Origin of the sequence: Jannaschia seosinensis (assembly GCF_001408515.1) — a bacterium.
GTDB lineage: Bacteria > Pseudomonadota > Alphaproteobacteria > Rhodobacterales > Rhodobacteraceae > Jannaschia > Jannaschia seosinensis.
Map to the genome: position 1 here is coordinate 1 of NZ_CYPR01000046.1, position 56,482 is coordinate 56,482.

Annotated in this window: 52 protein-coding genes and 1 pseudogene (1 of these 53 cut by a window edge); 25 read left to right on the forward strand and 28 right to left on the reverse strand. The window is 67.7% G+C overall.

Annotation, left to right across the window (positions count from 1 at the left end; all coding sequences use genetic code 11):
* Positions 1-136 precede the first annotated feature (136 nt).
* Positions 137-526: pseudogene (locus JSE7799_RS04045) on the forward strand (transposase); the annotation flags it as partial.
* 984 nt (positions 527-1,510) lie between these two features.
* On the opposite strand, the gene JSE7799_RS04050 reads toward JSE7799_RS04045, so the two are convergent.
* From JSE7799_RS04050 to purC, 8 genes are all read right to left on the reverse strand, one after another.
* The gene (locus tag JSE7799_RS04050) at positions 1,511-4,555 is read right to left on the reverse strand and encodes an Rne/Rng family ribonuclease (RefSeq protein ID WP_055662465.1); all 3,045 of its coding nucleotides are present in this window, start codon (positions 4,553-4,555) and stop codon (positions 1,511-1,513) included.
* 479 nt (positions 4,556-5,034) lie between these two features.
* Positions 5,035-6,369 (reverse strand): sigma-54-dependent transcriptional regulator, encoded by a 1,335-nt coding sequence (locus JSE7799_RS04055; RefSeq protein ID WP_055662466.1) that lies wholly within the window; start codon positions 6,367-6,369, stop codon positions 5,035-5,037.
* A 24-nt stretch (positions 6,370-6,393) separates the two neighbouring features.
* Positions 6,394-8,241, reverse strand: coding sequence for a sensor histidine kinase (locus tag JSE7799_RS04060; RefSeq protein ID WP_083480241.1), 1,848 nt, complete (start codon positions 8,239-8,241; stop codon positions 6,394-6,396).
* Positions 8,242-8,320: 79 nt separating this feature from the next.
* Positions 8,321-8,989 carry a phosphoribosylformylglycinamidine synthase subunit PurQ gene (purQ, locus tag JSE7799_RS04065; protein ID WP_055662467.1) on the reverse strand — a complete coding sequence of 223 codons (669 nt, stop codon included), beginning with the start codon at positions 8,987-8,989 and terminating at the stop codon, positions 8,321-8,323.
* A gap of 55 nt (positions 8,990-9,044) precedes the next feature.
* On the reverse strand, positions 9,045-10,079 hold the full coding sequence (locus tag JSE7799_RS04070; protein WP_055662468.1) for an alcohol dehydrogenase catalytic domain-containing protein: 1,035 nt from the start codon (positions 10,077-10,079) through the stop codon (positions 9,045-9,047).
* 110 nt (positions 10,080-10,189) lie between these two features.
* Positions 10,190-10,417 (reverse strand): phosphoribosylformylglycinamidine synthase subunit PurS, encoded by a 228-nt coding sequence (gene purS, locus JSE7799_RS04075; protein WP_055662469.1) that lies wholly within the window; start codon positions 10,415-10,417, stop codon positions 10,190-10,192.
* A gap of 60 nt (positions 10,418-10,477) precedes the next feature.
* Complete coding sequence (locus JSE7799_RS04080) at positions 10,478-10,846, reverse strand: hypothetical protein (protein WP_055662470.1); 369 nt, start codon at positions 10,844-10,846, stop codon at positions 10,478-10,480.
* A 92-nt stretch (positions 10,847-10,938) separates the two neighbouring features.
* A complete protein-coding gene (gene purC, locus JSE7799_RS04085; RefSeq protein ID WP_055662471.1) occupies positions 10,939-11,700 on the reverse strand; it encodes a phosphoribosylaminoimidazolesuccinocarboxamide synthase in 762 nt (253 codons plus the stop codon).
* Positions 11,701-11,856: 156 nt separating this feature from the next.
* Here purC and JSE7799_RS04090 point away from each other — a divergent pair, with 156 nt between their 5' ends.
* Both JSE7799_RS04090 and bmt read left to right on the forward strand, forming a co-directional pair.
* The gene (locus JSE7799_RS04090) at positions 11,857-12,174 is read left to right on the forward strand and encodes a DUF1476 domain-containing protein (protein WP_055662472.1); all 318 of its coding nucleotides are present in this window, start codon (positions 11,857-11,859) and stop codon (positions 12,172-12,174) included.
* Positions 12,175-12,298: 124 nt separating this feature from the next.
* A complete protein-coding gene (gene bmt, locus JSE7799_RS04095; RefSeq protein WP_055662473.1) occupies positions 12,299-13,315 on the forward strand; it encodes a betaine--homocysteine S-methyltransferase in 1,017 nt (338 codons plus the stop codon).
* Positions 13,316-13,385: 70 nt separating this feature from the next.
* On the opposite strand, the gene JSE7799_RS04100 is transcribed toward bmt, so the two are convergent.
* Positions 13,386-14,447 (reverse strand): PA0069 family radical SAM protein, encoded by a 1,062-nt coding sequence (locus JSE7799_RS04100; protein ID WP_055662474.1) that lies wholly within the window; start codon positions 14,445-14,447, stop codon positions 13,386-13,388.
* Positions 14,448-14,609: 162 nt separating this feature from the next.
* On the opposite strand from JSE7799_RS04100, the gene JSE7799_RS04105 reads away from it, so the two are divergent.
* Positions 14,610-15,311: a cobalamin B12-binding domain-containing protein gene (locus tag JSE7799_RS04105; RefSeq protein WP_055662475.1), complete on the forward strand. Its 702-nt coding sequence runs from the start codon at positions 14,610-14,612 to the stop codon at positions 15,309-15,311.
* Between the two features lie 132 nt (positions 15,312-15,443).
* Entirely contained in the window at positions 15,444-15,956 is a 513-nt protein-coding gene (locus JSE7799_RS04110) for a superoxide dismutase family protein (RefSeq protein WP_055662476.1), read from the forward strand.
* A 50-nt stretch (positions 15,957-16,006) separates the two neighbouring features.
* On the opposite strand, the gene JSE7799_RS04115 is transcribed toward JSE7799_RS04110, so the two are convergent.
* On the reverse strand, positions 16,007-16,501 hold the full coding sequence (locus tag JSE7799_RS04115) for a gluconokinase (RefSeq protein WP_055662477.1): 495 nt from the start codon (positions 16,499-16,501) through the stop codon (positions 16,007-16,009).
* A gap of 122 nt (positions 16,502-16,623) precedes the next feature.
* On the opposite strand from JSE7799_RS04115, the gene JSE7799_RS04120 reads away from it, so the two are divergent.
* From JSE7799_RS04120 to grxD, 7 genes are all read left to right on the forward strand, one after another.
* On the forward strand, positions 16,624-16,836 hold the full coding sequence (locus JSE7799_RS04120) for a hypothetical protein (protein WP_055662478.1): 213 nt from the start codon (positions 16,624-16,626) through the stop codon (positions 16,834-16,836).
* A 4-nt stretch (positions 16,837-16,840) separates the two neighbouring features.
* Positions 16,841-17,155, forward strand: a complete 315-nt coding sequence (locus tag JSE7799_RS04125; protein WP_055662479.1) for a YbjQ family protein — start codon at positions 16,841-16,843, stop codon at positions 17,153-17,155.
* On the forward strand, positions 17,152-17,778 hold the full coding sequence (locus JSE7799_RS04130; protein ID WP_055662480.1) for a DUF1638 domain-containing protein: 627 nt from the start codon (positions 17,152-17,154) through the stop codon (positions 17,776-17,778). Before JSE7799_RS04125 ends, JSE7799_RS04130 begins: the two co-directional genes overlap by 4 nt.
* Before the next feature lie 91 nt (positions 17,779-17,869).
* Positions 17,870-20,044: a phosphoribosylformylglycinamidine synthase subunit PurL gene (gene purL, locus JSE7799_RS04135; RefSeq protein WP_055662481.1), complete on the forward strand. Its 2,175-nt coding sequence runs from the start codon at positions 17,870-17,872 to the stop codon at positions 20,042-20,044.
* A gap of 65 nt (positions 20,045-20,109) precedes the next feature.
* On the forward strand, positions 20,110-20,352 hold the full coding sequence (locus JSE7799_RS04140; RefSeq protein WP_055662482.1) for a BolA/IbaG family iron-sulfur metabolism protein: 243 nt from the start codon (positions 20,110-20,112) through the stop codon (positions 20,350-20,352).
* Positions 20,349-20,648: a hypothetical protein gene (locus tag JSE7799_RS04145; RefSeq protein ID WP_055662483.1), complete on the forward strand. Its 300-nt coding sequence runs from the start codon at positions 20,349-20,351 to the stop codon at positions 20,646-20,648. The genes JSE7799_RS04140 and JSE7799_RS04145 overlap by 4 nt, the downstream gene beginning before the upstream one ends.
* Entirely contained in the window at positions 20,641-21,003 is a 363-nt protein-coding gene (grxD, locus tag JSE7799_RS04150; RefSeq protein ID WP_055662484.1) for a Grx4 family monothiol glutaredoxin, read from the forward strand. Before JSE7799_RS04145 ends, grxD begins: the two co-directional genes overlap by 8 nt.
* 266 nt (positions 21,004-21,269) lie before the next feature.
* On the opposite strand, the gene der is transcribed toward grxD, so the two are convergent.
* Genes der through JSE7799_RS04165 form a run of 3 tightly spaced genes read right to left on the reverse strand, consistent with a single transcriptional unit; the run spans position 21,270 to position 24,812 of the window.
* Positions 21,270-22,721 carry a ribosome biogenesis GTPase Der gene (gene der / locus JSE7799_RS04155; protein WP_055662485.1) on the reverse strand — a complete coding sequence of 484 codons (1,452 nt, stop codon included), beginning with the start codon at positions 22,719-22,721 and terminating at the stop codon, positions 21,270-21,272.
* A 43-nt stretch (positions 22,722-22,764) separates the two neighbouring features.
* Positions 22,765-24,096: an outer membrane protein assembly factor BamB family protein gene (locus JSE7799_RS04160; RefSeq protein WP_245624797.1), complete on the reverse strand. Its 1,332-nt coding sequence runs from the start codon at positions 24,094-24,096 to the stop codon at positions 22,765-22,767.
* 56 nt (positions 24,097-24,152) lie between these two features.
* Complete coding sequence (locus JSE7799_RS04165; protein WP_055662487.1) at positions 24,153-24,812, reverse strand: tetratricopeptide repeat protein; 660 nt, start codon at positions 24,810-24,812, stop codon at positions 24,153-24,155.
* Between the two features lie 261 nt (positions 24,813-25,073).
* Here JSE7799_RS04165 and JSE7799_RS04170 point away from each other — a divergent pair, with 261 nt between their 5' ends.
* Together JSE7799_RS04170 and JSE7799_RS04175 are read left to right on the forward strand one after the other, a co-directional pair.
* Positions 25,074-26,393: an efflux RND transporter periplasmic adaptor subunit gene (locus JSE7799_RS04170; RefSeq protein ID WP_055662488.1), complete on the forward strand. Its 1,320-nt coding sequence runs from the start codon at positions 25,074-25,076 to the stop codon at positions 26,391-26,393.
* Entirely contained in the window at positions 26,390-30,097 is a 3,708-nt protein-coding gene (locus JSE7799_RS04175; protein ID WP_055662489.1) for an efflux RND transporter permease subunit, read from the forward strand. Before JSE7799_RS04170 ends, JSE7799_RS04175 begins: the two co-directional genes overlap by 4 nt.
* Positions 30,098-30,609: 512 nt before the next feature.
* On the opposite strand, the gene upp is transcribed toward JSE7799_RS04175, so the two are convergent.
* The 6 genes from upp to JSE7799_RS04205 form a co-directional block, all read right to left on the reverse strand.
* A complete protein-coding gene (gene upp, locus JSE7799_RS20305) occupies positions 30,610-31,239 on the reverse strand; it encodes a uracil phosphoribosyltransferase (RefSeq protein ID WP_055662490.1) in 630 nt (209 codons plus the stop codon).
* Positions 31,240-32,211, reverse strand: a complete 972-nt coding sequence (locus JSE7799_RS20310; RefSeq protein WP_055662491.1) for an adenosine deaminase — start codon at positions 32,209-32,211, stop codon at positions 31,240-31,242.
* Positions 32,208-33,410, reverse strand: coding sequence for a phosphopentomutase (locus JSE7799_RS04190; protein WP_055662492.1), 1,203 nt, complete (start codon positions 33,408-33,410; stop codon positions 32,208-32,210). The genes JSE7799_RS20310 and JSE7799_RS04190 overlap by 4 nt, the downstream gene beginning before the upstream one ends.
* Positions 33,407-34,720: a thymidine phosphorylase gene (locus JSE7799_RS04195; RefSeq protein WP_055662534.1), complete on the reverse strand. Its 1,314-nt coding sequence runs from the start codon at positions 34,718-34,720 to the stop codon at positions 33,407-33,409. The genes JSE7799_RS04190 and JSE7799_RS04195 overlap by 4 nt, the downstream gene beginning before the upstream one ends.
* Positions 34,720-35,109, reverse strand: a complete 390-nt coding sequence (locus tag JSE7799_RS04200) for a cytidine deaminase (protein WP_055662493.1) — start codon at positions 35,107-35,109, stop codon at positions 34,720-34,722. The genes JSE7799_RS04195 and JSE7799_RS04200 overlap by 1 nt, the downstream gene beginning before the upstream one ends.
* Before the next feature lie 145 nt (positions 35,110-35,254).
* Positions 35,255-35,674 carry an MBL fold metallo-hydrolase gene (locus tag JSE7799_RS04205; RefSeq protein WP_055662494.1) on the reverse strand — a complete coding sequence of 140 codons (420 nt, stop codon included), beginning with the start codon at positions 35,672-35,674 and terminating at the stop codon, positions 35,255-35,257.
* Between the two features lie 263 nt (positions 35,675-35,937).
* Here JSE7799_RS04205 and gltX point away from each other — a divergent pair, with 263 nt between their 5' ends.
* Positions 35,938-37,272 (forward strand): glutamate--tRNA ligase, encoded by a 1,335-nt coding sequence (gene gltX / locus JSE7799_RS04210; RefSeq protein WP_055662495.1) that lies wholly within the window; start codon positions 35,938-35,940, stop codon positions 37,270-37,272.
* Between the two features lie 132 nt (positions 37,273-37,404).
* Positions 37,405-38,634: a bifunctional alpha/beta hydrolase/OsmC family protein gene (locus JSE7799_RS04215; protein WP_055662496.1), complete on the forward strand. Its 1,230-nt coding sequence runs from the start codon at positions 37,405-37,407 to the stop codon at positions 38,632-38,634.
* Here the strand turns inward: JSE7799_RS04215 and JSE7799_RS04220 are convergent.
* Together JSE7799_RS04220 and JSE7799_RS04225 are read right to left on the reverse strand one after the other, a co-directional pair.
* Positions 38,631-40,076 (reverse strand): response regulator, encoded by a 1,446-nt coding sequence (locus JSE7799_RS04220; RefSeq protein ID WP_055662497.1) that lies wholly within the window; start codon positions 40,074-40,076, stop codon positions 38,631-38,633. The two genes, JSE7799_RS04215 and JSE7799_RS04220, sit on opposite strands and share 4 nt — an antisense overlap.
* On the reverse strand, positions 40,073-41,959 hold the full coding sequence (locus JSE7799_RS04225) for an AMP-binding protein (RefSeq protein WP_055662498.1): 1,887 nt from the start codon (positions 41,957-41,959) through the stop codon (positions 40,073-40,075). Before JSE7799_RS04225 ends, JSE7799_RS04220 begins: the two co-directional genes overlap by 4 nt.
* A 154-nt stretch (positions 41,960-42,113) precedes the next feature.
* Between JSE7799_RS04225 and JSE7799_RS04230 the strand changes: the two genes are divergently transcribed.
* Genes JSE7799_RS04230 through nthA form a run of 4 tightly spaced genes read left to right on the forward strand, consistent with a single transcriptional unit; the run spans position 42,114 to position 43,780 of the window.
* Positions 42,114-42,542 carry a protein tyrosine phosphatase family protein gene (locus tag JSE7799_RS04230; protein WP_055662535.1) on the forward strand — a complete coding sequence of 143 codons (429 nt, stop codon included), beginning with the start codon at positions 42,114-42,116 and terminating at the stop codon, positions 42,540-42,542.
* Positions 42,539-42,877 (forward strand): SH3-like domain-containing protein, encoded by a 339-nt coding sequence (locus JSE7799_RS21950; protein ID WP_055662499.1) that lies wholly within the window; start codon positions 42,539-42,541, stop codon positions 42,875-42,877. The genes JSE7799_RS04230 and JSE7799_RS21950 overlap by 4 nt, the downstream gene beginning before the upstream one ends.
* Positions 42,870-43,145, forward strand: a complete 276-nt coding sequence (locus tag JSE7799_RS21955) for an SH3-like domain-containing protein (RefSeq protein ID WP_055662500.1) — start codon at positions 42,870-42,872, stop codon at positions 43,143-43,145. Before JSE7799_RS21950 ends, JSE7799_RS21955 begins: the two co-directional genes overlap by 8 nt.
* Positions 43,145-43,780, forward strand: a complete 636-nt coding sequence (nthA, locus tag JSE7799_RS04245) for a nitrile hydratase subunit alpha (RefSeq protein WP_055662501.1) — start codon at positions 43,145-43,147, stop codon at positions 43,778-43,780. Before JSE7799_RS21955 ends, nthA begins: the two co-directional genes overlap by 1 nt.
* 21 nt (positions 43,781-43,801) lie before the next feature.
* On the opposite strand, the gene JSE7799_RS04250 is transcribed toward nthA, so the two are convergent.
* The 5 genes from JSE7799_RS04250 to JSE7799_RS04270 all read right to left on the reverse strand — a co-directional run bounded on the left by JSE7799_RS04250 (position 43,802) and on the right by JSE7799_RS04270 (position 49,708).
* Complete coding sequence (locus JSE7799_RS04250) at positions 43,802-44,686, reverse strand: ABC transporter permease (RefSeq protein ID WP_055662536.1); 885 nt, start codon at positions 44,684-44,686, stop codon at positions 43,802-43,804.
* Between the two features lie 91 nt (positions 44,687-44,777).
* Positions 44,778-45,785, reverse strand: coding sequence for an ABC transporter permease (locus JSE7799_RS04255; protein WP_055662502.1), 1,008 nt, complete (start codon positions 45,783-45,785; stop codon positions 44,778-44,780).
* Between the two features lie 142 nt (positions 45,786-45,927).
* Positions 45,928-47,640 carry a peptide ABC transporter substrate-binding protein gene (locus tag JSE7799_RS04260; RefSeq protein ID WP_055662503.1) on the reverse strand — a complete coding sequence of 571 codons (1,713 nt, stop codon included), beginning with the start codon at positions 47,638-47,640 and terminating at the stop codon, positions 45,928-45,930.
* A complete protein-coding gene (locus JSE7799_RS04265; RefSeq protein WP_055662504.1) occupies positions 47,637-48,701 on the reverse strand; it encodes an ABC transporter ATP-binding protein in 1,065 nt (354 codons plus the stop codon). Before JSE7799_RS04265 ends, JSE7799_RS04260 begins: the two co-directional genes overlap by 4 nt.
* Positions 48,698-49,708, reverse strand: a complete 1,011-nt coding sequence (locus tag JSE7799_RS04270; protein WP_055662505.1) for an ABC transporter ATP-binding protein — start codon at positions 49,706-49,708, stop codon at positions 48,698-48,700. Before JSE7799_RS04270 ends, JSE7799_RS04265 begins: the two co-directional genes overlap by 4 nt.
* Positions 49,709-49,906: 198 nt before the next feature.
* On the opposite strand from JSE7799_RS04270, the gene argE reads away from it, so the two are divergent.
* The 3 genes from argE (at position 49,907) to JSE7799_RS04285 (ending at position 53,165) form a co-directional block, all read left to right on the forward strand.
* Positions 49,907-51,061 carry an acetylornithine deacetylase gene (gene argE, locus JSE7799_RS04275; protein WP_055662506.1) on the forward strand — a complete coding sequence of 385 codons (1,155 nt, stop codon included), beginning with the start codon at positions 49,907-49,909 and terminating at the stop codon, positions 51,059-51,061.
* A gap of 4 nt (positions 51,062-51,065) precedes the next feature.
* Entirely contained in the window at positions 51,066-51,941 is an 876-nt protein-coding gene (locus tag JSE7799_RS04280) for a mechanosensitive ion channel family protein (protein WP_055662507.1), read from the forward strand.
* Between the two features lie 63 nt (positions 51,942-52,004).
* Positions 52,005-53,165, forward strand: coding sequence for a M20 aminoacylase family protein (locus JSE7799_RS04285; RefSeq protein ID WP_055662508.1), 1,161 nt, complete (start codon positions 52,005-52,007; stop codon positions 53,163-53,165).
* A 30-nt stretch (positions 53,166-53,195) separates the two neighbouring features.
* On the opposite strand, the gene JSE7799_RS04290 is transcribed toward JSE7799_RS04285, so the two are convergent.
* Complete coding sequence (locus JSE7799_RS04290; protein WP_306455391.1) at positions 53,196-54,773, reverse strand: AMP-binding protein; 1,578 nt, start codon at positions 54,771-54,773, stop codon at positions 53,196-53,198.
* Positions 54,770-55,252: a hypothetical protein gene (locus tag JSE7799_RS04295; RefSeq protein ID WP_055662509.1), complete on the reverse strand. Its 483-nt coding sequence runs from the start codon at positions 55,250-55,252 to the stop codon at positions 54,770-54,772. The genes JSE7799_RS04290 and JSE7799_RS04295 overlap by 4 nt, the downstream gene beginning before the upstream one ends.
* Before the next feature lie 97 nt (positions 55,253-55,349).
* On the opposite strand from JSE7799_RS04295, the gene moaA reads away from it, so the two are divergent.
* Both moaA and JSE7799_RS04305 read left to right on the forward strand, forming a co-directional pair.
* Entirely contained in the window at positions 55,350-56,372 is a 1,023-nt protein-coding gene (gene moaA, locus JSE7799_RS04300; protein ID WP_055662510.1) for a GTP 3',8-cyclase MoaA, read from the forward strand.
* A gap of 74 nt (positions 56,373-56,446) precedes the next feature.
* Positions 56,447-56,482: the 5' portion of a SixA phosphatase family protein gene (locus tag JSE7799_RS04305; protein ID WP_055662511.1), read on the forward strand. Its footprint extends 423 nt past the window's final position; the window shows 36 of its 459 coding nt (coding positions 1-36); the start codon lies at positions 56,447-56,449; its stop codon lies off the right edge, out of view.

The following is a 56,482-nucleotide window of genomic DNA, read 5'->3' on the forward strand; positions in this document are numbered from 1 at the left end:
TGGCCCCGCTCCGCAGATCACCATATCGGCCCGCGGCTTCTGGAAGTGCCGCACATCGAGGCCTTAAAGAAGTTCGCACTCGATCACACGTCAAAAGGGTCAAAAGCTACTTGCATCACGGGCGGCAGCCAAAGAAGCCGTCTGCCCGGCCCGCGCGACCGGCGCCGCGCTTGTCATGCCCTACGCCAACACAGGTGCGATGAGCGACCACCTCGCCGAGATCGCCCGGCACGTTTCGCCCGGCGCGCACGCCATCCTCGTCGTTGACGGCGCCGGCTGGCACAGCTCCAGGGAGCTCGTCGTGCCGGCGAACATCACCCTACTGACGCTTCCGCCCTACAGCCCCGAGCTGAACCCGGTCGAAAACATCTGGCAATTTCTCCGCCAGAACCACCTCGCGAACCGCGTCTTCGAGAGCTACGACGCCATCGTCGGCGCCTGCTGCGAGGCGTGGAACGCGCTCATCGCAATCCCGGAGCGGGTCGCCTCGATAACCTCCCGAGATTGGGCGAAGGTCAGCGGATGATGCCGTCGGTATAACGCCTTGTTCTGTGGCCGGTGCGCCGCCCCGGAAATCCGTGCGCCCAAGATCGACCTGCGGTCGGTTGAAGCATGTAACCCCGCTCGGACGGCTTCAAGCCTTCCAGCCCACGTCTACCCACGTCAGGCACCTGCTCGTTGCGCCGCAACGACTTACGCGCCCCTCGGTTCCCTCGCCGTCGGCGCTGGATCCCTCGCGGCACTGCGGGTTTCCTGTCTCGCTAGAATAGAGTTCCCGGCAAGCCACCGCCGACGCTTCTGCGCCGCAGATCAGGCACGTGGACAGCCTACGCACACCCTGCCTCCGGTTCTGGCTCCGGCCCCGGCAACGGCATGTCCATAGCGACAGATGGTTTCTCCGCATGCTGCCGCGTGATGGCGTATCACGCTAGCATCGGAGTTTCGATGAAGCCGCCGGTCTTGCCGATCAAGCTCGCCGCACATGCAGTCACCGCAGCCCAACAGGCGTTGCGGCATGACCCTCCACTTGACTGGCCAAGCACCTTCTAGCCAGATCGCGTTCCGCCTTGATGCCTCATCGGCCACAGTCCCGTCGCCAGCTGAAAAAACCGAACTGCGGCGACGAAAGAGACCCGTCAGGCCTACTGCACAGCACGCTCTGCATGCACCTCGTCAACGATTGCGGGCGGCGGGTCGTGCCAAGGGTACTGTGCAAGGGCAGCCCGATTTGCCCTGCCGGCCGAGCAGCTTTCGGCACGCAGAAGATCGATGCCCACATCCCGCGCCACAAGACCCTGTTGTTCTTCAACCTACTCTGGTGCGGCTGCCCCAATTTCGCCTGCACCGGCTATTATGCGGCGCCGACACAGATTCATGACCTATCTGCCGCTCGCCAAACAACCCGGCCGAGATGCTCGCTTGAACTACGAGAGCCCCAACGCTCAGCGAACCGAATCCGGAACCGGCTCGGCGGCCCTCGGCAAAAGGGGGCCCGAAGGCCCCCTCGCGTTCAGCTTCCGAACGACCACCAGCCCTTGCGCTTTGGCCGGGCCGGCGCCTCGGACTGGATTTCCGCCGACGGCTCGTTGGCGGGCGCCGCAGGTTCGGGCGCGGGCTCCGGCTCGGACGCCTCGGGTTCGGGCGCCGGCTGCATCCGGGCCTCGGCCTCGGGTACGTCCTGCGCCGCATCGGCCGCTTCGGCGGCATCGGTCACCGCATCGGACGGCCCCGTCACCGGAGCAGGCGCCTTGGCGCGGGCCCGCCGCTTCTTCGGCGCCTCGGGCTCGGGGGCCTCTGCAGCCTCGGCAGGCGTCTCAGTCGAAGGCACCTCTGCAGGTGCTTCCGTCGCGGGCGCCTCGACTGGGGGCGTCTCGGCCGTCGCATCCTCCGTCGCCTTTGCCTTCGCACGGCTGCGCGAGCGCGTCCGCGACTTGGGCTTCGGCTCCTCAGTGTCCGTCTGCACGTCGGCGGTCTCGGCCGCCTTCGCCTCCGACGCATCGTCGGACCCGGCGGTCTCCGCCTGCGCGGGTTCCGGCTTGGCCTCGTCGCCGTCCTTCGCGGCCTGGTCTGACCCGTTCTCCTCGTCGCCGTTGCCCCCGCCCGACTTGCGGCGGCGCGAGCGGCGGCGGCGCTTCTTCTTCGGGCGCTCCTCCTCGTCATCCGGACCGCGATCGTCGGAGACATTCGCCTCCCCCTTCTCGTCGGCGCCGGTATCCGCTTCCGCTTCGGAACCAGCCTCGGTCTCGATCTCGGCCTCTTCCTCGTCCGGCTCGTCCTCCGGCTCTTCCGGGGTCCAGGACGTGTCCATGCCGACGACATTGGTGGCCTTCGGGATCACTCGGGTGGCGGTCTTGAACTTCTCGATCGCAAAATCCGGCGCGACCATCTTCGGATCGGCCAACACACGGATCGCCATGCCGTAGCGCGTCTCGATCGTGGCCAGATGCTCGCGCTTGTCGTTCATCAGGTAGTTGCCCACCTCGACGGGTACGGTCACCTTGACCTCGCGCGACCGCTTCCGCGTGCCCTCCTCCTCGAGCGCGCGCAAAATCTGCAACGCGACCGAGTCATCGGACCGGATCAGGCCCGTGCCGTGGCAATGCGGGCATTCCTGCGTCGTCGCCTCGAGCATCCCCGGACGCAGCCGCTGACGCGACATCTCCAGAAGGCCGAAGCCAGAGATGCGACCGACTTGGATACGGGCTCGGTCGTTCTTGAGCGCATCCTTCAGCCGCTTTTCGACGGCGGCATTGTTGCGACGCTCATCCATGTCGATGAAGTCGATGACGATCAGACCGGCAAGATCGCGCAGCTTGGCCTGACGCGCCACCTCGTCGGCGGCCTCCAGGTTGGTCTTGAGCGCCGTCTCCTCGATCGAGCCTTCCTTGGTGGCCTTGCCCGAGTTCACGTCGACCGCGACCAGCGCCTCGGTGATGCCGATAACAATGTATCCGCCGGACTTGAGCTGCACCGTCGGATTGAACATCGAGTCGAGATAGCTCTCGACGCCGTGCTTGGCGAAGAGCGGCTGACCGCCCCCGTCATGCAGCTTAACGTTCTTGGCGTGCGACGGCATGATCAGCTTCATGTAGTCCTTGGCCTGCCGGTAACCGGCCTCGCCGTCGACGATCACCTCGTCGATATCGCGGCTGTAATAGTCGCGGATCGAGCGGTGGATGAGGTTGCCCTCCTCGTAGATCGGCGCAGGCGCGATGGATTTCAGCGTCAGCTCGCGCACCTGCTCCCATTGGCGCTGCAGGTACTCGTAGTCGCGCTTGATCTCCGTCTTGGTGCGCTTCGCCCCGGCGGTGCGCACGATCAGGCCCGCGCCCTGCGGCACGTCGATCTCGGAGGCGATCTCCTTGAGCTTCTTGCGGTCGGCGGCGTTGGTGATCTTGCGGCTGATGCCGCCGCCCCGCGCCGTGTTGGGCATGAGCACGCAGTAGCGTCCCGCCAGCGACAGATACGTCGTCAGCGCGGCGCCCTTGTTGCCCCGCTCCTCCTTGACGACCTGGACCAGCATGATCTGCCGGACCTTCACCACCTCCTGGATCTTGTACTTGCGCGCCTTGGGCCGCGGCGGGCGCGGCGGGCGGATATCCTCGGGGGAATCGTCGTCGGTCACGACCTCGACGTTCTCGTCCTTCTCGGCGGCCGGCGTGTCGGACGGGCTCTCGGGCTCGTCCTTCTTCTTGCGGCTGCGCGAGCGGGAGCGGGATTTCTTCGGCTTCCCCCCCTCGTCGGCGGTTTCGCCCTCGGGCTCGATCGCCTCCATGCCGGCGGGTTCGGGCTTGGCCTCTCCGGGTGCGTCGCCCTGAACGACCGCATCGTCCTCCAGACCGGTATCCTCGGCGATGGTGCGGACGGTGCCGTCGTCGTCATCGTCGTTCTCGGCCTTGGCCATGTCGGCGGCGGCCTCGGACAATTCTGCCGACTGGCCACTCACCACGTCCGGCGCATCCGTCCTGTCCTCGGCGATCACCTGCTTGGCGGGCGGCTTCGTATCGTCCTGCGTGTCGACCTGCGTTCCGGCGGCGTCATCCGGCGCGCCGTCCTGATCCATGTTGGCGTCATCGCCCGAACCGCCATTGGCGTCATCGCCCGTCTCGGCCTTCTTGCGCGACCGCGACCGCGACCGGCTGCGGGACCGGGATTTCTTCGGCGTCTCCGCCCCCTCCTCACCGTTGCTCTCGGCATCGTCGTCGGAGCCGGCATCGTCCGATGCCTTGGCGCCCGCGGCATCCTCTGCGGCGGCCTGCGCCTCGGCATATGCGCGCTCCTCGGCCATGATCGCATCGCGATCGGCCTTGGGGATCTGGTAATAATCGGGGTGGATCTCGGAGAAAGCCAGGAAGCCGTGCCGGTTCCCGCCGTAATCCACGAACGCCGCCTGAAGCGACGGCTCGACGCGCGTCACCTTGGCCAGGTAGATATTGCCCGCAAGCTGTCGCTTGTTCAGGCTCTCGAAGTCGAACTCCTCAACCTTGTTTCCGTCTGCCACCACGACCCGGGTCTCTTCCGGGTGGGTGGCGTCGATCAGCATTTTCTTCGCCATATGTCTTTCCGCGACGGCGCAGCCGCGCCCCTGGGGGTGCGCGCCGGGCCTGTCGTCTTGATGGGGCGTGATCCGCGGGAGGCAGCGCGACGGGGCGGCTTGGCCGCGATCCCGTTTCTTCTATCCATCCCTGCGGCATCGCGCGTCTCACTCCGGCCGGGATCGTCATGCGTCGCCCGGCCTGTTCATGGGCCGGAGAAAGTCCGGTCACCCGTCGCGGACGACCTGGGGTCGCCCGTCATGCTTCCCCCGATGCGTGGACCGATCTGCATGGTCCGGACGGCACGGGGAAGAATTCCCTACCGGTTCCACCGCCCGAGCGTCCGGGGGCAGGACCGTACGACCGTTGTGTTACAGAAATGTCGAGAAGGCAATGGCGGAAGCAGCACTCAAGGCCGCAGTGCGGCCGCATCTCGGCCCCGTGATTTGGGGTCGATCCACCCGCTCCCGACCGGATGTGTCCGTTAAGCGCCCAGCGCCTAGAGGTAGTTCCCCCGGCTGAGCCCGTATTTCGCCATTTTCTCGTTCAGCGTCCGGCGCGGCAGGCTCAACTCCTCCATCACGCCGGCGATGGAGCCGCGGTGGCGGCGCATCGTGTTGTCGATCAGCATCCGCTCGAACGCCTCGACATATTCCTTGAGCGGCTTGCCCTCGGTCGTCACCTGCACCGTCTCGCCCTGCTCCTGGGTGTCGGACATCAGAAGCGACGCGATCGACCCCGTGCCGCGCCGCTGCTGCAGCACGGCCCGTTCCGCCAGGTTGATGAGCTGGCGGACGTTGCCCGGCCACGGCGCCTGAAGAAGCTGCGCCGCCTCCTGCGCGGAAAGCTGCGGCGGCGCGGCGCCGTATTCCTCCCCGAAGGATTCGGCGAAATGGGTGAACAGCGTCAGCACGTCCTCCCCGCGGTTACGCAGCGCCGGCAGGACCAGCTTCATCGCCGCCAGCCGGAAGAACAGGTCCGAGCGCAGCGAATCCTCCAGCGACTTTTCCGGGTCGGACCCGTTGTGGATCGCCACGATCCGCGTCTCCGCGGGCGTGCCCTGTTCGTTGATGAAGGTCAGGAGCCGCGCCTGAAGCGCCAGCGGCAGCGCCTCGATATCCTCCAGCACGAGGGTTCCGCCCCGCGCCTCCTCCACCAGAGGCAGGCCCCCCTCCGTCACCGGCCCGAACAGCTTGGCGCCCAGCTCCTCCTCGCCCAGAGCCGCGCAGGAGGTCATCGCGAAGGTCTTGCCCTGACGCGGGCCGACGGCATGCAGCGCATGCGCCACGAGCGTCTTGCCGGTGCCGGTCTCCCCGTCGATCAGGACATGCGTATCGGCCTGCCCCAGATCGAGGATGTCCTCACGCAGCCGCTCCATCGCCGGTGAGGTTCCGATCAGCTTGCGCATCAGGACCGTGCCGTCCGACAATTCCCGGCGCAGCGCCCGGTTGTCGAGCGTCAACTTGCGCGCCTGCGCCGCGCGCTTCGCCAGATCGGTCAGACGATCCGGGTTGAAGGGCTTTTCCATGAAGTCGTAGGCGCCCAGCTGCATCGCCTCCACCGCCATCGGCACGTCGCCATGGCCGGTGATCATGATGACCGGCAGCGACGAATCCTGGCTCATCAGCCGCTTGAGGAAGGCCATGCCGTCCATGCCGGGCATCCGGATGTCGCTGATGACGACGCCGTCGAATTCGGGCGTGATCTTCTTGAGCGCATCCTCGGCGGAGGCATAGGTCTGCGTCGCGAATCCCGACAGCGCCAGCCACTGGCTGATCGACTGGCGCATGTCCTGCTCGTCGTCGACGATGGCGATTTTCGTCTGTGCGGCCATGACAGCCTCCCTGGATTTGCCGCATCATTCCGCGGCATCAAGCGTCCTATTCAATGGCGGCAGGCGGACCTCGAACACGGCCCCGCCCTGATGCGCGTTTCGCGCGGTCAGCCGCCCACCGAGATCGTTAACGATTCCCGAGGAAATGGCGAGGCCGAGCCCGACCCCCTCGCCCGGCTTCTTCGTGGTATAGAACGGCTCGAAGAGCTGCTCAGGCGCGTCGATCCCGTGGCCGGTGTCCCGCACGGCCAGCACGACCTCCTCGCCCGCCGTCAGCAGGATGTCGAGCTCGGGATCGTCCACGTCGCCCATCGCGTCCAGCGCGTTGCGCACGAGGTTGATGACGACCTGCTCCAGCCGAAGCCTGTCGGCCAAGACCATGACCGGCTCTTCCGGCACGATCTGGCTCAGATGCACCCGCTCCTGGCGCAATTGCGGCTCCATCAGCGTCAGCGCCGCCGAAAGCGCCTCGCGGACATCGACGGGCTGGAACGCGTCGCCCCCCTTGCGGGCATAGGATTTCAGCTGCCGGGTGATCGCGCCCATGCGGTCGATCAGGTCGTCGATTCGCTGGAACGACGACAGCGCCTCGTCGCTGCGCCGCCGCTGCAGCAGCAGTTTCGCCCCGGCGAGGTAGGTCTTCATCGCGGCGAGCGGCTGGTTCAGCTCGTGGCTCACCGCCGCCGACATCTCGCCCAGTGCGGCCAGCTTGGAGGATTGCGCGAGGCTCTGTTCGGTCTCCTGCAACTCCTCCTCGACCCGCTTGCGCTCGGCGATCTCGCGGCCCAACCGCTCGTTCAGGCGGCGCAACTGGTTCGATTCCCGCTGCGCCAACAGCGAACGCAGCGTGGTGCGGCGATTGAGCAGATAGAACCCCAGCGCCAGCAGCAGCGCGAACCCCATGATGATCAACGCGAGCACGCCGTTCACCCGCTCGCGCACCGAATCGTAGCTGGTGAAGCTGACCAGCCGCCAGCCGCGGAACGGCACCCGCGTCTCCAGCTGGATCACCGCGGCGCCCTGATAGAACCGCCCGTCCACATCGTCGATCCCGAACGCCCCGGCCGAGGCCAAAGCCCGCTGCAACGCCGACGGCACGGAGATCGAGTCCAGCGCCGCGTCCAGCGTCAGCCCACGCCAACGCGGCTCGGTCGAGAGAATGACGTTCCCGCCCGCATCCGTCACCGCCACGGCGGCCGTGGTCCCGCGCCAGCGGCTCTCGAACTGCGCCAGGTTCACCTGCACCTGCAGGACACCGAGCTGTCGCGGCCCGTCCTGCACGACGCGGCTGAAGCTGGCCTCGTAGGCGCCCGTCTCGTTGGGATAGATGGTGAAGACGGTGTCGGTCGTGTTCTGCGCCTCGGTGAAGAACGGCGCGTTGCGATGAACCTCGCCCAATTGCTCCCGGTCGGTGGCGGCCACGATTCGCCCGTCCATGTCCAGAAGCCGGATGGAGGCGGCGCCAATCTCGTCCACGTAGGAGATGAGCCGCTGGCTCGAGGTCGAGAAATCCCGCGCATTGAGCGCCTGGATCAGCGTTGGATCGCGCGACAGCAGCAGCGGCACCACCGAATTGCGCTGCAACTCCGACAGGATCGCCCCAGCATAGAGCGACTGGCGCAGTTGCGCACGGTCCCGCGTCGTCTCGACGAACCGGTCGGTCAGGAGGGCGTTGGCGATCCAGATCGCGATGAGGGCGGCGACAATGATCGCGACGATCACCACGCGCACCGTCCATGACAGGCGCGGCAGCACCTCCTCCTCCGCGCCACCGCCGGGAGCGCCCGCCGAAGACGGGCGCATCATGTCCGCCGGGGCGTCCGGATCCGCCTCGGAAGGACGTCGCCAGGGAAGGAAGTCGCGAAAGGCCATGTTCCCGTCTAGCCGCGCCCCACGCCCTGCTCAAGGCGTCGCGGCCCGTTCGGCAAGTCGGCGCTTTCCAATCCGCGTCTCAGGCCGCGACGAGCGCCTGCGCCAGCCCCTTGAACAGCGCGGCCCCGTCGGTGCCCCCCTGCATCGCGTCGCAGGCGCGCTCCGGATGCGGCATCATGCCCAGAACGCGGCGGTTTTCCGACAGGATGCCCGCAATGCCATCCGCCGCCCCATTGGGCGTGACAACATAGCGGAACGCGACGCGCCCCTCCCCCTCAAGGCGGCGGAGCGTCTCGGGATCGGCGGTGTAGTTGCCGTCGTGATGTGCGATCGGGATGTCGATGACCTGCCCCTGCTTGTAGGCGGCGGTGAAGGCGCTCTCGGTCTCCTCGACCCTCAGCGCGACCGTCCGGCAGATATATTTCAACCCGGCATTGCGCAGCAGCGCGCCCGGCAGCATTCCCGTCTCGCACAGGATCTGGAATCCGTTGCAGGGCCCGAAGACATAGCCGCCCCGCACCGCATGATCCGCCAGCGCCCCCGCGATCGGAGAGCGCGCGGCGATCGCCCCGCAGCGCAGGTAGTCGCCATAGGAAAATCCGCCCGGCACGCCGACGACATCGATTCCGTCGGGCAGCGTCGTCTCCTTGTGCCAGACCATCGTGACGTCGAAGCCCGCGCCGCGGAAGGCGACGGCCAGATCGCGGTCGCAATTGGATCCGGGGAAGACGAGGATTGCGGCTTTCATCGAAAAAAGTCCTTCATGATTTCAGCCCCTTGCAGCAATTACCCATGGGTAATCGTCAACCCGCGAAATCCGTGACCACCGCCACGCCCGGCGGCGTCGGCCCGTCAAAGGCCGCAAGTTCCGCCGACACGTCCTGCAACCGCACCTCCCGCGCGACAAGCGGGGACATATCGACCGCCCCCGACGTGATCAAGGCAAGCAGCGACGGATAGCGCCAAGATGGCATCCCGCGCGTGCCGTAGAGCGCGAGATTGCCCTGATAGACGGCGCTCATGTCCACCTCCATCCGGGCGGTGTGCCCGACGGGCATCCCGATCTGCACATGCCGTCCCCGCGGGCGCAGGCACCCCAGCGAGGCGTTGACCGTGGCCGGGATGCCGAGCGCCTCGACCGAGACATGGGCGCCCCCGCCAGTGATCTCGCGGATCTGGTAGGCCGTATCCTCGCCCGCCAGAACCGCCGCATCGATCCCGAGACCGAGCGCGTGGTCCAGCTTCTCGCGCACCACGTCGACCACCACGACCCGCGCCCCCAATGCCCGCCCCAGAAGCGCGGCCGACAAGCCGACGCCGCCGGTTCCATGCACCGCAAGCCACTCGCCCCCCGCAAGCGCGGCCCGACCCGTCAGCGCGTGCCAAGCGGTCGTGACGCGACAGCCGAGCCCCGCGGCAAGGGCCGGGGAGACCTGTTCGGGCAGGTGGGCGAGGTTGTGATCCCGCGGGACGGCCACGTATTGAGCGAACGCGCCCGGCTCGGCGAAACCCGGCAGCCGCTGGTCGAGGCAGGTCGTCTGATGCCCCGAGCGGCATTCCGGACAGGCACCACAAGACAGAATGAACGGCGCGATCACCCGATCGCCCACGCGGAACGTCGCGTCCGGCCCCGCCTCGACCACCTCGCCGCAATATTCATGGCCGCCGATCTGGCCCGGCTTCACCCGCGGATGCTCTCCCACCCAGCCGTGCCAGTCCGACCGGCAGACCCCGCAGGCCGCGACGCGCAGAACGACGCCATCGGGCGGACATTCGGGTTCGGGCACGTCCTCGATGACGAGCGGCTGGCGGTATTCACGAAGTATGGCGGCGCGCATGGTGGTCTCTCCCTCGCAGCGCAGGAAGGCCGAGCGCGGCGCATTTGGCAAGACGCGGCAACGGGCGTCGGGCGGCCATCGGGCACGAGGGACGAAGCCGCCGGCGCGCCTCACATCTCGATGCGGTAGCTTTCGATCACCGTGTTCGCCAGAAGCCGCTCGCACATCGCCTTGACCTCGGCATCCGTCGTGCCCTCGGCGACATCCATCTCGATGAGCTTGCCCTGCCGGACGCTCTCGACCCCCGCGAACCCCATCGTGCCGAGAGCATGGCGCACCGCCTCGCCCTGCGGGTCCAGCACGCCATCCTTCAACATCACCTCGACCCGGACCTTCATCACACTCTCCCGCCAGCATTCCGCCGTGTCGCTACCGCCCGGCCGCGTGTGGTGCAAGCGTCAGACGGCTTCGCGCACCGCCGCGGACCAGCCGGTGGAGGTCCATCCCGCCCGCGCCGCCATGCGCGCGGCCGCGCTGTCGAGACGGTCGAAATCGGCCGCGTAGGGGCTGGCCTGGATCGTGAGGATCAGATCGCCCTCCGCCCGGGTCCGCGCGCCGCCGGGCAGGACGACGAAGCCCAGCTCCTCCAGATCGGAGCGCAACTGGTCGGGGCGCGCGGCAAAGAGGCGCCGGCGGCGGAAGCCGAAATCGACGCGGCGGGCGGAGACGCAATCGTCTCCCTGCCTGCGCAGGATCTGGCGCGACGCCTCGTTGGCGGCGATGACGGCCGTATCGGCCGCGTGGGAAAGATCGGTCACATGCAGCATCGCACCACATCCTCATCTGTCTTCAGACAGCAGGATGGGTGCGCATGGCGACCGCAACGCGGCGCGAATGTGGAATTCCCGGGACGATCCCGTCAGTTTATCAGATGCGGCTTGGTCGCCGGCGCGGAATTCGCGGGCATGACGCCCAGACGCCGCGCGACCTCCGTATAGGCATCCGTGAGCGAGCCGAGATCCCGGCGGAACACGTCCTTGTCGAGCTTCTTGCCGGTCTCGATGTCCCACAGGCGGCAGGAATCAGGGCTGATCTCGTCGGCGAGGATCAGACGCTGGAAATCACCGTCCCAGACGCGGCCGACCTCGATCTTGAAATCCACCAGCTTGATGCCGACGGCCAGCATGCAGCCCGACAGGAAGTCGTTCACCCGCAGGCTGAGCGCGACGATATCGTCGAGATCCTGCTGGCTGGCCCAGTTGAAGGCAATGATGTGCTCTTCGGTCACGAGCGGGTCGCCCAGCTTGTCGTCCTTGAGGCAGAACTCGATGATCGGGCGCGGCAGGGGCGTCCCCTCCTCGATGCCCAGCCGCTTGGACATGGAGCCTGCGGCGACGTTACGCACCACGATCTCCAGCGGGATGATCTCGCAGGCGCGGATCAGCTGCTCGCGCATGTTGAGACGCTTGATGAAATGCGTCGGTACGCCGATCTGGCCGAGACCGACCATGAAGAATTCCGACAGGCGGTTGTTGAGCACGCCCTTGCCGTCGATCACCTCCCGCTTTTCGGCATTGAAGGCGGTGGCGTCGTCCTTGAAGTACTGAACCAGCGTGTCCGGCTCCGGACCCTCGTAGAGGATCTTGGCCTTGCCTTCGTAGACCTTCGTGCGACGGGCCATAATGTCCTCGGATGTTGGGGGCGGATCGTGTGTGACGCGGGACATATGCCCTTCGCCGATATCCCGCAAGCGCGCCGCGCACGTGCCTTCGCGCTTGCCTGACGGGTCGGAGCCGCACATATCAGGTATGAACGCAATCCGAACCGGGAGACGCCCATGTCCAGCTTCGACGACCGCAAGAAGAGCTTCGAGAGCAAGTTCGCCCACGACGCCGAGCTTCAGTTCAAGGTGGAGGCGCGGCGCAACCGGCTGCTCGGCGAGTGGGCCGGCGACCTTCTGGGCAAGGAAGGCGACGACCGCGCCGCCTATGCCCGGGAGGTCGTGAAGTCCGATTTCCAGGAAGCGGGCGACGACGACGTGATGCGCAAGGTCGTGGGCGATCTGGGCGAAAAGGTCCCGGCGGCCGAGGTTCGCGCCAAGATGGATGCGCTGATGATCGAGGCCAAGGAACAGGTGATGAAGGAATCCCTGTAGTTTCGGCGGCTTCTGACGCACCGGACGCCCCGCACATGCGGGGCGTTCATGTTTCTTATGATGATTATGAGTTTGCGCCCCGTGCCCGCCTGCGACAGACGGAAGCGGATGACTGGAGGGTTCCATGCCTGATGCCTTGACCGCCCTGCTCGCCGAGCGCGACTGGATCCTTGCCGACGGGGCGACCGGAACGACGCTGTTCAACATGGGTCTGCAATCGGGCGACGCACCCGAATTCTGGAACGAGACCGAGGTGGACAAGATCCGCGCGCTTCATTCCGGCGCGATGGATGCGGGATCGGACCTGTTCCTGACGAATACCTTCGGCGCCAACGCGGCGCGGCTGAAGCTGCACGATGCGCAGGACCGGGCCCGCGAACTCAGCCGCCGGGGCGCGGAGATCGGCCGGGAGATAGCGGACGCGGCGGGCCGGCCGGTGATCGTGGCCGGGTCGATGGGCCCGACCGGAGAGATCATGGCCCCGATGGGCCCCCTTACACACGAGGAAGCGGTCGCAATCTTTCAGGATCAAGCCGAGGGATTGCGCGAGGGCGGAGCCGACGTGCTCTGGGTCGAGACGATCTCCGCGCCCGAGGAGTTGCGCGCCGCCGCCGAGGCCGCGGCGCGCGCCGAAATGCCGTGGTGCGTGACGATGAGCTTCGACACCGCCGGCCGCACCATGATGGGCACGACCGCCGAGGCGATGACCCGGCTCGTGGAAAAACTGCCGAACCCGCCCGTGGCCTATGGCGCGAATTGCGGTGTCGGCGCGTCGGACCTTGTCCGCACGCTGATGGGGTTCGGCGAGGCGTCGCGCCCGCTGATCGCCAAGGGCAATGCGGGCATCCCGAAATACCAGGACGGGCACATCCACTACAACGGCACGCCGGAATTGATGGCGGAATACGCGGTGATGGCGCGGAACGCGGGGGCCACGATCATCGGCGGATGCTGCGGGACGACGCCGGAGCATCTGCGGGCCATGCGCGCGGCGCTGGAGAGTGCGGAGAAGGGGCCCGCGCCCGATCTGGCCGAGGTTTCGGCGAAGCTTGGCGGGTTCTCTTCCGACAGCGACGGGCTGGACGGGCGGGCACCGACGCGCGACCGCTCCGCCAGCCGTCGGCGCCGGCCGCAGGCCTGATCCGGCGTCCGATCCCCGCAAGCAATTTCGCCGGAGGCGTCTGCCCATGTGCCCTGCGTCAACTCCCGCGTCAGAACAGCGACATCTGCGATCCCGGCACGCGGAACAGGTCGGTTCGCAGCGGGGGCAGACGCTCGGCGAGGCCGGTCTCGCGGCAGGCCCGCGCGAACCGCGTCTGCAGCAGGTCGGCATGGACGCCGCGACCGCGCATCCGCTGACCGAAGCCGGCGTCGTAGAGCTTGCCACCATGGAACTCGCGCACGCGGTTCAGGACGCGGCGAGCCCGGTCGGGATAATGCGCGCGCAGCCACTCCTCGAACAGCGGCGCGACCTCCAGCGGCAGCCGCAGGGGGATCATGCTGGCCGCGACGGCACCCGCATCGGCGGCGGCGCGCAGAACGGCCTCGATCTCGTGATCCGTCAGGCCGGGGATGACGGGCGAGATCATGACGCGCACCTGCACGCCCGCCTCGGCCAGCCGCTCGATCGCGCGCAGACGGCGCAGGGGCGACGGCACGCGCGGCTCCAGCCGCCGCGCAAGCTCCGCGTCGAGCGTCGTCACCGACAGTCCGACGCGGCACAGCCCCGGGCCCATTTCGGACAGGATGTCGATGTCCCGCTCGACCATCGCACCCTTGGTGGTGATGGCGACCGGATGCGCGTGATCGCGCAACACCTCGAGCAGTCCGCGCATGATGCGGCGGTCGCGCTCGATAGGTTGGTAGGGATCGGTGTTGGTGCCGATGGCGAGCATCTTGGGCACGTAATCCTTGGCCCGCAATTCGCGGCGCAGCGCCTCGGCCGCATTGGGCCGAGCGATCAGCTTCGTCTCGAAGTCCAGCCCCGGCGACATTCCAAGCCACGCATGCGTCGGCCGCGCATAGCAGTAGATGCAGCCGTGTTCGCACCCGCGATAGGGGTTCACCGACCGGTCGAAGCCCAGATCGGGCGAGCGGTTGGTGGAGATGACGCGCCCGATCATCTCGTCGCGCGTCTCGGTCCGCGCATGGTCGGGCATGGCCACCTCGCGCGCCACGGCCTCGTAGCGGCCCGCCGCATTCGACAGTGCGCCGCGGCCCGCGACCTCGCGCGAAAGCGGGCCATCCGCGTCGATTTGCCTCTCGTAGCCCATATGCTCTCCTGTTCCGGAACGGGGCGCGAAAACTAGAACATAGGTAGAACACTTGTTAACCCGAAGCAAGCCGCGTCGCCCCAAGCGCCGCTGACGTCGTTTTCCGCGCCGACCGGAACCGACCGGCGGCTCTAACGATTCGAGAAGGAACTGGAGGTCCCAATGTCCGACGACGAAGAAATCATCCTCTCCGAACTCAGCGACGACGAACTCGTCCAGCAGATGTTCGACGACCTCTATGACGGCCTGAAGGACGAGATCGTGGAGGCGGTGAACATCCTGCTGGAGCGTGGATGGCAGCCCTACGACATCCTGACCAAGGCGCTCGTCGGCGGCATGACGATCGTCGGACACGATTTCCGCGACGGGATCCTGTTCGTGCCCGAGGTGCTTCTGGCGGCCAACGCGATGAAGGGCGGCATGGCGATACTGAAGCCGCTTCTGGCGGAAACCGACGCGCCGCGCGTGGGCAAGATGGTGATCGGGACGGTCAAGGGCGACATCCACGACATCGGCAAGAACCTCGTCTCGATGATGATGGAGGGCGCAGGGTTCGAGGTCGTCGATCTCGGCATCAACAATGCCGTCGAGTCGTATCTGGAGGCGCTGCGGCGCGAGAAGGCGGACATCCTCGGCATGTCGGCCCTGCTGACGACGACGATGCCCTACATGAAGACCGTCATCGACACGCTGACCGCCGAGGGCATCCGCGAGGACTACATCGTGCTGGTCGGGGGCGCGCCGCTGAACGAGGAGTTCGGGCGGGCCATCGGAGCGGATGCCTATTGCCGCGACGCCGCCGTCGCGGTCGAGACGGCGAAGGAATGGATGGCGCGCAAGCATAACCAGATGGCGGCCGGCTGACGCGGTTTCCAATGGTCACTCCTGCCAATTCCGGTCGCCCTTCGGCGGCCGGATGGTCGAACGGCACGACCCATGGCAACCGGATGGCGATGTCGGGCGTTGCACTCCCGAACATGTTCAAAGGAGAATGCCATGCGTGCCGCCATCCTGCCCCTCGCCTTCGCCGCCCTCGCGACCCCTGCCCTGTCCGACAACCATGTCGGCGCGCGCGTGACCGGTGACATCCAGAACCGCGATGGCGAGATCATCGGCTCGATCTCCGCGTTCGAGACCGCCTCCGGCATCGTGCGCGTCAGCGTTCAGGCAACCGGCCTGACCCCCGGCCCCCACGCGATCCACTTCCACGAGACCGGCGAATGCGTGGGCGACTTCACGTCGGCCGGCGGCCACATCGCAGGCGGAATGGAGCACGGGCTGGTCGAGGGTGGTCCGCATCCGGGCGACATGCCGAATGCGCTGGTCCAGGATGAACAGGTGCTCGCCGTCGAGGTGTTCAATTCCCGCATTTCCGTCGAGGAGCATCTCCGCGACTCGGACGGGGCGGCCTTCATCATCCACGAGGGGGCGGACGATTACACCAGCCAGCCCTCCGGCGACGCCGGCAGCCGGGTCGCCTGCGCGGTCCTGAACCTCGAGCCGATGTAAGGGGCCGCCACGTCGGCAAGGTGGAAGCGGCGCGCCGAGATGCGCCGCGCCTAGACGTTGGCTGCGTGCAATCCGTCGAGAATGCACGCCGTCAGCTTGGCCGCAGGCAAGGTTATGTCTCCCTTCAGCACCACCTCCCCCGGCCCCGGTTCCTCCAGCGTCCGAAGTTGGCTGTCGAGGAGGGAGGCAGGCATGAAATGGCCCTTCCTTTGCCGCATGCGTTCGGCGATCACCTCCTTGGGTCCCGTAAGGTGGACGAAGGTCACCTCACCCGCCGCATCGCGGATCCGGTCGCGGTAGGACCGCTTCAGCGCGGAACAGGCGACCACGATTGTGTCATCCGCCTGCTTCAGGACCTCGCCGATCTGGTCGAGCCACGGCAGCCGGTCGGCATCGTTCAGCGGCTCGCCCCGCGCCATCTTGTCGACGTTGTGATTCGGATGGAGGTCATCGCCGTCCACGAAGCGCCCGTCGAGCGCATAGGCAAGACGCCGGCCGATCTCGGTCTTGCCGGTCGAGGTCACGCCCATCACGACGATCTTCATGACACATCCTCCCGTCCTTGACGCTGCCGCAAGCCGCTCGTCCTGTCGAGCCATCGTTCGCGCTATCCATTGGCAAACAGCGTCGTTTTGCTCATATTGGATGCGAATAGCAGGAGAATTCCATGCCCCTCGACCGCCTCGTCCTGATCCTCGTGATCGTCGTGCTCGCCGCCATGGCGACGGTCTGGCTGGGGGCTCTGGTCGCGGCCAGCGCTTCGTTTCCGTTCGGATTGGCGCTCCTCCTCCCGGCCTCCCTCCTCGCCTACGTGATCTGGCGCGTGGTCGCCGACCGGATTCGCAGCCGCGATGACGACCATTACGACAGGATGGAGTGAGCGCATGATCATCGTGACCACCGATCAGGTGCCGGGCCGCGAGGTCGCCGAATGCTTCGGACTCGTGAAGGGATCGACGGTGCGGGCCAAGCATGTCGGCTCGGACATCGTCGCGTCTCTGCGAAACCTCGTGGGGGGAGAAGTGCGGGAATATGCCGCGCTTCTGGCCGGCGCGCGCGAGCAGGCGATCGACCGCATGGCCGAGGCCGCTCGCGAATGCGGCGCGGATGCCGTGCTCGCCGTGCGGTTGGAGACGTCGAACATCGCGCATGCCGCCTCCGAGGTCGTGGCCTACGGCACCGCCGTCCGGTTGCGGTGACGCAGGTCGACGACCTTACGCTGACGCGGGAGGGGTTGGACGCCTCCGGCCGCGGTCGCGTGCTCGTCATCTCGTGCGGCGCGCTGGCCCACGAAATCCTGGCAATCCGGAGGGCGAACGGGTTCGATCACATCGATCTGCATTGCCTGCCTGCGATCCTGCACAATCATCCCGAGCGGATCGTACCCGCCGTGGCGGCGGCGCTCGATGCGCGTGCGGGGGGGTACGACCGCGCCTTCGTCGCCTATGCCGATTGCGGGACCGGCGGCGGACTTGCCGCCCTTTGCGCCGAACGCGAAATCGAGATGATCGCCGGGCCGCATTGCTACGCGTTCTTCGAAGGGGTGGAGGCATTTTCCGGTCGCGACGAGATCGACGCGTTCTATCTGACAGATTTCCTCGCCCGGCAGTTCGACGCGTTCGTGACGCGCCCGCTGGGCCTCGACCGCCATCCGGAATTGCGGGACGCCTATTTCGGGCATTACCGGCGCCTCGTCTATCTGGCCCAGACGGACGATCCCGACCTGACCGCCCGGGCCGAGGCGGCCGCCGCCTCGCTCGGCCTCGAATTCGAGCGCCGGTTCACGGGGCTCGGCACATTTGCGGCGGCGCTTCCTGATTGATCCGATGTCCCGGACCGATCACAGGGCAAAAGGAGGCGTGGAACTCTGCCGCAAGCTCGCCTAAACAAGCGGGCATCAAGCGGAGCCGGCCATGACAGAACCCGCCATTACACCTGACCTGATCGCCGCCCACGGCCTGAAGCCCGAAGAATACGAGAGGATTCTCGGTATCATCGGTCGAGAGCCGTCGTTCACTGAACTCGGCATCTTCTCGGCCATGTGGAACGAGCATTGCTCCTACAAGTCGTCGAAGAAATGGCTGCGGACCCTTCCCACCGAAGGGCCGCAAGTCATCTGCGGACCGGGGGAGAATGCCGGTGTCGTCGCGATCGGGCCGGATGCCGACGGGCACGAACTGGCCGTCGTCTTCAAGATGGAGAGCCACAACCACCCCTCCTACATCGAGCCCTACCAGGGCGCATCGACCGGCATGGGCGGCATCCTGCGCGACGTCTTCACGATGGGCGCACGGCCCGTGGCGGCGATGAACGCGCTCAGCTTCGGCCGGCCGGATCACCCGAAGACGCGGCAACTGGTTCATGGCGTGGTCGAGGGGATCGGAGGCTACGCCAACGCCTTCGGCGTGCCCACCCTTGGCGGCGAGGTGCGCTTTCACGCCAGCTATGACGGCAACTGCCTCGTCAACGCCTTTGCCGCGGGTATCGCGCGGGCCGACTCGATCTTCTATTCGGCGGCGTCCGGCGTGGGCCGGCCCGTCGTCTACCTTGGCGCCAAGACGGGGCGCGACGGCGTCGGCGGCGCGACCATGGCAAGCGCGGAGTTCGACGACACGATCGAGGACAAGCGCCCCACCGTGCAGGTCGGCGACCCGTTCACCGAGAAGCGGTTGATGGAGGCGACGCTGGAATTGATGGCGACCGGCGCGGTCGTTTCGATTCAGGACATGGGCGCCGCAGGCCTCACCTGCTCGGCGGTAGAGATGGGCGACAAGGGCAAGCTCGGCATCCGGCTCGACCTCGATGCGGTTCCGGTGCGCGAAACGGCGATGACCGCCTATGAGATGATGCTGTCGGAAAGCCAGGAGCGGATGCTCATGGTCCTCGACCCCGCCAAGGAGGCCGAGGCCCGCGCCGTGTTCGAGAAGTGGGACCTCGACTTCGCCGTCGTCGGCGAGACCATCGCCGAGGACCGCTTCGTCGTCGTGCATGGCGGCGAAGTCCGTGCGGACCTGCCGCTTTCGACGCTGGCCTCCTCGGCTCCGGAATACGACCGCCCGTGGGAGGAGACGCCGCCGCCGGCGATTCTGGCGCCGATCCCCGCGGCCGATCCGATCGACGCCCTTCGCAGCCTGATCGGCTCGCCGAATTACTGCGCCCGCGACTGGGTCGTTCAGCAATACGACACGCAGGTGATGGGCGATTCCGTCGCGCTGCCCGGTCTCGACGGCGGGGTAATCCGCATTCACGGCACCAATCGCGGCCTCGCCTTCACCGCCGACGTGACGCCCCGCTACGTGGCGGCGAATCCGGTCGAGGGCGGCAAGCAGGCCGTTGCCGAGGCCTATCGCAATCTGGTTGCCAAAGGCGCGCGGCCACTGGCGACGACCGACAACCTCAACTTCGGCAATCCCGAGAAGCCCGCGATCATGGGCCAATTCGTGGGTGCGCTGGATGGCATCGGCCAAGCCTGCCGCGCCCTCGATATGCCGATCGTGTCGGGCAACGTCAGCCTCTACAACGAGACGGACGGGAGCGGGATCGACCCGACGCCGACCATCGGCGCGGTCGGGTTGATCGAGGATCTCGATAGGCGGATCGCGTGGGACGTCTCGCAGGGGCTCATCGCGCTGCTGCTCGGGGAGCCGGGCACGCATCTGGGCCGATCTGCGCTTCTGGCGGAGCATTTCGACCGCGATGACGGGGACGCCCCGACGGTTGATCTGGAGGCGGAACGAGCGCGCGGAGAGTTCATCCTCGACAACCTCGACAACATCTGGGCCTGCACCGATCTCTCGGACGGCGGCCTCGCCCTCGCGGCCTTCACGCTGGCCGAGGCGAACGGGATCGGCGTGACGCTGGATGTCAACGGGATCGAGGCGCTGTTCGGCGAGGATCAGGGACGGTATCTCATCGCCTGCTCCTTCGACGCGGCCGAGGCGCTCATGGTCGCGGCCGGCCAGGCGGGCATGCCCCTGACGATGGTCGGGCAGTTCACCGGCGACATGGTCAAGCTGGGCGGCTCCGCCGCACCGATGGCCGATCTGTCGGCGCTCTATCGCGGTACGTTCGAAACGGCGTTCGGGTAAGACGGCTTGCCGCCCGACCCTGACATGCCTAGCTAAAGGTCAACATTGCAGGGAGCCGAGGCATCATGGCCATGCAGGCGCACGAAATCGAAGCGTTGATCCGGGAGAGCTTTCCGGAGGCGCAGATCACGATCACCGATCTGGCGGGCGACGGGAACCACTACGCCGCGGAAGTGGTGGACCCGTCCTTCGCGGGCCAGTCCCGCGTCGCGCAGCAGCGCGCCGTCTATGCCGCCCTTCGCGGCAGAATGGACGGCGAGAACGGCGAATTGCACGCCCTTGCGCTGACCACACGGGCACCGGGATGAGTTACCTCGCCGCGCTGCTCGCGCTCGTGATTCTCGGGATCCTGATCGCCCGCGCGATCTGGATAATGCGTGCCGAGGCGCGCCAGGATAATGGCGGACGACCGCGCGGCGTGCGGCCGGGATCGGGATATACCGAGGTCCAGAGCGAATACTTCTCCGGCTTGGGCGGCGGCAGTCAATCAGCGACCCGCGTCCCCCGGGATCCGCAGGAATATGCCCGTGCCTTCGTGCCCCGCAGGGCGGCACGGCGCGATCATCAAACAAATGGAATACAAAGGAGCGATGGCCATGGCTGACGCAAAGACGCAGATCGACGAAATCGTGAAGGGCGGCGACGTGGTCCTGTTCATGAAGGGGACCAAGGCAATGCCGCAATGCGGCTTCTCCAGCCGCGTGGCGGGTGTCCTGAATTACATGGGCGTGGATTATCGGGACGTGAACGTTCTGGACGATGCCGACATCCGCCAGGGGATCAAGGACTACTCCGACTGGCCGACCATCCCGCAGCTTTACATAAAAGGCGAGTTCGTCGGCGGCTGCGACATCATCACGGAGATGACACTTTCGGGTGAGCTCGACACGATGTTCGAAAAGCAGGGCGTCGCCTTCGACAAGGAAGCGGCGGACAAGATCCGCGAAGCCAACGGCTGATCTTACGGCTTGGCCGCTCCGTCTTTGTCGGCGGGGCGTGCCGGTCGGTTTTCCTGAAGACTTTCGCAATGTTGCGGCAGATCAGTTCATGACGATGAAGCTGAGTCATCGTGATTCTAAACATCAGGTCAGCGAGCGACGCGGTTAAGCCCATTGGGCCACTCATCCAGCTATATGCCGCTTTGCCGCCCTGAACACTCAGAGAGTAACGAAGCCGACAACGCGATACGTTCCGGCCTCGCTCCCTGATGACCATCCCTCATGTCTCAATCGGGCCGGCGCCCCTCCACGTGCTTTCGCAGGCGCGAAGGCTGCGCGCGTTTGCGGCCCTTGTAGGGATTCGCGTCGCCCTGTCCGCGCAGATACAGTCGGATCGGCGTTCCCGGCATGTCGAAATCGACCCGCAGCCCGTTGACGAGATAGCGTGAATAGCTGTCCGGCACCGCCTCGGGATGCGAGCACATGACCACGAACGCGGGGGGCCGGGTCTTGGCCTGCGTCATGTAGCGCATCTTGATGCGGCGGCCCTGCGGCGCGGGGGGCGGATGCTGCTCCAGCATCCCCGAAAGCCAACGGTTGAGCTGCGCCGTGGTCACGCGGCGGTTCCAGACCTCGTGCGCCTTCACGATCGCGGCGTGCAACCTGTCGAGGCCTCGCCCCGTCTTGGCCGAAACCGTCACGAGGGGCGCGCCGCGCAATTGCGGCAGAAGCCGCTCGAAGCTCTCCTTGAGTATGGCAAGCTTCTCCTGCCGGTCCTCCTCAAGGTCCCACTTGTTCACCGCCACCACGACCGCCCGGCCCTCGCGCTCCGCAAGGTCGGCGATGCGGAGATCCTGCGTCTCGAACGGGATTTCCGCGTCGAGGAGGACGACGACCACCTCCGCGAATTTCACCGCGCGCAAGCCGTCGCTGACGGAAAGCTTCTCCAGCTTCTCCACGACCTTGGCGCGCTTGCGCATTCCGGCCGTGTCGAACAGCCGCGCCGGCGTTCCATCCCATTCGAAATCGAGCGAGATAGAGTCGCGCGTGATCCCGGCCTCGGGCCCGGTCAGCAGGCGCTCGTCTCCGATGATGCGATTGATGAGGGTGGATTTCCCCGCATTCGGCCGCCCCACGACCGCGATCTTGAGGGGCCGCTTGGTCGTCGGCGCCCAATCCGCTTCCTCCTCGGCACCGTCCTCGCCGACGCTCACGTCGGTCTCGGCTTCCTCGGCGGCCTCGGTCTTGACGTCGATCAGGGGGCGGAGAACGGCAGCGAGGTCGGCCATGCCTTCCCCGTGCTCGGCGGAAAGACCGATCGGATCGCCAAGGCCCAACCCGTAGGCTTCGAGAAGCCCCGCCTCCGCCTTGACCCCTTCGGCCTTGTTCGCGCCCAGCAGGACCGGGCGCCCCTTGCGGCGCAGAATGTCGGCGAAAACTTCGTCGGTCGGCGTAATGCCCGTGCGGGCGTCGATGAGGAACAGCGCCGCATCGGCCATGTCGACGGCACGTTCGGTCAGGCGACGCATCCGCCCCTGAAGCGAATCGTCCGTCGCCTCCTCCAGCCCCGCCGTGTCGATCACGGTAAATCGAAGGTCGCCCAATCGGGCCTGCCCCTCGCGCAGATCGCGCGTCACGCCCGGCTGGTCGTCGACCAGCGCCAAGCGCTTGCCGACGAGACGGTTGAACAGGGTGGACTTGCCTACGTTGGGCCGTCCGACGATTGCGAGGGTAAACATGGGCCGCTCCGGTGTCAGAAACGCGACCTAGCGCATCGGCCCGTCAACGGAAAGCGTGCAACTCTCCGTCGCGCCCCGTGACGTAGAGCGCGTCGCCGAAGGCGATCGGCCGCGAAGCCGCGCCGCCGGGAATTTCCGCCTGCGCGACCGCGACACCGGTCGTCGGGTCGAACCCCCGCAACACACCATCCGACGAGGCGACCCAAAGCCGCCCACCCGCCAGGACGGGTCCGTAATGGGCATGTATCCCTTCGCGCCGGGAGACGCGCGTGTTGCGGTAGAACGGCAAATCCTGACGCCAGATCACGTCGCCCGTCCGCGCGTCGATCCGCAGAAGCTGTGCCCTGTCGGAGACGGCGAAGACGGATCCGCCCGCCACGACCATGGGTGACACGGCACCATCGTTCGTCGTCCAAAGCCGCTCCCCCGAGGCGGCGGCGACCGCGATTATCCTCCCGGCGGAAGTGCCGGCATAGACGACGCCATCCGAGACGACCGGATCCCCGGTGATGTCGCCCACCTCGTTATAGGCCACGCCACGGCGCACGCCCGAAATCGAGGTGCCCCAGACACGCAGGCCGGATTCGCGCAGCGTCGCCACCAGATCGCCGGAACCGAAGGGAAAGATCACCGTGCGGGCGGTAACGGCCGGTGCCGGCGCGGTGGCCATGACCGTCGCGGCGGGAGCGGTCGCGACCTCCCATCGAATACGTCCGTCGGATGCGTCGAGGGCGAAGGCGCGGCCGTCGCGGCTGACCAGATATACGATCCCATCCGCCACCTTGGGCGTGGTGATCGGTGCGTCGACGCGCTGGATCCAGAACGTGCGCCCCGTCGCCGCATCGAGCGCGTGCAACTCGCCGAAGCCGGTCGAAACGTAGACGACGCCGCCGACCGCCGCGAGACCGCCGCCCGACGCCTCGCCCGCGCGCTCCGATCCGGGGACCAGACTGCGCGACCAGAGCGTCGCGCCCGTCACCGACGTCGCCGAGATGCTGGCCAAGGCATCGAGGGTGAAGATGCGGCTTCCGTCGGAGACGGGATCGGCGGTGATGCGCCGGCGCAAAGCGCTGCCGGCACCGATATCGGCCGACCAGACGCGTGCGGGCGCCGGCGACAGGGTCGCGTGACCCGGATCGTTCGTCAGGTTGCCGACCCGCATGGTCCAGTCCGGCAGGCGCCGCGGCGGCGGAAGGGACAGGGCGGGGATGCCGGCGCGGCCCGCATTCTCTCCGGAGGCCGCATCGAGCACGCCGATGCCGCCGGCATTGCCCGCCCGCACGGGAATCCGTTCGCCCGACAGGATCACTTCGGGCTCGCTGCAACCGGCAAGGACAAGCGTTCCGGCGATCGCGATGCTGGCGATCAATCTCATGAAATCTGCCCCCGTCCGGCCCATTCGGGCTCCATCCTCTCGCGTCGGCATGGCGATCAAGCCGGCGCGACTTCTTCCCCGAGGGCGACAATCAACTGCTGCGCACGGCGACGCAAGGCCGGCGTCGTCTCCGCATCCTCCGTCAGCGCGCGCAGGAGCGTCAGCGCGGTGGCCCGGTCTCCGGCCGCGAGAGCGCGGAGCGCCTGCTGCTCCACCGCGAGGGTGCGGTAGGGCGCGCCGGGCGCGGCGAGTTCGTCGAGGATCGCGCCGTCGCGCGCCGCATCGCCGGTGCCCCCGGCCAGCACCACCTTCATGAGCGCAAGATGCCGGTAATTCGCGTCGATGCCGGGCTGGTTGGCCAAGGCCAGCAGTTCCGCGCGCGCGGCTTCCGTATCGCCGTTGCCGGCATTCAGCGCCGCCGTCGCCTCAAGAAACGACAGTACGGCCGCCTGCGACGGCTCGGCCGGCGTGATCCCGGCCAGCGCATCGCGCCGCGCCGCCAGATCGTCCGCGCTCAGCGCAGCCAGCACCGCATCGCCGAAGGCCTGCGCCCGCGCCGCCTCGCGCGAAGCCGACCATTCCGACCAGATCGCTCCGCCGACAAGCAGCAGCACCGCCAGAACCGGCACCCAGCCCCAACGGCGCATCAACCCATAGAGCCGATCGCGGCGGACCTCTTCGTTCACCTCTTCGATGAAACTCTCGCTGTTGGACATTCCAGCTCCCTCCGGATCGGTCGCGGCTGGGTCTTAGCCCAGACCCCGACAGGGGCCAAGCCGCAAAGGCGGATCATCGACGGTTCGACATGCGCGAGGGCTTGGCCGCGCGTTGAAAATTCGCCATCTGGCGTTTACCTCGACCGCGTACTGGGGACTTGTTTTGCTGCTTTGCAGTGACTACAAAGTGAACCACTCGGTTCAGTTTTCGGTCCACTGGGTTGGGCCGCCTCCGCCGTGCCGCCCGAAAGGCCAGAGATCATGCGCTTTTTCCCCGTTCTGACCGCGATACTGGTTTGCGTCGCGCTGTTCTTCGTGGTGCTTCAGCGCGAAGTCCTGTTCGAGCGGGCCGCGATGCTGACGGGTGATATGGACGCGCCCGCCCTCGCCGCGGCCGCGGCCGAGGACGTTCCGGCCGATACGGGGCCGCGCGCGATCGCCACCACCCAGGCGGCCGACAAGGGCGCGGTTCACGTCGTCGCCTTGCGGTCGCAGGCCCAGGACGTACCCGACGCCATCATGGTGCGCGGTCAGACCGAGGCGGCGCGCGAGGTCACGTTGACCGCCGAAACCAGCGGCACCGTGATTTCCAAGCCGATTCGGCGGGGCGCGCTCGTCGAGGAGGGACAGGTTTTGTGCGAGCTCGATCCCGGCACGTCCTTCGCCGATCTGAGCGAGGCGGAGGCCCGTCTCGCGGAGGCCCGCGCGCGCGTTCCCGAAGCGCAGGCCCGCGTACCCGAGGCCGAGGCGCGGCTGGCGGAGGCGCAGGCGCTGCGCGACGAGGCCCGGATCAACCAGAACGCCGCCTCCCGCCTCTCGGAGGAGGGCTTCGCCTCGCAATCCCGTCTCGCCGGTACCGAAGCGGCACTCCGCGCGGCGGAGGCGTCGGTGACATCGGCGCAGGTCGGGCTGGAGACAACGCAGGCAGGCATCGAGTCGGCGCAGGCCGGGATCGAGGCCGCGGCGGCCGCCGTCGAACGTGCGCGCCTCATGATCAGAAAACTGACGATCAAGGCGCCGTTTTCCGGCCTGCTGGAGACGGACACGGCAGAAATTGGCCGGTTGCTTTCTCAGGGTCAGGGCGAATGCGCGACGATCGTGCAACTCGATCCGATCCGGCTCGTGGGATATCTGCCGGAAGCGCAGGTCGACGATGTCCGCGTCGGGGCCGCCGCGCGGGCGCAACTCGCGTCCGGTCGGGAAGTCGTGGGCGAAGTGACGTTCGTCAGCCGCGCCGCAGACGAGTTGACCCGGACCTTCCGCGTCGATGTGACCGTGCCGAACGCCGATCTTTCGATCCGCGACGGCCAGACCGCCGAGATCATCATCGCGACCGAACCGACGGAGGCGCATCTGGTGCCGGCCTCGGCGCTGACGCTGGACGATGACGGGCGGCTCGGCGTCCGCGTGGTCGACGACGGCATCGCCGGGTTCGCACCCGTCGAGCTGATCCGCGACACGGTGGATGGCGTCCTGCTGGGTGGACTGCCGGAGAATGTCGCGATCATCACAGTCGGGCAGGAATACGTCACCGCCGGCGTTCCGGTGCGCGTCACCTACCAGTCGGAGATCGGCCAATGACCGGAATCATCGACTGGGCCGCATCGCGGGCCCGGATGGTTCTGGCCTTCGTGGTCCTGTCCATCGTGGCGGGCACGGCGGCCTACATCTCGCTTCCCAAGGAGGGCGAGCCCGACATCGACATCCCGGGCATCTTCGTCTCGGTCCCCTTCCCCGGCATCTCCGCCTCCGATGCGGAAAAGCTGCTCGTCAAGCCGATGGAGACCCGCCTGAAGGAGCTCGACGGCCTCAAGGAGATGACGGCCACCGCGGCGGAAGGGTTCGCGGGCCTGTTCCTCGAATTCGAGTTCGGCTGGAACAAGTCCGCCACGATCGCCGACGTGCGCGACAAGATGAGCCAGGCCGAGGCCGAGTTTCCCGCCGGGGCGGAGCAATACCTGATCGAGGAAATCAACTTCTCCGAGTTCCCGATCCTCATCGTGTCGCTGTCGGGCACGGCGCCCGAGCGGACGCTCTTGCGGCTGGCCAGCGACCTGCAGGACCGCCTGGAGGCGATGCCGCCGATCCTCGAGGCCGGTCTCGCCGGTCACCGCGACGAGATGCTGGAGGTGCTGATCGACCCGCTCGCGCTCGAGGCCTACAACGTCACGGCCGGAGAGCTTTCGAACGTCATCACCAACAACAACCTGCTCGTGGCGACCGGATCGGTCGAAACCGCGTCGGGCGCGTTTCCTGTCAAGATCCCGGCATCGTTCGACGGGCCGCAAGATGTCTATGAACTGCCGGTCAAGACCGACGGTGACCGGATCATCACGCTGGGCGACCTTGCGACGATCAACCTGACCTTCGAGGACCGCGAGGGCACGGCACGCTACAATGGCGAGACGACGGTCGCCCTACAGGTCATCAAGCGGAAGGGCTTCAACATCATCGAGACTGCGCAGGACGTGCGCGAGGAGGTCGCGGCCGAGGTCGCATCCTGGCCCGAGGAATTGCGCCAGGCGGTGAACGTGCAGGTCACGCTGGACCAGTCGCGGACCGTCCGCTCGATGGTCAGTCAGCTCGAGGGATCGGTCCTCACCGCCATCGCACTGGTGATGATCGTGGTTCTGGCCGCGCTTGGCACGCGCTCGGCCCTTCTGGTGGGTTTCGCCATCCCGACCTCGTTCCTGCTCAGCTTCGCGATCATGGCGGTCGTCGGGATCACCATCTCGAACATCGTGATGTTCGGGCTGATCCTTGCGGTCGGGATGCTGGTGGATGGCGCAATCGTCGTCGTCGAATATGCCGACAAGCGCATCCAGGAGGGCACGGGTCCGATGCGCGCCTATACCGAGGCTGCCAAGCGGATGTTCTGGCCGGTCATCTCGTCCACGGCGACGACGCTTTGCGCGTTTCTGCCGATGCTGTTCTGGCCCGGCGTCGCGGGGGAGTTCATGGGCAACCTGCCCGTGACGCTGATCTTCGTCCTGTCCGCCTCGCTGGTCGTGGCGCTGGTCTATCTGCCGGTGCTCGGCGGTGTGGCCGGCCGGATCAGCCGCCTGTTCGCGACCGGGTCCGGCTGGCTTCGCCGGCATTTCCCGTGGTGGGTGCGGGCCGCGTTCACCTTCGCATCGGCTTGGTTGATGATCGTGGCCATCCTTCAGACGCTCAACCCGCGCTATCTGCTGCCGGACGGGGCACCCGCAGCGCCGGTTTTCGGCCCGCTCCTCTTCGTGGCCGCCGCGGGGCTGCTTTCCACCACGCTCGGCTCGGTGACGTTCGCGCGGCGCGAACGCCGGGTCCGCTCGGGTTATCGGCGGTCGGCCTTCGGACGTCTGGTCAACCTGATCGTCGGCAACCCGGTCGGGCCGGTCGTGGCCGTGGTCGCCGTCGGCTTCGCGGTCGTCGCGACCTTCACGACCTTCGCGGCGCACAACAACGGTGTGGAATTCTTCGTCGAAAGCGAGCTTGAGCAGGCGAACATCTATGTCCGCGCGCGCGGCAATCTTTCGCTGCAGGAGAAGGATGCGCTCCTCGCCCGGGCGGAACGCATCGTGCTCGAGACGCCGGGCATCCAGTCGGCCTTCGCCTTCGCCGGCGATGGCGGCCTGAACACCAGCGGGCCGAGCGGCGGCGGCGCGCCCGGCGACACGATCGGGCAGGTCCAGATCGAGATGGTGCCTTGGGAGGAGCGGCCGACCGTCGCCGTGCCGTGGTTCGATATGTTCGGCATCACGGTGACCACGCAACGCGTCGATCCGGCCTTCGATGGTGACGAGATTGCCGAGAACGTCCTGGCCCGTCTGCGCGACCTGCCGGGGATCCAGGTCGATCTGTCGGCCCAGGATCGCGGCCCCACCTCGGGCAAGCCGGTCCATCTGCGCCTGCGCGGCGACGATTGGGAGGAGCTTCTGGCGGCGACGGCCAGGATGACCGATGTCTTCGAGGCCACGCCCGGTCTCATCGACGTGGAGAACAGCCTGCCCCTGCCCGGCATCGACTGGGAGATCGACGTCGATGTCGAGAAAGCCGGACGTTTCGGCGCCGACGTCGCGACGGTCGGCGCGATGGTGCAGCTCGTCACGCGCGGCATCCTGCTCGACACGATGCGCGTGCCCAGCTCCGACGACGAGATCGACATCCGTGTGCGCCTGCCGGAGGAAGACCGCGTTCTGTCGACTCTCGATTCGCTAAAGGTGCGGACTATCGACGGCCTGATCCCGCTGGCGAACTTCATCACGCGCAAGCCTGTCCCGCAACTCGCGCAGATCGACCGCATCGACGGGGAGCGGTTCTTCGATATCAAGGCCGACGTGGCCGGCGATCTCGTCAAGCTGACCGATGCCGATGGGGCGGTGCAGGGGCTCGTGCCGGCGGCCGAGGCGGAGGGGTCGGACGACACCGCCATCCCCGTCACCGCGAACGAGCGGATCGCCGTGCTGACCGAAGTGATCGAGGCGGGCGATTACCTGCCCGAGTCCGTGGGCTGGGAATGGACCGGCGATCAGGAGGAGCAGGCCGAGAGCCAGGCCTTCCTGCAGACCGCATTCATGGGGGCGCTCATGCTGATGTTTATCATCCTGCTGGCGCAGTTCAATTCGGTGTACAACTCGATCCTGGTCCTTCTCGCCGTGGTTCTGTCGACGACAGGCGTTCTGATCGGAATGCTGGTCATGGATCAGGCCTTCTCAATCATCATGACAGGAACCGGCATCGTCGCGCTCGCAGGAATCGTGGTGAACAACAACATCGTGCTGATCGACACCTATCAAGAATACAGCCAATACATGCCGCAGCTGGAGGCGATCACCCGCACCGCCGAGGACCGCATCCGACCCGTTCTGCTGACGACTTTGACGACGATGGCGGGCCTCGCGCCGATGATGTTCGGCCTGTCGCTCGACTTTATCGGCGGGGGATATTCGATCGGATCGCCGACGGCCCTGTGGTGGACGCAGCTCGCGACCGCCGTGGTCTGGGGGCTGGGCGTGGCCACGGTACTGACCTTGATCTTCACACCCGCGATGCTGGCTGGGCGGGTCTGGGTCGCGGCCTACGTCCAGGCGCTCGGTCGTCTGCTCGGCCGCCTCGGCATGGGGCGTAGCAGCCGCTACGCCGAGGACTGGGCCCTGCGGCGCCAGGTGCGCCAAGTGCGCAACCCCCTCCTGCTGTGGACGGAGGAGGAGATGTCGGGGGTCGGTCCCGCTCGGCCAAATGGCGCCGAGGCCGAAGACGCTCTCGCGAACGAGCCCTTCCGTCCGCCCCTGCGGGCGGCGGAGTAATCAGCCAGACGCCTACGTTCATTCCGGCGCCGCTGATCCGACGATCTTGGATGCGCAGAAAGCAGGCATTTCGCAACAATTCCGGTGGTCACTCCGGAATGTTGCAACCGCAGCATTGATCGCGGTGCATTGCAGATACAGAACAAGCTTATCGAAGCGGCACGGTTATCCTCCTCCCGGCCCGCCGCTTCGCAGAACCGGATCGGCCTCGCTCTTCTCCTCCCTCGGAGCGAGGCCGTATTTCCACCTCAATTCAGTCAAGAATCGTTCATGATTTCCTGCGATAGGAAGGCATCTTCATCCGCTTCCGGACCGTTCCGATGATCCAGCCATCCCAGCCTCAGCAACCCGCCACCCCAGCCCCCGCACCGATCCAGCGAAAGCCCCGACCGGTACGTTTCATCGACTGGGCGTCGATCTAAGGCTGCCGGCCACCCCGACCTCGACGCCATGCGCGGTCGGGGTGTCCCCATACTGACCGGATACGTTTGGCGAAACTGCGCGCCACGCGCTTATTTTGTGCCGAACATCCGGTCGCCGGCATCCCCGAGGCCGGGCACGATATAGCCGTTCTCGTTGAGACGCTCGTCGAGGGCGGCGGTCACGATGGGCACATCGGGATGCGCCTCCTTCATCCGCGCTACCCCCTCTGGCGCGGCGAGCAGGCAGAGAAAGCGGATGTTCGTCGCGCCCTTGGCCTTGAGCAAATCGACCGCCGCCGCGGACGAATTGCCGGTGGCGAGCATGGGATCGACCGCGATCACCAGCCGGTCCTCAAGCTGCTCCGGCGCCTTGAAGTAGTACTGCACAGGTTGCAGCGTTTCCTCGTCGCGGTAGAGGCCGACAAAACCCACGCGCGCCGAGGGGACCAGTTCGAGGATACCGTCCAGCAGCCCGTTCCCCGCACGCAGGATCGAGACCAGCGCCATCTTGCGTCCCGCCAGTGTCGGCGCGTCCATCGGCTGGACCGGTGTGTCGATCCGCTTGGTCGTCATCGGAAGCTCGCGCGTGACCTCGTAGGCCAGAAGCTGACTGATCTCGCGCAGAAGCTGGCGGAACACGGCCGTCGAAGTGTCGCGGTCGCGCATCAGCGTCAGCTTGTGCTGCACCAGCGGGTGCGTGACGATGGTCAGGTGGTCCATTCAGGCCTCATCAAGTCGGTCGAGAAGCATCCTGCGCGTTGCGGCGTCGCAGAAGGCCGCCTCCGCAGCGTTGCGGTTGATCTCACGGAAGGTGGCATCGTCCCAGGCGAAGGCACGGGCGAGGGCAGCATATTCGGCATCCATGTCTGTATGGAAGAAGGGCGGATCGTCCGTCGAGACCGTCACCTTCACGCCCCGTTCGCGCAGGGTCTCGATCGGGTGGGACGCGATGTCGGCATAGACCCCGAGCGCCACGTTCGAGCCGGGATTGACCTCGAGCACGATCCCCTCCTCCGCCAGCCGCCGAACCAGCGCGGGATCCTCGATCGCCCGCACACCGTGGCCGATTCTCGTCACGCGCAGGTCGTCGAGCACGGCGCGCACGCTTTCCGGCCCGCCGAATTCACCCGCATGCGCCGTCAAACCGAGCCCGGCCTCGTGCGCCATGTCGAAGGCAGGGGCGAAGTCCCGCGGATGAAGCAGCCCCTCGTTCCCCGCCAGACCGAACCCGGTGACGAAATCCCCCGCGGTCTCGACGGCGCAACGGGCGGTCTCCAGCGCCTTCTCCGGCCCGAAATGGCGGATCGCGGTGACGACGCCGCGCATCTCGATCCCGGGCACCTGTGCCGCCCCGGCTTCGATCGCGGCGAGGTAATCCCGCCACGCGCCCACATCCCGCCCGCCGCAGAAGTCGGGGCTGAGGAAGGCTTCGGTATAGATCACGCCGTGGGCCGCCGATTGCTCCAGCACCGCACGGGTTAGCCGCTCGTAATCCTCCGGCTCGCGCAGCACCTGCGTCGCGACCTCGTAGGCGGCCAGAAAGCCCGGAAAATCCTCATACGCATAGGCCCCGGCGGCATCGAACAGGCCGACCTGATCGACACCCTTTTCGGCTGCCATCTTGCGGATCAGGGCGGATGGCGCACCGCCCTCCAGATGCAGGTGCAACTCGATCTTGGGCGACCAGGTCACAGGAAGCTCCGCCCCGGCCCGACCGGCGCCAGCCCCAGATATGCGCAGACCGACGCGCCGACATCCGCGAAGGCCAGCAGCCCCGCTTCGCCCGCCATTCCGGCGCAGAGCACCGGCACCCGTTCCCGCGTGTGGTCGGACCCCCGCCATGTCGGATCGTTTCCGTGATCGGCGGTGAAGATCATCAGATCGCCGGGCCGCATCACCTCGAGGATTGGCGGCAGCGCGGCGTCGAACCATTCCAGGTGCCGCGCATAGCCCGACACGTCGCGGCGGTGACCGTGAATGCTGTCGAACTCCACGAAATTGGCAAAGGTGAGCGAGCCGTCGGGCATGTCGCGCACCGCGTCGGCCAGATGCCGCATCAGCATGTCGTCCGGCCCCTTCGCCGACGTATCGATCCCCTTCATCGAGAAGATGTCCCCGATCTTGCCGATCCCGTGCACCTTGCGCCCCGCCTCCTGCGCCGCATCCAGCATCGTCGGCGCGGGGGGCGTGATCGCGAAATCGCGGCGGTTCGACGTGCGGGTCCAGTTCCCGTCCGAGCCCACGAAGGGGCGCGCAATGACGCGGCCCACCTTCATCGCATGCAACGTCGGCGCGACCGCCTCGCAAAGCGCAAGCAGACGGTCGAGCCCGAAGCGCTCTTCATGCGCGGCGATCTGGAATACGCTGTCGACGGAGGTGTAGCAGATCGGCCAACCGGTCCGCAGATGCGCCTCCGCCTCCTCCTCGATGATGAGCGTGCCCGACGCGTGCCGGTTCCCCAAGATGCCCTCCGTGCCCGCGGCGGCGCAGACTTTGGCCACCAGATCGGGCGAAAAGCAGGGCTCCGTCTTCGGGAAGTAGTGCCATTCCCAAGGCACCGGCAGGCCCGCCAGCTCCCAATGGCCCGAAGGCGTATCCTTGCCGAGGCTGATCTCCGTCGCGGCGCCCCAGAGCCCCTTCGGCGTCGCGTCGAGCCCCGGTGTCGCCGCGCCCGACGCCAACCGGATCGCCGCACCCAGCCCCAGCGCGTCGAGATGCGGCAGGCGAAGCGACCCCGACCGCCCCTCCTCCGCAAGGCCCGCGGCGCAGGCCTGCGCGATATGTCCGAGCGTGTTGGCTCCGGCATCGCCGAACGCCTCGGCATCCGGCGCGCCACCGCATCCGACGGAGTCGAGAACGACGACGAAGGTGCGGCGCGGCGTGGTATTCATCGGAGCGTCTCCTGAACCAGTTGGGGCGGCGTGACGGCGCCACTCTCCATCTCCATCGCATGCGCGACACGCTCCGCCGCTTCCGCGGCCGCCTCGCCGTCGGCGGCATGGACACGGGCAAGCGGCTGGCCTTCGGTGATCACCGCGCCAAGCTGCGCAAGGTGGCTGAGACCGACGGTCGGGTCGATGCGGTCATCCTCGCGCCGCCGCCCGCCGCCAAGATCGACCACGATCTCGCCCAGCGCCCGCGCATCGATCCGCGCCATGACCCCCGGCCGGTCGGCGCGCAATTCCGCCACGACCGGCGCGGCCGGCAACCTGTCGCGCCAGCGTTCGGGAAAATCCGTCGGCCCGCCCTGCGCCGCGATCATACGTCCGAACACCTCCGCCGCGGCGCCGGAGGTCAGCGCCATTTCGATCCGGGCGGAGCCCTCGTCGGCATCCGCAACCATCCCCGCCAGCGCAAGCGCCTCGCCCCCGAGCGCCCGGGCCAGCGTCACGAGCCGCAGGGAGCGCCGCGCGCGCGGCTCCGTCAAAGCCTCCATCGCGGCAATGACCTCCAGCGCGTTGCCTGCGGCGGTCGCGGCAGGCTGGCTCATGTCGGTCAGAATGGCCGAGGTCATCACCCCGTTCGCCTGCCCCGTCTCGACCAGCGCGGCGGCCAACGCGCGCGCCGCCTCCGGATCCGCCATGAAGGCGCCGGAGCCGGTCTTGACGTCGAGCACCAGCGCCTCGATCCCCTCGGCAAGCTTCTTCGACAGGATCGATGCCACGATCAGATCGAGGCTCTCGACCGTCCCGGTGACGTCGCGCACCGCATAGAGGCGGCGATCGGCCGGCGCGATATCCGCCGTGGCCCCGACAATCGCGCAGCCGACCCTGCGCACGACGTCCTGCAACTCGTCGGTCTGCATCTCGACGCGCAGGCCCGGAATGGCCGACAGCTTGTCGAGCGTCCCGCCCGTATGGCCCAGACCACGCCCCGAGATCATCGGCACGTAAGCCCCGCAGGCCGCCAGCGCCGGCGCGAGAACCAGCGACACGCAATCGCCGACGCCGCCGGTCGAGTGCTTGTCGATGACCGGTCCCGGCAGGTCCCATTCCAGCACCTCGCCTCCGTCGCGCATCGCGCGGGTCAGGGCCGCGCGGCCGGCGGGCGTCAGCGGCGTGTGGCAGATCCCCATGGCAAAGGCTCCGGCTTGAGCATCCGAAACAGACCCCTCGGCCAGCCCCTCGGCGAAGTCGGACAGCCGCTTCGGCCCCGGCGCCTCGCCCCGACGCAGGCGGGCCAGCGTATCGCGCGGACTGATCACGCCATATGCCCCGCATCGAACGCACCCGGCAGCAGGGCGGCGATCGTCGTGCGCATCTCCTCCCCCGAGGCGGTCGCGATCGTCACCGGCACATCGCCCGCACCGAACTCCGCCAGCTTCTGACGGCAACCACCGCAGGGCGGAACGGGGCTGGGCGATCCAGCCACGACATAGACCTCGGCCAGCCGTGTCTCACCCGCGGCAATCATGGCGGCGATGGCGCCCGCCTCGGCACAGGTGCCCTCGGGATAGGCGGCGTTCTCGACATTGCAGCCGCGATGGATCGCGCCCGAAGCCGTGCGGATTGCGGCTCCCACCAAAAAGCCGGAATAAGGCGCATAGGCGTTTTCGCGCACAGCAAGCGCGGCATCACGCAGATCGCTCATCGAAGCCTCCGGTCCTGGGTGCAAGGATCCGCTCCTGATTGGCGTCCGCCGCTCTCGGATGCAACCCCTGCCCCGGCGGCCGACACGCCCGCCGAACAACGATACGACAACCGAGCGAACGACCTACCGGACACGAAGCCGCCTCTCACGAACTGACGCACGTGGCCCGCGCCCGCCCTCTTCTGGCCAGAAATACCTCGAAAAGCGCGAGGCGACTGGAAATCGGCACCACGTTCGCCTCGCAGGCTTTTGGCACGATTGCGGCCCGGCAATCGAATTCCGGCCGCCCGGTCATGTGTCCGGCGTTTGCAAAGGTGGGGGAGCCGTCGCAGATCAAGTCGCGTACACGATCTGGATGCACATGGTTGATGACGACGGGCGTCACATCGCACGGCGCGTGCCCCGCCGCATTGATCGCGCGACTCATGCCCGCCGCATCGAGCCCCGTGTCGAACAGGACCAGCTCATCCTCAATGGCGACCAGCGCGGGCGGGAAGACGAACTGCGCGACGCAGGTCGGAAGGAACGCCTCTTGGCTAGCTTGCGCAAAGGTCTGGGAGTCCATGCCCCCCATGTCGCCCAGTGCGACACCCCGAGCAGTCGGCCGGCCCGGTTCATCCGCATGTGCAGCGGCGCGCGCAACGGACAGTTCCGAGGACAGGAAACGCCGCGGAGATACGCGTGTCGCAATAGATGACGTCTCCCAAGGCAACTTCCATAAAATACGCCTACGAACCTAGCGCAGACCCCGCGACCAACGAGAACCAGGTCCCAAGCCTTGCCTCGCCCCGGTCCCGGTGGCACATCGCCCGGCAAAGGAGCTTTCCGATGCCCGACACCAAGACCGTCACTCGCTTCGCCCCCTCGCCCACGGGGCACATCCATGTGGGGAACCTGCGAACGGCGCTGATGAACTGGATCATCGCGCGCAAGGCGGGCGGCACGTTCATCCTGCGGCTCGACGATACCGACCCGGACCGGTCCCGCGATGAATATGCCGATGCGATCCGCGAGGATCTCGAATGGCTTGGCCTGACTTGGGACCGTGAGGAACGGCAATCCCTGCGCCTCGACCGCTATGCGGCGGCGGCGGACAAGATGCGCGCGGATGGCCGTCTCTACGAAGCGTTCGAGACGCCGACGGAGCTGGACCTCAAGCGCAAGAAGCAGCTTAACATGGGCCGCCCGCCCGTCTACGACCGCGCCGCACTGGAACTGTCGGATGCCGACCGCGACCGTCTGCGCGCCGAGCGGGGCGGCCACTGGCGCTTCAAGCTAGATCAGGAGCGGATCGAGTGGAATGACGGCATCCTCGGCGAGCTGTCGATCGATGCGGCCTCGGTTTCCGATCCGGTGCTGATCCGGGGCGACGGCCAGGTGCTCTACACGCTCGCCTCGGTTGTGGACGACACCGAGATGGGCGTGACGGATGTGGTGCGTGGCTCCGATCACGTCACCAACACCGCCACGCAGATCCAGATCATCGACGCGCTCGGCGGAACGCCACCGGCCTTCGCGCACCATTCCCTCCTGACCGGTCCGCAGGGCGAGAGCCTGTCGAAGCGGCTGGGCACCCTGTCCCTGCGCGACCTGCGCGCCTCGGGGATCGAACCGATGGCGCTCCTGTCGCTGATGGCGCGCCTCGGCTCCAGCCAGCCGGTGGAGCTGCGCAGCTCGCTCGACGAGATCGTCGAAGGTTTCGACCTGTCGCAATTCGGTTCGGCCCCGACCAAGTTCGACGTGGCCGACCTGCGGCCGATGACGGCGAACCACCTGCAATCCCTGCCGCTTTCGGCTGTCGAAGACGACCTCGCCGCGATCGGCGTGCCCGAGACGGAGCGGGCGCGTGTCTGGAACGTCGTGCGCGACAATATCGGCAGCCGCGCCGAAATCGCGGATTGGTGGCGCCTGATGACCGAAGGTGCCGAGCCGGAGATCGGCGAGGAGGACCGGGCCTTCGTGGAGGATGCGCTGACGCGCCTTCCGGACATGCCCTGGACCGCGGAGAGCTGGTCCACCTGGACCTCGGCGGTCAAGGAGGCGTCGGGCCGCAAGGGCAAGGCGCTGTTCAAACCGCTGCGCGCCGCGCTGACGGGCCGCGACGCGGGCCCCGATATGGGCGACCTGATGCCGCTGATGCGCGCCCGGCCTCGGTTGCGCTGACGCCCCCCCGCGGACCGGACGACGGATGCCGCGCACTTCGCGCCGGGTCACGCCCGCGTGACGCCAGGGTTCGGCACCTTGTCCCGACCGCCCCGCCGGGCCCATCTTGGCTGCAACAGACAGGATGATCCGATGCCCACCGAACGCTTCACCTTCCGCGGCCATGACGGCCATGACCTCGCCGCCCGGCTGGACCTGCCCGATGGGCCGCATGTGGCGACTGCGCTGTTTGCGCATTGCTTTACCTGCGGCAAGGATATCGCCGCCGCCCGCCGCATCGCCGCACGGCTGGCGGGAATGGGCTTTGCCGTCCTGCGCTTCGATTTCACCGGGCTGGGCCATTCCGGCGGGGAGTTCGAGAACACGTCCTTCTCGTCCAACGTCGCCGACATCGTCCACGCCGCGGATGCGTTGAAGGCGCGCGGGCTGCCGGTCGATCTGCTTGTCGGCCATTCGCTCGGGGGCGCAGCCGTTCTGCGCGCGGCGCACGAGGTTCCGACGGCGCGGGCCGTGGCCACCATCGCCGCACCCTTCGATCCGGAGCATGTGACCCACAACTTCGAAGGCGCCCTTGACGACATCGCACGCAACGGCGTTGCGGAAGTGACGCTCGCCGGTCGCAAGATCCGGATCGGTCAGGGCTTCGTCGAGGACGTCTCCGACACAGGGATGCGCGACGCGATCGCCTCGCTGAAACCCGCCCTCCTGGTCCTTCACGCCCCGCGCGACGCGCTGGTGAGCATCGACAACGCCACACGGATTTTCCTCGCCGCGATGCATCCCAAGAGCTTCGTGACTCTCGACGATGCCGACCACCTCGTCAGCCGGGCCGCCGACGCGGAATACGTCGCCGAGGTCATCGCGGCCTGGGTGGGGCGCTACATCGACCTGCCCCGTCCCGCGCCGCCCGTGGGCGCCCCGGAAGGCGTGACCCGCGTGACCGAAGCGGATCCGGCGGGGTTCGCGCAGGATGTGATCTCCGGGGGCGGCAAGCATCATCTGGTCGCGGACGAGCCGGAATCCTATGGCGGAACCGATCGCGGCCCGTCCCCCTATCAGCTTATGGCCGCAGCGCTCGGTGCATGCACGTCGATGACGTTGCGGATGTATGCGCGGCGCAAGGGCTGGCCTCTTTCGGGCATCTTCGTCGATGTCACGCATGACCGCATGCATGCGCAGGACGCCCCGTCGCCGGGGACGGAGCGGATCGACCGCTTCCGCCGGGAGATCACGCTGGACGGCCCGCTGGACGATGCGCAGCGCGACCGGCTGCGGGAGATCGCCGACCGCTGTCCCGTCCACCGGACGCTGGAAACCGGCGCGCAGGTAGAGACGGTGCTGCGCCAGCCTGCCTCCGCCTAATTCGCTTCGTCGAGGAAGGCGCGCAGCGTCTCCAGCCGTTCGAGACATTTCTGTGCCGCTTCGACGATTGCCTCGTCCGGCGCATCGGGCGGCATTACGTTGACACGCCGGGCCGCCTCCTGCGTCGGCAGGGCACCGATCGCGGCGGCCAGCGACAATAGAACGTGGGCCTCGTTCCGGATCGCCGCCGGTTCCGCCTTGGCGACAGCGGCCTGCATCCGCTGCGTCACGTCGGCCAGATCGCTGCGGATACCGGAAAGAAGGTCCGCCCCCGTCTCCGGCCCGGCTGTCGCCATCAGATCGGACAGGGTGACCGCCGACAAGGCCGGCGCCGCCTCGGGGCGCCAAGCCTCGGAATCCGGCGCGGCGTCGAGGTAATGCCGCACCGCCTTGCCGAACTCGTTCGCGTTTCCGATCGGCTTGGTCAGGATGCCCTCGGCTCCGGCCTCCGTGATCTCGTCGCGGCAATCGCGCAGCGCATGCGCGGTCAGCGCCACCAGCGCGGTCGGCGGCGCCACGCCGCGCGCCTGACGCAGCCGCTCCGCCCGAAGCACCTCAAGCCCGCCGAGCGTCGGCATCTCCACGTCGATCAGCGCAAGATCGAACCGCTCCCGCGCGAGCCAGTTCAACGCCTCGATCCCGTCGCGCGCCATCCTGCATTCGGCCCCGAAGCCTCGGAGGATCGCCTCGATCAGGGTCCGCACGGTATCGGAATCCTCGGCCACGAGGATGCGGCTGCCGGTCAGGCTCGGCACCTCGCGCAGTGCGGCCTCCCCGTCCCAAACCGAACGCGGCACGGTCAGGGTGACCCGCGCGCCCTGCCCCCCCTCCGTCTCCCGAAGGTTCTCCACGAGGAGAGCCGCCCCCATGGCGCGCGCATGAGCAGCGGCGATATGCAGGCCCAGACCGTCGGCCCCGCCCTCGCCCCGCCCGGCAAACAGGTCGCGCGTCTGCGCCAGCAATTCGGGCGGAAACCCGCCCCCGTCATCGGTGACGCAGAAGGCCAGCGTTCCGTCGCCGTGAACTTCTGCTGCGAGAACGACCGACGATCCGCCGGAATGACAGACCGCGTTGCTCATCAGGTTGGCAAGGATACGGCGCAGTTGCAGCAGGTCGAGCCGGGCCGTCCGCGGCAGGTCGGACGGGCAATGCAGGTCCACCCCGATGCCCGCATCCGCCGCCGCACCGCGCCAGCGCCGCGCCTCGTCCTGAAGGAATACGCGCAGGTCCAGCGCTTCGTCCGGCCGCTCCGGGGCCCGCGCCGTGTCCTGAAGCAGCTCGCCGATCAGTTCGATGAGCAAATCCGAAGCCGCCATCGCCCGATCGAGCTGCATCCGCGCGCGGCCGGGCAGGTCTTCGCGTCCGATCAGGCGCAACCCTCCCGACACATCCGAAAGCGCGGACCGGATGTCATGCGCGAGGTGCCGATGCCCGTCGTTCAACGCGGATAGCCGAGCCGGCCGAGCGCCACCCCGATCTCGTCGAGGACGACCGGGTCATCGATCGTGGCCGGCATCTTCCACGTCTCGCCATCCGCGATCTTGGCCATCGTGGCGCGCAGGATCTTACCCGACCGGGTCTTGGGAAGGCGGTCGACGACCATCGCCGCCTTGAACGCCGCGACCGGCCCGATCTGGTCGCGCACGAGGGCCACGCATTCCGCGACCACCTCCGCCTCGGGTCGGTCGACACCCTTGGTCAGGCACAGGAACCCCATCGGCACCTGCCCCTTCAACGGATCGGCCGCGCCGATGACCGCGCATTCCGCCACGTCGGGATGGGTCGCCAGAACCTCCTCCATCGCGCCGGTCGACAGGCGGTGACCGGCGACGTTGATGACATCGTCCGTCCGCGCCATGATCCAGAGGTAGCCGTCCTCGTCCAGCATCCCCGCATCGCCCGTCGCGTAATAGCCCGGAAACGCATCGAGGTAGCTTGTCCGGAACCGCTCCGGCGCATTCCACAGCGTCGGGAACGTGCCCGGCGGCAGCGGCAGCTTCACCACGATCGCGCCCAGCGTCCCGGGCGGCAGTTCCTGTCCCCCCTCGTCGAGCACCCGCACGTTCCAGCCGGGCATCGGCACCGAAGGCGATCCGATCTTGATCGGCAGCCGCTCCAGCGAGACGGGGTTGGCGGCAATCGGGAAACCGGTCTCGGTCTGCCACCAATGGTCGATCACCGGCTTGCCCGTCACCTTTCCGATCCACTCCACCGTGTCCGGATCGGCCCGTTCCCCGGCGAGGAAGATGTTGCGCAGCTTCGACAGGTCGTGGCCCGCCATCTGCTTCGCCTCCGGATCCTCGCGCCGCACCGCCCGGAATGCCGTGGGCGCGGTGAAGAAGCTGACGACGTCGTGATCGGCGATCACCCGCCAGAAGGTGGACGCATCGGGCGTGCCGACAGGCTTGCCCTCGAATACGACGCTGGTGCAGCCGTGGATGAGCGGCGCGTAACAGATGTAGCTGTGGCCCACGACCCAGCCCACGTCCGACGCGGCCCAGAAAACCTCGCCCGGCTTGGCATCGTAGATGTTGGCCATCGTCCAGTCGAGCGCCACGAGATGCCCCGCCGTCGGCCGCACGACGCCCTTGGGCGCGCCGGTCGTGCCGGATGTATAGAGGATATAGGCCGGGTGATCGCCCCGCACCGGGATGCAATCCACCGGCTCCGCCGCCGCGACGGCCTCGTGCCAATCGACATCGCGCGGGCCCATCTCGGCGCGCGCCTGCTCGCGCTGCAGGATCAGACAGAAATCGGGCGCGTGTTCCGCCTGCGCCAGCGCATCGTCGAGCAGCGGCTTGTAGGCCACCACCCGCGACGGCTCGATCCCGCAGGAACCGGCCAGCACCGCCTTCGGACGCGCGTCGTCGATCCGCACGGCCAGCTCATGCGCCGCGAAACCGCCGAACACGACCGAATGGATGGCCCCGATCCGCGCACAGGCCAGCATCGCCTCGACCGCCTCGGGTACCATCGGCATGTAGATGATCACCCGGTCGCCCACGCCCACGCCCCGCGCCGCCATCGCGCCGGCCAACCTCGCCACACGGTCCTGAAGCTCCGCATAGGTGATCCGCGTGACCGACCCGGTGACCGGGCTGTCATGGATCAGCGCCAGCCGCTCTCCGTGGCCGGCGGCGACATGACGGTCCACCGCGTTCCAGCACCCGTTGACCTGCGCGTCGCAGAACCATTCCTGCACCGGCCCGCCCTGGTCGCAGAGCGCCTGCGTCGGCGCGACCTCCCAATCGATCGCCTGCGCCTGCTCCATCCAGAACCCTTCCGGATCCCGCGCCGCGCGCTCCCATTCTTCCTTCCAGCCCATGACGCCTCCCCCGCATCGCTTGCCGAAGCTTAGGGAGCGCGGCTCCGCGCGGCAAGCCGGACGGTCGATCGTCGTCGCCCGCAGATAACGGTCGCTTTACCTTCGCCGGTCCCGCGGGCATCCTGCGCCCGGAAACGACCCGTGAGCATGCATGATGGACCTTCGCCAGCTTGACGAGACGACCTACGCCGCGCCGCAACTTGACCCCGAGGATATGGCCGCGCTTGCCGCGGACGGGGTGACCACGCTGATCTGCAACCGCCCGGATGCGGAGGTACCGCCGTCGCAACGCGCGGCGGCGATGCAGCAGGCGGCCGAAGCAGCCGGGATCGCCTTTGTCTTCAATCCAGTCACGATGCCCGCTCTGACGATGGAGGCGGTGGAGGAGCAGGCCGAGGCCATCGACAACGCAGACGGCAAGGTCGTGGCCTATTGCGCCTCGGGCACGCGGTCCACGGTGCTCTGGGCGCTGGCCTCTGCGGGACAGATCCCGACCGACGACATCCTCGCGGCGACGGCACGGGCGGGCTACCCGCTCGACAAGCTGCGCCCGCAGATCGAAGCGCTGGAGGCGGCGCGATGAGCGACAGCCCGGGCAACCGCTGGCACGACATGGGCGGGGATGTCGCCGGCCCGGTGCCCGGCGACGACCACGACTTCGCCCTTTGGGAAAAGCGGGTTGATGCGCTGGTCATCCTCGCCGGCCTCAAGGGCGTCTTCACCGTCGACGGCCTGCGCCGCGTGCTTGAGGATATGGGCGAGGAGGCGTTCGAAACCTTGACCTATTACGAACGATGGGTCGCCGCGCTGAACCAGAACATGCTGGAGACCGGGATTTACTCCGTCGCCGAGCTCGGCGAGCGGATGGAGGCAGTTCGCGCCCGTGGCACCACCTATGCCGAGGCGGCGGATGGATAACCTCGCCCCCGGCACCTCGGTCCGCGTCCGCGCCATGCGCCCGCCGGGTCACGTGCGCACGCCGGGCTACCTGCGCGGCCGGATCGGCATCGTGGAGCGCGCCCTCGGCCCGTTCCCCAACCCCGAACAACTCGCCTACGGGCATGCCGCCGCCCGTCTGCCCCTCTACCGCGTCCGCTTTCGCATGGGCGATCTGTGGCCGTCCACTGAGACGCCGGACGACACGCTCGACGCCGAGATCTACGCTCATTGGCTGGAGCCGCTTTGATGCCGCACGACCACCACGACCACCTCAGCCCGTCGGGCCACCCTTACCGGCCCGATCAGGATACCGGCCTCACCGATTGGCAGGTCATGGAGATCGCGATCCGCGAATTGATGATCGAGAAGGAGATCGTCACCGCCGCCGAGGTCCAGAACCAGATCGACGCCATGGATGCCCGCTCCCCCGCGCAAGGCGCCGCGCTCGTCGCTCGGGCCTGGACCGATCCCGCCTTCCGCGACCGCCTGCTAACTGATGGGTCGGCGGCCTGCGCGGAGATGGGGTTCGATGTCGGGCCGATGCGCCTGATCGCGGTCGAGAACACCGACAGCATCCACAACGTCGTCGTCTGCACGCTCTGCTCCTGCTACCCGCGCAACCTGCTGGGCCTGCCGCCCGACTGGTACAAGTCGCGCGCCTATCGCAGCCGCACCGTCCGCGAGCCGCGGCGTGTCCTGTCGGAATTCGGCCTCGACCTGCCCGCCGACGTGACCGTGCGCGTGCACGACTCGACCGCCGACATGCGCTATATCGTGGTGCCCGCACGCCCCGAGGGGACGTCCGGCATGGACGAGGCGGCGCTTGCGGCGCTGGTCACGCGCGACAGCATGATCGGCGTGGGGATTGCGAAAGCGGGCTGAGAGCCGCGCCGTCCCGCCCCCTCAGCGCCCCCGGATTCGCGGGTCCAAAGCATCGCGCAGGCCGTCACCCACATAGTTGATCGACAGGACCACGAGGCTGATCGCGAGGCCCGGCCAGAAGGCGCGTCCGGGATAGAGCTCCAGATAGGACACCCCGTCGTTCAAAAGCCGGCCCCATGTTGGAAAGTCGGGCGGAAACCCGAGGCCGAGGAAGGACAGCGCCGATTCCGTGATAATTGCCGTGGCGATGCCCAGCGTCGCGGAAACCATGATCGGCGAGAGGATGTTCGGCAGGACATGGCGCGTCACGATCCGGCGCGACGGCGTCCCGGTGGCGCGCGCGGCCAGCACGAACTCCCGCTCTTTCAACGCAAGCACGTCGCCCCGCACGATCCGCGCGGTCTGCATCCACGACGTGATCCCGATGGCGGAGACGATGAGGATGAATATCCCGGTCTCGATCCCGAAAGCGGCCGTCAGAGGCTCCCGGAACAAGAGCACCATGACCAGAAGGAGCGGCAGCAGCGGCAGCGCGAGGAACAGGTCCGTGAACCGCATCAGCGGCCCGTCGAGCCGCCGGAAATACCCCGCCATCACGCCGATCAGCGTCCCTAGCACGAGGCTCAGCGCCATCGCCGTCAGCCCCACGGCCAGAGAGATCCGTCCGCCCTGCATCACCCGTGCGAAGATGTCCCGGCCGAGTTGATCGGTGCCCAGCGGATGCACGAGGCTGATGCCCTGATTGCGCGAACGGATATCCGTCTCGGTCGGGTCGAGCGGCCAGATCATCGGGCCGATCACGACCATCAGCACGATGGCAAGGAACACCGCCGCCCCCGCCAGCGCGCCCTTGTGGCTGCTGAATTGGTCCCAGACGTCCCACCACTGGCTGCGCGCGCGGGTCATCAGGATCGGCTCTGCCCCGGCGACGGGGGCGGATGCGGCGACCGTACCGAATTCGGAGCCGATGGCGGTGCCCGGCGCGCGGGCGTCGTGTTCAGTCATAGCGAATCCTCGGGTCGAGCATCCCGTAAAGGACGTCGGCGATCAGGTTGAACAGCACGATCAGCACCGCGAAGATGAAGGTCAGCGTCTGCACCATCGGCAGGTCGTTGGCCTGGATCGCGGTGATCAGGAGTTGCCCGATCCCGTTCACCTTGAACACCTGCTCGGTGATGATCGCACCGCCGAAGATCGACGGCACGCCGAGCGCGATGACCGTGACCACCGGGATCATCGAGTTGCGCAGCACGTGGACCAGCACGACCGTATTTTCGCGGAGGCCCTTGGCGCGGGCGGTGCGGACATAGTCCTGGTTGAGGTTGTCGAGCATCGAGGCCCGCATGAAGCGCGACAGCTGCGACGTGATCTGCAGCGCGAGGACCATCACCGGCAGGAACATCTGCCGGACCTGCATCCCGAACGCCTCCCAGGAATTCACCTCCAGCGTCGTGTCGTAGATCGACGGGAACCACCGCAGCTGCACCGCGAAGATGAGGATCACGAGAACCCCCGAGAAGAAGGGCGGGACCGAAAAGCCCACCATCGTCACGAACGTCCCCGCCTGATCGAAGATCGAATACTGGCGATAGGCCGAATAGATGCCCACCGGGATCGCGATCAGGATGGCGACGACATAGGCCGTGCCAACCACCCAGAGTGTCTGGGGAATGCGCTCCGCGATGGCGATGAAGACCGGCGCGCGGTTCTGCCAGGAGATGATCCGCAGCTTGCCCTCGGCGAAGCCGGTCCCGAACAGCGCGTCGAAGACGTTGAGCGGCTCGATCCAGAAGAACTGGATGATCCACTTCCAGAAGCGGATATGCATCGGCTCGCCCAGGCCCAGAGCGACACGCATCTGCTCCTTCACCTCGGAGGGCACGGTCAGCGGCACGTTCGCCATGGGGTCGCCGGGCGCCAGCTCCAGCAGAAGGAAGATCACCAGCGCGATGAACAGAAGCGTCGGGATCGCGAAGAGCAATCGCCGGATCGTGAAGGTCAGCATGGGCCATCCTGTTGCGGGGGTGGCGTGGCAGGTCGTGGTGGGTTTCCACCGGTCCCGCCGACCATCGGTCGGGGCGAGTGGAAACCCACCGCGGGGGCGCGGCGGGATCGGGGACGGCGCGGACGCCGCCCCCGGCTTCGGATCATTCGCTGATGCGGTACCAGTCGGCGGCGTTCCACAACTCGCTGTCCCAGACGTTCAGCTTGACGCCGCCCAGGTCGTTGGCGTGCGCCGACAGACGGCCGCGGTGAACCAGCGGGATCATCCCGCCGTTCTGGACGTACATGTCGTTGAGCGCCTTGGCGATCGACTGGCGGGCCAGCGGATCTGCGGTTTCCGCCAGCTCGTTCCAGAGCGCGTCATACTCCTCCATGCAGAAGCGGGAGATGTTCTCGCCCTGCCACTGGGTCTCGGGCCGCGGAGCCTTGTCGCACAGGCCGTTGGCCAGATAGGCCTGCGGATCGGTGCCGTTGAAGGTGTTGGCGTACATCTCGACATCGGCATAGAACTTCTGGAACGTGTCGGGCGACCCCGCATCGCCGCCGAAGAAGACCGACGAGTTGACGTTGCGAAGCTCGACCGCGAAGCCGATCTCCTCCCACCATTCCTTGATCAGCGCCTGGAAGTCCTGACGCACGGCGTTGGTCGAGCTCTGGTAGAGGATGCGCAGTTCCACGCCGTCCTTCTCGCGCACGCCGTCGCCGTCGGTATCGACCCAGCCGGCCTGCTCCAGCATCTGCTTGGCGCCTTCGAGGTCCTGCTCGTCGCAGGTCATTGAGGTGGAGGAATAAATCTCCGGGGCGGGCACCCAGTTGCAGGTCACGCGGCCTGCCTGCCCATAGCCGATCTCGACCAGAAGCGGCCGGTCGATCGCCATCGACATCGCGTTATAGACCGCCGGCTCACCGAGGAACGGATGCGGACGGATGACCGAACGCTCCTCCGGAGGCAGGGACGGATCGGGGTTGGTGTTGTTGAGCATGATACGCTCGAGCAGCGGGCCGAAACCCGCGACGGCCTGACCCTGCCCGCCCGCTTCCATCCGCGCGATCACGTCGGGGGCAAGCTGCAGGTTCCAGGCGTAATCGAACTCGCCCGTCTGCATCACCGCGCGACCGGCCGCATCGGCATCGCCGCCGCCCTTGAAGTTCACGCTGGCGAAGGCCGGCTTGCCTTCCTCACGAAAGTTGGGGTTGGCCGAGAGCGAGATCACGTCGTTCGTGCGGAACTCGTCCACGACGAAGGGGCCGGTGCCGATCGGGTTGAAGTTCTCCTCGGTGCAGGACGACGCGGCCGCGCCGACGCAATTCTCGAACTGGGCCTTCTGCAGGATCGGGCTCTCTCCGCCGGTGAAGGCGGTATAGGGATAGGGCTTCGGCTCGGCGAAGTTGACGACGACGGTATGTTCGTCCGGGGTCTCGACGCTTTCGATGCCTTCAAACTTTGTGATCTGCGCACAGCCGCCTTCGGGGTGGGTGCAGTATTCGTAGGTGAACTTGACGTCTTCGGCCGTGAAGGGCGTGCCGTCCGACCACACGACGTCATCGCGCAGCTTCCACGTGATCTGCTTGAGATCCTCGGAGACGCCGCCATTCTCGACGGTGGGAACCTCCGTGGCCAGCCAGGGCTGGATCGCACCGGTTTCGTCGAAACGGGCCAGCGGCTCGACGATCAGGCTCGCCGCCTCGACATCCTTGGTGCCGCCCGACAGGAACGGGTTCAGGGTCGAGGGCGCCTGCCAGTAGATGATGTTGACCTCGCCGTCGCGGCCGCGCTCGCCCATATGGGCTTCGGCCAGCGCCGTGGCCGGCACCAGGGCCGCCGCGGACGCCATCAGGGCGTGTGAGAGTTTCATCGGGTTCCTCCGTGTTGAGTGCGTGTCGCTTCGGGCGCGGTTGGCTCCGCGCTCTCGCTGTGTTCGGGGCCATATCGGGGGTCGTTCAGGTGGCACGCCGCGAAATGGCCCGGCCGTACCTCGCGGAAGGCCGGGTCGATCCGGTGGCAGACCTCCATCACCTTCGGGCAGCGGGTGCAGAAGTTGCAGCCCGCCGGCGGGTTTGCGGGGCTCGGCACGTCCCCCTTGAGCACGATGCGCTCGCGCTTGCGTCCCGCCATGGCCGGGTCCGGCTCCGGCACCGCCGAAAGCAGCGCCTCCGTGTAAGGATGCAGCGGCTCGTCATACAGCGCATCCCGCGGCGCCAGCTCGACCACCTTGCCCAGATACATCACGGCCACCCGGTCGGCGATATGGCGCACCATCGACAGGTCATGGCTGATGAACAGGTAGGTCAGCCCCAGCTCGTCCTGCAGCTCCTCCAGAAGGTTCACCACCTGCGCCTGGATCGACACGTCGAGCGCGGCGATCGGCTCGTCGCAGACGATGAACTTGGGCTTGAGCGCCAGCGCGCGGGCAATGCCGATCCGCTGCCGCTGCCCGCCGGAGAATTCGTGCGGATAGCGGTTCAGGAACGCGCGGTTGAGCCCGACCTGATCCATCAGCTCCTCGACACGCGCGCGCTTCTTCTTGCGCGGCCAGTCGGTATGCTCGTCCAGCGGCTCGCCGATGATGGCGCCGACGGTCATGCGGGGGTTCAGACAGGCCTGCGGATCCTGGAACACCATCTGCATCGTTGTCCGCATCCGGCGCAGACTGCCTTGGCTTTCGGTCCCGATGGCGCGTCCGTCCACCACGACCTCGCCCGACGTCAGGTCGTAGAGCCGCAGCACCGCCCGCCCGCAGGTGGACTTGCCGCAGCCCGACTCTCCCACGAGACCCAGCGTCTCGCCCTCGTAGATATCAAAGGTCACCCCATCGACGGCCTTCACCGCGCCCGTCTGACGCCGGAGCAGGCCGGAATGGATCGGGAAGTGCATCTTCAGGTCGCGCACCTCGACCAGCGGACGCTGCGCGTTCATGCCACCGCCTCCTTGGCCGTATGGGCAAGCGGATGGAAGCAGGCGACGTCGTGGTTCGGCGCCACCACCTCGCGCAGCGGGTTCTCCGCATGGCACCGGTCGAAGGCCAGCGGACAGCGGTCGCGGAACGGACAGGCCGACGGCGCCGCGCCCAGCATCGGCGGCTGCCCCTCGATCACCTGAAGCTTGTCGGCCCGCGCCCCCGTCACCGTCGGAATCGTCCGGAGCAGCGCGCGGGTGTAAGGGTGACGCGGATCGTTGAAGAGCGGATGGACCGGCGCATGCTCCACCACCTGCCCGCCATACATCACCATGACGCGGTCGGCGATGCCGGCGACGACGCCCAGATCGTGCGTGATCCAGACGATCGCCATGCCGAGACGGGCACGCAGATCCTCCACGATCTCGAGGATCTGGGCCTGGATCGTGACGTCGAGCGCCGTCGTCGGCTCGTCCGCGATCAGCACCTTCGGGTCGCAGGCCAGCGCGATGGCAATCATCACCCGCTGCCGCATGCCGCCCGAAAACTGGTGCGGATAATCCGACAGCCGCCCGCGCGCGCCGGGTATCCCCACCAGCTCCAGCAGCTCGACCGCCCGTTCGCGCGCCTGACGCTTGTTGAGCCCCATGTGACGGCGGATCGGCTCGATGATCTGGAAACCGACGGTGAAGACCGGGTTGAGCGACGTCATCGGGTCCTGAAAGATGAACCCGACCTCGCCGCCGCGCACGTCGCGCAGCCGCGCCGGGCTGACCTTGAGCAGATCCTCCCCGTCGAGAAGCACCTCGCCCCCGCGCACCTCGGCGGGCGGCATCGGCAACAGACCGACCAGCGACATCATGGTCACGGACTTGCCGGACCCGCTCTCTCCCACGACGCCGAGCAACTCCCCCGGCTTCACATCGAAGCTCACCGAGTTGACGGCATGCACCTCGCCGCCGCGCGTCTGAAATACGGTGCGAAGGTCGCGGACCTCCAGCACCGGTCTGGCGTCGCCTGCCGGCATTCGCCACCCCCGTCGTTTCCCCGCCGGGTCGTTCGTGCCCGGTTCGCGCCTACGCTAGCAGATGATCCTCCTCCCGCAAGAGTTGTGCCTCTTTCGCGGGCAAATCTTGACGAGCGCCTCTTTTCCGGGCGCCCAGCTTGACCTTCGCCCTCCGGCGCAGCACCCATGAGACGAAGGAGCACCGCGATGCCAAAGCCAATGACCCTCACCGCCCGCGAGATTCTGGACCGGCTCGTGGCCTTTCCGACCGTCAGCCGGGATTCCAATCTCGATCTTATCGACTGGGTCGAGGAATACCTCGCCTCGCATGGCGTCGCCGCGCGGCGGGTCTACGACGCGACCGGAAGGAAGGCCGCGCTCTATGCCAATGCCGGGCCCGAGGTCGAAGGCGGCGTGGTCCTGTCGGGTCATACCGATGTCGTGCCCGTGGATGGCCAGAACTGGAGCTTCGACCCCTTCGCCGTGACCGAGGCGAACGGCCGCCTCTACGGCCGCGGCACCTGCGACATGAAGGGGTTCGATGCCATCGCGCTCGCCATGGTGCCGCACGCGCTCGCCATCGGCGTGACCCGCCCGCTGCAGATCGCGCTCAGCTACGACGAGGAGGTCGGCTGCATCGGCGCGCCGCCGATGATCGACGACATGCTCAGGCACCTGCCCCGCGCCGCCGCCGCCATCATCGGTGAGCCTTCGATGCTGCGCCCCGTCACCGGGCACAACGCCTCGACCATCACCGATATCCACGTCCACGGCTACGAGGTCCATTCCTCCAAGCTCCCCGAGGGGGTCAGCGCGATCCACGAGGCGGGGCGCGTCCTGCAATGGGTCAACGACCACAACGCCGAATGCCGGGCCGCGACGCCGGACCCAATCTCGGCCACCTTCGACCCGCCGCATGCCACGACCCATGTCGGCACGATCCAGGGCGGCACGGCGCATAACATCACGGCCAAGGACTGCACCTTCAAGCTGGGCTTTCGCGTGCCCGCGGGCGACGACGTGGCCCGCCACGAGGCGGCGCTCGACGCGTTCCTGACGCAGCTCGACGGCCAGCTGCGCGCCCGCCATCCCGAGGCCGGCGTCACCTGGTCGCGCAATCTCGGTGTGCCCGGCCTGCGCCCGGAGACCGACGGCGTGGCCGAGGCGCTGATCCGGCAGTTGACGGGCGACAACGGCACCCATGTCGTCACCTACGGCACCGAGGCCGGCCAGTTCCAGGACCGCGGCTATTCCGCCGTCGTCTGCGGCCCCGGCGACATCGCGCAGGCCCACCAGCCCGACGAGTGGATCGCCACGGAGCAGTTCCAGCGCGGCGAGGCCCTGATGCGGCGGGTCGTCGAAACGCTGGTCTGACGGGGTGGAGGGCGACGGCGCCGAGGAGATCTCGGCCGACCCCGACCTGATCATCGGCAAGCTCGACGCTTGGGTCGAAGGCTTCGTGCGGCTGCTGCCCAATTTCGCCGTCGCGCTCGGGCTGCTGGCGGTCTTCGTGATCCTCGGCATGGCCGCCGCGTGGACAATCCGGCACACCGCCTGGGGGCCGGAGCGCGACGATCTCGGCCGCGTCACCGGCAGCCTCGCCAAATGGTCGATCTGGATCGCCGGCGCGATGCTGGCGCTCACCGTCGTGGCGCCGTCGATCGAGCCGATCGACCTGATCGCGGGGCTGGGCATCGGGTCGGTCGCCATCGGCTTCGCCTTCAAGGACATCCTGCAGAACATGCTGGCGGGCATCCTCATCCTGATCCGGCAGCCGTTCCGGGTGGGCGACCAGATCGTCAACGGCGACTACGAGGGCACGGTCGAGCATATTGAGACCCGCGCCACCAAGATCCGAACCTATGACGGCCGCCGCGTCGTGATCCCGAACGCGGAGGTCTATACCTCGGCGGTCATCGTCAACACCGCCTTCGACAAACGCCGCTCGCAGCAGGACTTTCCAGTCCGCCTCGCCGACGACTGGCCGCGTGCCGTCGAGATCGCCCGGCACGCCGCGCGCCGGGTGGAGGGTGTGGCCGCCGATCCCGCCCCCGACGCGCAGGGGCAGGATGTGGGCGACCTCGCCAAGCTGGTCCGCGTGCGCTGGTGGACCGACCCCGACGAGGCCACCGTGATCCGCGTCGCGTCCGACGTGCGGCTTGCGGTGGATGGTGCCTTGCGCGCCGCCGGGTTCGAGGCGCCGCTGCGCACCGATCTGCACCTGGACGGCAGGGTGGCGCGGGACGAGGACTGACCCCTTGCGGCCCCGGCCCGGAGGGTGTGTTCTCCGCGCGCACCGTCAACCGGAGGAACCAGGATGCCCGTCAAGAACCGCTTTGCCGAATTGCTGCCCGAAATCACCGAATGGCGGCGCGACCTGCACGAAAACCCCGAGATCCTGTTCGACACGCACCGCACCTCCGGGCTCGTGGCCGAAAAGCTGCGCGCCTTCGGCTGCGACGAGGTGGTCGAGGGGATCGGCCGCACCGGCGTCGTCGGCGTGATCCGGGGCAAGACGGATTCGGGCAAGGTCATCGGCCTGCGCGCCGACATGGACGCGCTGCCGATCCACGAGCAGACCGGCCGGCCCTGGGCCAGCAAGACCGACGGCGCGATGCATGCCTGCGGCCATGACGGCCACACGTCCATGCTGCTCGGCGCGGGCAAGTACCTCGCCGAGACGCGCAATTTCGACGGCACCGTCGTGCTGATCTTCCAGCCCGCCGAAGAAGGCGGCGGCGGCGGCAAGGAGATGTGCGACGACGGCATGATGGACCGCTGGAACATCCAGGAGGTCTACGGAATGCACAACTGGCCCGGCCGCCCGGTCGGCAGCTTCGCAATCCGCCCCGGCGCGTTCTTCGCCGCGACCGACGTGTTCAGCATCGAACTCGAGGGCAAGGGCGGCCACGCCGCCAAGCCGCACGAGGTCGTCGATACCGGGCTGATGGCCGCCCACCTGATCACCGCGCTGCAAAGCATCGTCTCGCGCAACGCCGATCCGGTCGATCAGATCGTGGTCTCCGTCACCTCGATGGAATCGTCGTCCAAGGCGTTCAACGTCATCCCCCAGCGGGTGCAGCTCAAGGGAACCGTCCGCACCATGTCGCCCGAGATGCGCGACCTCGCCGAAAAGCGCATCGGCGAGATCTCCGCGGGCATCGCCGCGACCTTCGGCGGCACGGCGCAGGTGGATTACCAGCGCAACTATCCGGTCATGGTCAACCACGAGGAGCAGACCGAGTTCGCCGCCGAGGTGGCCCGCGCCGTATCGGGCATCTGCGACGAGGCCCCCCTCGTGATGGGCGGCGAGGATTTCGCCTTCATGCTGGAGGAACGCCCCGGCGCCTACATCCTCGTGGGCAACGGCGACACCGCGCCCGTCCATCACCCCGAGTACGATTTCACCGACGAGGCGATCCCCGCCGGCTGCTCCTGGTGGGCGGAAATCGTGGAGCGGCGGCTGCCTGCGGCCTGAACGGGGCCGCGGGCCGGGGCGCGTGCGATACTACGCGTCCCGCAAGGCCCGCCGCATGACCTTGCCCGTCGCCGTCATCGGCAGGGCCTCGACGAAGCGGACCGCGCGCGGCGCCATATGCGGCGACAGACGCGTGCGGACCCAGTCGATCAACTCCGCTTCCATCTCCGCCGACCCCGCCTCCGCCTCCGCCACGACGAAGGCCGTTACCGCCGTGCCGCGCACGGGATCGGGCAGACCGACCACCGCGCAATTCACCACCCCCGGATGGGCGTTGAGGCACGTCTCCACCTCCACCGGCCCGATTCGGTAGCCGGCGGAGTTGATGACGTCGTCATCCCGCGCCACGTAGACGATCACCGCCCCCTCGCGCCGCCCCAGATCGCCCGTCCGCAACCAGCCGTCGCGCCACTTCTGCGCCGTTTCCTCCGGCTTGTTCCAGTATCGCAGGAATGCCGCCGGAGAGCCGCGCGCGCAGATCTCCCCGACCTCCCCGTCGGCCACCGCGCGGCCCGTCTCGTCCAGAACCTCGACATCCACACCCGGCACCGCCCGGCCCAGCGTCCCTTCCCCGCCCGACTGCGTCCCGGCACATCGCGCCATCACGAGGTTGCACTCGGTCTGGCCGTAGATCTCGTTGATCGGAACGCCGAGGGTGTCGCGCCCCCAGCCGATCAGATCGGCACCCAGCGCCTCGCCGCCCGATATGACCGCCCGCAGCGCAAGGCCCGGCGGCGGCGCGCTTCGCCGCAACATCCGCAGCGCGGTCGGCGGCAGGAACGCGACACTCACCCGCTCCTCCGCCATCAGCCGCCACGCCATCTCCGGCTCGAACTTGGCCAGCCGCTTCGCCACGAGGGGGACCCCGAACCACAGGCAGGGCATCGCGAGGTCCATCAGACCCCCGATCCACGCCCAGTCCGCCGGCGTCCACCCGACGTCGCCCGAAACCGGGAAGCCGGCGAACGCCGTCTCAAGACAGGGCAGATGTCCCATCAGGAACCGGTGGGCATGCAGCACACCCTTCGGCTCTCCGGTCGTGCCGGAGGTGTAGATCATCATCGCCGGATCCTCGGGACCCACCGCGACCCGTTCGACCGGCGCGCCCGGCACCCACGCATCCACATCGAGCCGGAGGGTGAGGTCCGGAAGGTCGAGGCCCTCAAGCTTCGCCAACCCGCCCGCATCCCCGATCACCGCCCGCGCCGCCGAATCGCGCAGCCGGTAATCCAGCGCCTCCGGACCGAACAGCGTGAAGAGCGGCAGCGACACGGCCCCGAGCTTCATCGCCGCGAAATGCGCGACCATGACCTCCGCCCGCTGCGGCAGCAGGATCGCCACCCGGTCGCCCCGCCCGACCCCGGCGCGCGCCAGATCGCCCGCCATCGCGTCGGATGCGGCCTTCAACTCGCCATAGGTCCAGACCCGGCGCCCTTCCGACAGATCGACGATCGCGGTCCGGTCCGGCTCCGCCTCGGCCCAGCTGTCGCAACATCCCGCCGCAATGTCGAACCCGGCCGGGATGTCCCACGCGAAGGACGCGCGCATCGCATCCCACGCATCGAGGCGCGCAATCGTGCGCCGCGCCGCCGCGTCCGCCGCGATCACCCTGCCCGCGCCAGCGTCACCGGATGCAGCCCCGCCAGCGGCAGGCCCAGCGCCTGCGCCGCCGAGAGCGAAATCTGCGCGCCCCCCGTCCCGCCCAGCGGGCGCAGCGTCACGGCAATGGCCTCGCCCGAACCGGTGCGGACCGTGCCGGGCATCTCGGACGACACGAGGTCCGTCTTGACCCAGAGGCCCGGATCGGTCGGATTGCCCAGCGATACCGTCGCCACGCCCAGCTCCCCGCCCGCAGGCGCGGTCGCCGCCGCCGCGCGGGCCGCCGACTTCTGCGCCTCGCTCACCGTGTCGAGCGCGGCGGCCTGCGTGGCCGGGCCCGTCAGAACCGGCCGTGGCGCCGGCGCGGGGGCGGCCTGCGCCGGCCTCTGAACCGGACGGCGGACATCGTCGCGACCCGAGGTCGGCAGATCGGAACAACCCGCCAGCAGGACGGCCAGTCCCGTGACGATGATGACGTGGCGCGGCATGATGATCCCCTTCACTGCGATGCGGCTCAGCTTAACGCACCATCTGCGGCTGTCAGCCCCACTTGTAGCGCACCGCCCCGACGCATAGCGTAAGGTCATGAAAAGTTTTGCCCCGCTCATCGACCCGTTCGCGCGTGCGATCGACTATCTGCGCGTCTCGGTCACCGATCGCTGCGACTTCCGCTGCACGTATTGCATGGCGGAACACATGACCTTCCTGCCCAAGAAAGAGCTTCTGACGCTTGAGGAGCTGGACCGCCTCTGCACCGCCTTCGTGCGGATGGGGGTGCGAAAGCTGCGCATCACCGGCGGAGAACCGCTGGTCCGCAAGGGCATCATGACCTTCTTCGAAAGCATGTCGCGCCATTTGGACCGCGCCCCCGGCGAACGCGGCCTGGACGAGCTGACGCTGACCACCAACGGCAGCCAGCTCGAACGCTTCGCCCGGCCGCTCCACGATGCGGGCGTGCGGCGGATCAACGTCTCGCTCGACACGCTGGACGCCGACAAGTTCCGGGCGATCACCCGCTGGGGCAGCCTCGACAAGGTGATGCGCGGGATCGACGCCGCCCGTAACGCGGGGCTGCGGATCAAGATCAACACCGTCGCGCTCAGGGGCTTCAATGAGGCCGAACTCTTCGACCTTGCGGAGTGGTGCGCGCGCGAGGACATGGACCTCACCTTCATCGAGGTCATGCCGATGGGCGACATGGGAGAGGTCCAGCGCCTCGATCAATATTGGCCGCTCAAGGACCTGCGCGCCCGGTTGGCGGAGCGCTACACCCTCACCGAACTGGCGCATCGCACCGGCGGGCCCGCCCGTTACGTGCGGCTGGAGGAGACGGGCCAGCAGATCGGCTTCATCACCCCGCTGACGCATAATTTCTGCGAAAGCTGCAACCGCGTCCGCGTCACCTGCACGGGCGAACTCTACATGTGCCTCGGGCAGGAGGACATGGCCGACCTGCGCGCGCCGCTGCGCGCCTCGGAGGCGGATGCGAGCCTGGAGGAGGCGATCCGCGCCGCGATCGCGCGCAAGCCCAAGGGCCACGATTTCGACTATTCGCGCCAGACGATCGGCGGACAGGTCACCCGCCACATGTCCCATACCGGCGGGTAACGCGGCGCCCGCATGACCGGCTTCGCCCCCCCCGGGCGCCGCCCCCGGCCCACCCCGATGAAGGAACGGCAACAGTGAAACTCATCCTCCTGCGCCACGCGAAATCGGAT

Excerpts from the sequence above, each read along its gene's own strand:
- JSE7799_RS04125 (WP_055662479.1), top strand. The coding sequence starts at position 16,841 with ATGATCATCGTGACCACCGATCAGGTGCCGGGCCGCGAGGTCGCCGAA.
- upp (WP_055662490.1), bottom strand. The coding sequence starts at position 31,239 with ATGGACCACCTGACCATCGTCACGCACCCGCTGGTGCAGCACAAGCTG.
- purQ (WP_055662467.1), bottom strand. The coding sequence starts at position 8,989 with ATGAAAGCCGCAATCCTCGTCTTCCCCGGATCCAATTGCGACCGCGAT.
- JSE7799_RS04285 (WP_055662508.1), top strand. The coding sequence starts at position 52,005 with ATGCCCGTCAAGAACCGCTTTGCCGAATTGCTGCCCGAAATCACCGAA.
- purL (WP_055662481.1), top strand. The coding sequence starts at position 17,870 with ATGACAGAACCCGCCATTACACCTGACCTGATCGCCGCCCACGGCCTG.
- nthA (WP_055662501.1), top strand. The coding sequence starts at position 43,145 with ATGCCGCACGACCACCACGACCACCTCAGCCCGTCGGGCCACCCTTAC.
- JSE7799_RS04110 (WP_055662476.1), top strand. The coding sequence starts at position 15,444 with ATGCGTGCCGCCATCCTGCCCCTCGCCTTCGCCGCCCTCGCGACCCCT.
- JSE7799_RS04120 (WP_055662478.1), top strand. The coding sequence starts at position 16,624 with ATGCCCCTCGACCGCCTCGTCCTGATCCTCGTGATCGTCGTGCTCGCC.
- JSE7799_RS04230 (WP_055662535.1), top strand. The coding sequence starts at position 42,114 with ATGGACCTTCGCCAGCTTGACGAGACGACCTACGCCGCGCCGCAACTT.
- JSE7799_RS04145 (WP_055662483.1), top strand. The coding sequence starts at position 20,349 with ATGAGTTACCTCGCCGCGCTGCTCGCGCTCGTGATTCTCGGGATCCTG.
- purC (WP_055662471.1), bottom strand. The coding sequence starts at position 11,700 with ATGGCCCGTCGCACGAAGGTCTACGAAGGCAAGGCCAAGATCCTCTAC.
- JSE7799_RS04270 (WP_055662505.1), bottom strand. The coding sequence starts at position 49,708 with ATGCCGGCAGGCGACGCCAGACCGGTGCTGGAGGTCCGCGACCTTCGC.
- JSE7799_RS04140 (WP_055662482.1), top strand. The coding sequence starts at position 20,110 with ATGGCCATGCAGGCGCACGAAATCGAAGCGTTGATCCGGGAGAGCTTT.
- JSE7799_RS04175 (WP_055662489.1), top strand. The coding sequence starts at position 26,390 with ATGACCGGAATCATCGACTGGGCCGCATCGCGGGCCCGGATGGTTCTG.
- der (WP_055662485.1), bottom strand. The coding sequence starts at position 22,721 with ATGTTTACCCTCGCAATCGTCGGACGGCCCAACGTAGGCAAGTCCACC.
- JSE7799_RS04165 (WP_055662487.1), bottom strand. The coding sequence starts at position 24,812 with ATGTCCAACAGCGAGAGTTTCATCGAAGAGGTGAACGAAGAGGTCCGC.
- JSE7799_RS04090 (WP_055662472.1), top strand. The coding sequence starts at position 11,857 with ATGTCCAGCTTCGACGACCGCAAGAAGAGCTTCGAGAGCAAGTTCGCC.
- JSE7799_RS21950 (WP_055662499.1), top strand. The coding sequence starts at position 42,539 with ATGAGCGACAGCCCGGGCAACCGCTGGCACGACATGGGCGGGGATGTC.
- JSE7799_RS04295 (WP_055662509.1), bottom strand. The coding sequence starts at position 55,252 with ATGCCGCGCCACGTCATCATCGTCACGGGACTGGCCGTCCTGCTGGCG.
- moaA (WP_055662510.1), top strand. The coding sequence starts at position 55,350 with ATGAAAAGTTTTGCCCCGCTCATCGACCCGTTCGCGCGTGCGATCGAC.
- JSE7799_RS04260 (WP_055662503.1), bottom strand. The coding sequence starts at position 47,640 with ATGAAACTCTCACACGCCCTGATGGCGTCCGCGGCGGCCCTGGTGCCG.
- JSE7799_RS04115 (WP_055662477.1), bottom strand. The coding sequence starts at position 16,501 with ATGAAGATCGTCGTGATGGGCGTGACCTCGACCGGCAAGACCGAGATC.
- JSE7799_RS04265 (WP_055662504.1), bottom strand. The coding sequence starts at position 48,701 with ATGAACGCGCAGCGTCCGCTGGTCGAGGTGCGCGACCTGAAGATGCAC.
- argE (WP_055662506.1), top strand. The coding sequence starts at position 49,907 with ATGACCCTCACCGCCCGCGAGATTCTGGACCGGCTCGTGGCCTTTCCG.
- purS (WP_055662469.1), bottom strand. The coding sequence starts at position 10,417 with ATGAAGGTCCGGGTCGAGGTGATGTTGAAGGATGGCGTGCTGGACCCG.
- bmt (WP_055662473.1), top strand. The coding sequence starts at position 12,299 with ATGCCTGATGCCTTGACCGCCCTGCTCGCCGAGCGCGACTGGATCCTT.
- JSE7799_RS04255 (WP_055662502.1), bottom strand. The coding sequence starts at position 45,785 with ATGCTGACCTTCACGATCCGGCGATTGCTCTTCGCGATCCCGACGCTT.
- JSE7799_RS04055 (WP_055662466.1), bottom strand. The coding sequence starts at position 6,369 with ATGGCCGCACAGACGAAAATCGCCATCGTCGACGACGAGCAGGACATG.
- JSE7799_RS04105 (WP_055662475.1), top strand. The coding sequence starts at position 14,610 with ATGTCCGACGACGAAGAAATCATCCTCTCCGAACTCAGCGACGACGAA.
- JSE7799_RS04170 (WP_055662488.1), top strand. The coding sequence starts at position 25,074 with ATGCGCTTTTTCCCCGTTCTGACCGCGATACTGGTTTGCGTCGCGCTG.
- JSE7799_RS04250 (WP_055662536.1), bottom strand. The coding sequence starts at position 44,686 with ATGACCCGCGCGCGCAGCCAGTGGTGGGACGTCTGGGACCAATTCAGC.
- JSE7799_RS04225 (WP_055662498.1), bottom strand. The coding sequence starts at position 41,959 with ATGGGCTGGAAGGAAGAATGGGAGCGCGCGGCGCGGGATCCGGAAGGG.
- gltX (WP_055662495.1), top strand. The coding sequence starts at position 35,938 with ATGCCCGACACCAAGACCGTCACTCGCTTCGCCCCCTCGCCCACGGGG.
- JSE7799_RS04215 (WP_055662496.1), top strand. The coding sequence starts at position 37,405 with ATGCCCACCGAACGCTTCACCTTCCGCGGCCATGACGGCCATGACCTC.
- JSE7799_RS04100 (WP_055662474.1), bottom strand. The coding sequence starts at position 14,447 with ATGGGCTACGAGAGGCAAATCGACGCGGATGGCCCGCTTTCGCGCGAG.
- JSE7799_RS04060 (WP_083480241.1), bottom strand. The coding sequence starts at position 8,241 with ATGGCCTTTCGCGACTTCCTTCCCTGGCGACGTCCTTCCGAGGCGGAT.
- grxD (WP_055662484.1), top strand. The coding sequence starts at position 20,641 with ATGGCTGACGCAAAGACGCAGATCGACGAAATCGTGAAGGGCGGCGAC.
- JSE7799_RS04190 (WP_055662492.1), bottom strand. The coding sequence starts at position 33,410 with ATGAATACCACGCCGCGCCGCACCTTCGTCGTCGTTCTCGACTCCGTC.
- JSE7799_RS04160 (WP_245624797.1), bottom strand. The coding sequence starts at position 24,096 with ATGAGATTGATCGCCAGCATCGCGATCGCCGGAACGCTTGTCCTTGCC.
- JSE7799_RS21955 (WP_055662500.1), top strand. The coding sequence starts at position 42,870 with ATGGATAACCTCGCCCCCGGCACCTCGGTCCGCGTCCGCGCCATGCGC.
- JSE7799_RS04050 (WP_055662465.1), bottom strand. The coding sequence starts at position 4,555 with ATGGCGAAGAAAATGCTGATCGACGCCACCCACCCGGAAGAGACCCGG.
- JSE7799_RS04200 (WP_055662493.1), bottom strand. The coding sequence starts at position 35,109 with ATGAGCGATCTGCGTGATGCCGCGCTTGCTGTGCGCGAAAACGCCTAT.
- JSE7799_RS04080 (WP_055662470.1), bottom strand. The coding sequence starts at position 10,846 with ATGCTGCATGTGACCGATCTTTCCCACGCGGCCGATACGGCCGTCATC.
- JSE7799_RS04205 (WP_055662494.1), bottom strand. The coding sequence starts at position 35,674 with ATGGACTCCCAGACCTTTGCGCAAGCTAGCCAAGAGGCGTTCCTTCCG.
- JSE7799_RS04070 (WP_055662468.1), bottom strand. The coding sequence starts at position 10,079 with ATGCGCGCCGCCATACTTCGTGAATACCGCCAGCCGCTCGTCATCGAG.